The sequence below is a fragment of the Thermotoga neapolitana DSM 4359 genome, assembly GCF_000018945.1.
Lineage (GTDB): Bacteria > Thermotogota > Thermotogae > Thermotogales > Thermotogaceae > Thermotoga > Thermotoga neapolitana.
The window spans coordinates 1,665,582-1,723,252 of sequence record NC_011978.1; the positions used below are offsets into that span (position 1 = coordinate 1,665,582).

Annotated in this window: 62 protein-coding genes and 3 tRNA genes (2 of these 65 cut by a window edge); 12 read left to right on the forward strand and 53 right to left on the reverse strand. The window is 47.2% G+C overall.

What is annotated here, in order from left to right; genetic code table 11:
- On the forward strand, positions 1-245 hold the 3' end of the coding sequence (gene tsaB / locus CTN_RS08490) for a tRNA (adenosine(37)-N6)-threonylcarbamoyltransferase complex dimerization subunit type 1 TsaB (RefSeq protein WP_015920115.1). The gene continues 379 nt to the left of window position 1, outside the view; the window shows 245 of its 624 coding nt (coding positions 380-624); the start codon falls outside the window, past its left edge; its stop codon occupies positions 243-245.
- A 6-nt stretch (positions 246-251) separates the two neighbouring features.
- On the opposite strand, the gene CTN_RS08495 is transcribed toward tsaB, so the two are convergent.
- The gene (locus tag CTN_RS08495; protein ID WP_041437802.1) at positions 252-2,630 is read right to left on the reverse strand and encodes an ATP-dependent Clp protease ATP-binding subunit; all 2,379 of its coding nucleotides are present in this window, start codon (positions 2,628-2,630) and stop codon (positions 252-254) included.
- Positions 2,631-2,892: 262 nt separating this feature from the next.
- On the opposite strand from CTN_RS08495, the gene rsmH reads away from it, so the two are divergent.
- The 3 genes from rsmH to CTN_RS08510 are packed head-to-tail and all read left to right on the forward strand — an operon-like array spanning position 2,893 to position 5,812.
- Positions 2,893-3,795, forward strand: a complete 903-nt coding sequence (gene rsmH, locus CTN_RS08500; protein ID WP_015920117.1) for a 16S rRNA (cytosine(1402)-N(4))-methyltransferase RsmH — start codon at positions 2,893-2,895, stop codon at positions 3,793-3,795.
- Positions 3,761-4,051 (forward strand): hypothetical protein, encoded by a 291-nt coding sequence (locus CTN_RS09945; RefSeq protein ID WP_162527308.1) that lies wholly within the window; start codon positions 3,761-3,763, stop codon positions 4,049-4,051. The genes rsmH and CTN_RS09945 overlap by 35 nt, the downstream gene beginning before the upstream one ends.
- Before the next feature lie 9 nt (positions 4,052-4,060).
- On the forward strand, positions 4,061-5,812 hold the full coding sequence (locus CTN_RS08510) for a penicillin-binding transpeptidase domain-containing protein (protein ID WP_015920119.1): 1,752 nt from the start codon (positions 4,061-4,063) through the stop codon (positions 5,810-5,812).
- On the opposite strand, the gene trxB is transcribed toward CTN_RS08510, so the two are convergent.
- The 7 genes from trxB to rplI are packed head-to-tail and all read right to left on the reverse strand — an operon-like array spanning position 5,803 to position 10,593.
- On the reverse strand, positions 5,803-6,756 hold the full coding sequence (trxB, locus tag CTN_RS08515; protein ID WP_015920120.1) for a thioredoxin-disulfide reductase: 954 nt from the start codon (positions 6,754-6,756) through the stop codon (positions 5,803-5,805). The two genes, CTN_RS08510 and trxB, sit on opposite strands and share 10 nt — an antisense overlap.
- Before the next feature lie 6 nt (positions 6,757-6,762).
- Entirely contained in the window at positions 6,763-7,428 is a 666-nt protein-coding gene (gene pdo, locus CTN_RS08520; RefSeq protein ID WP_015920121.1) for a protein disulfide oxidoreductase, read from the reverse strand.
- 29 nt (positions 7,429-7,457) lie between these two features.
- Complete coding sequence (locus CTN_RS08525) at positions 7,458-7,940, reverse strand: hypothetical protein (RefSeq protein WP_015920122.1); 483 nt, start codon at positions 7,938-7,940, stop codon at positions 7,458-7,460.
- Positions 7,937-8,857: an SPFH domain-containing protein gene (locus CTN_RS08530; RefSeq protein WP_038068014.1), complete on the reverse strand. Its 921-nt coding sequence runs from the start codon at positions 8,855-8,857 to the stop codon at positions 7,937-7,939. Before CTN_RS08530 ends, CTN_RS08525 begins: the two co-directional genes overlap by 4 nt.
- A 13-nt stretch (positions 8,858-8,870) precedes the next feature.
- The gene (locus CTN_RS08535; protein ID WP_038068016.1) at positions 8,871-9,293 is read right to left on the reverse strand and encodes an NfeD family protein; all 423 of its coding nucleotides are present in this window, start codon (positions 9,291-9,293) and stop codon (positions 8,871-8,873) included.
- A gap of 11 nt (positions 9,294-9,304) precedes the next feature.
- Positions 9,305-10,147, reverse strand: coding sequence for a ribonuclease Z (gene rnz, locus CTN_RS08540; protein WP_015920125.1), 843 nt, complete (start codon positions 10,145-10,147; stop codon positions 9,305-9,307).
- Positions 10,144-10,593 carry a 50S ribosomal protein L9 gene (gene rplI / locus CTN_RS08545; RefSeq protein ID WP_015920126.1) on the reverse strand — a complete coding sequence of 150 codons (450 nt, stop codon included), beginning with the start codon at positions 10,591-10,593 and terminating at the stop codon, positions 10,144-10,146. The genes rnz and rplI overlap by 4 nt, the downstream gene beginning before the upstream one ends.
- A gap of 81 nt (positions 10,594-10,674) precedes the next feature.
- On the opposite strand from rplI, the gene CTN_RS08550 reads away from it, so the two are divergent.
- A complete protein-coding gene (locus CTN_RS08550; RefSeq protein WP_038068019.1) occupies positions 10,675-11,739 on the forward strand; it encodes a glucose-1-phosphate thymidylyltransferase in 1,065 nt (354 codons plus the stop codon).
- Positions 11,740-11,759: 20 nt separating this feature from the next.
- Here CTN_RS08550 and secF read toward each other — a convergent pair whose 3' ends face one another.
- From secF to CTN_RS08605, 11 genes are all read right to left on the reverse strand, one after another.
- Positions 11,760-12,638 carry a protein translocase subunit SecF gene (gene secF / locus CTN_RS08555; RefSeq protein ID WP_015920128.1) on the reverse strand — a complete coding sequence of 293 codons (879 nt, stop codon included), beginning with the start codon at positions 12,636-12,638 and terminating at the stop codon, positions 11,760-11,762.
- Positions 12,635-14,032, reverse strand: coding sequence for a protein translocase subunit SecD (gene secD / locus CTN_RS08560; RefSeq protein ID WP_015920129.1), 1,398 nt, complete (start codon positions 14,030-14,032; stop codon positions 12,635-12,637). The genes secF and secD overlap by 4 nt, the downstream gene beginning before the upstream one ends.
- 3 nt (positions 14,033-14,035) lie before the next feature.
- Entirely contained in the window at positions 14,036-14,377 is a 342-nt protein-coding gene (gene yajC / locus CTN_RS08565) for a preprotein translocase subunit YajC (RefSeq protein WP_041437806.1), read from the reverse strand.
- Positions 14,378-14,524: 147 nt separating this feature from the next.
- A complete protein-coding gene (locus CTN_RS08570) occupies positions 14,525-14,872 on the reverse strand; it encodes an ECF transporter S component (protein ID WP_015920131.1) in 348 nt (115 codons plus the stop codon).
- A complete protein-coding gene (gene ribF / locus CTN_RS08575; RefSeq protein WP_015920132.1) occupies positions 14,869-15,759 on the reverse strand; it encodes a riboflavin biosynthesis protein RibF in 891 nt (296 codons plus the stop codon). Before ribF ends, CTN_RS08570 begins: the two co-directional genes overlap by 4 nt.
- 4 nt (positions 15,760-15,763) lie before the next feature.
- On the reverse strand, positions 15,764-16,693 hold the full coding sequence (gene truB, locus CTN_RS08580) for a tRNA pseudouridine(55) synthase TruB (protein ID WP_015920133.1): 930 nt from the start codon (positions 16,691-16,693) through the stop codon (positions 15,764-15,766).
- A complete protein-coding gene (rbfA, locus tag CTN_RS08585) occupies positions 16,690-17,079 on the reverse strand; it encodes a 30S ribosome-binding factor RbfA (RefSeq protein ID WP_041437808.1) in 390 nt (129 codons plus the stop codon). The genes truB and rbfA overlap by 4 nt, the downstream gene beginning before the upstream one ends.
- Positions 17,080-17,091: 12 nt before the next feature.
- Positions 17,092-17,955 (reverse strand): HDOD domain-containing protein, encoded by an 864-nt coding sequence (locus tag CTN_RS08590; RefSeq protein ID WP_231556104.1) that lies wholly within the window; start codon positions 17,953-17,955, stop codon positions 17,092-17,094.
- Complete coding sequence (locus tag CTN_RS08595; protein ID WP_038068027.1) at positions 17,927-19,384, reverse strand: sensor histidine kinase; 1,458 nt, start codon at positions 19,382-19,384, stop codon at positions 17,927-17,929. The genes CTN_RS08590 and CTN_RS08595 overlap by 29 nt, the downstream gene beginning before the upstream one ends.
- A gap of 9 nt (positions 19,385-19,393) precedes the next feature.
- Positions 19,394-20,401 (reverse strand): L-threonylcarbamoyladenylate synthase, encoded by a 1,008-nt coding sequence (locus CTN_RS08600; RefSeq protein ID WP_015920137.1) that lies wholly within the window; start codon positions 20,399-20,401, stop codon positions 19,394-19,396.
- 48 nt (positions 20,402-20,449) lie between these two features.
- A tRNA-Leu gene (locus CTN_RS08605) sits at positions 20,450-20,536 on the reverse strand.
- A 125-nt stretch (positions 20,537-20,661) separates the two neighbouring features.
- Here CTN_RS08605 and hrcA point away from each other — a divergent pair.
- The 3 genes from hrcA to dnaJ are packed head-to-tail and all read left to right on the forward strand — an operon-like array spanning position 20,662 to position 23,311.
- Complete coding sequence (hrcA, locus tag CTN_RS08610) at positions 20,662-21,681, forward strand: heat-inducible transcriptional repressor HrcA (RefSeq protein ID WP_015920138.1); 1,020 nt, start codon at positions 20,662-20,664, stop codon at positions 21,679-21,681.
- Between the two features lie 4 nt (positions 21,682-21,685).
- Entirely contained in the window at positions 21,686-22,192 is a 507-nt protein-coding gene (locus CTN_RS08615) for a nucleotide exchange factor GrpE (protein ID WP_015920139.1), read from the forward strand.
- Between the two features lie 6 nt (positions 22,193-22,198).
- Entirely contained in the window at positions 22,199-23,311 is a 1,113-nt protein-coding gene (dnaJ, locus tag CTN_RS08620; protein ID WP_015920140.1) for a molecular chaperone DnaJ, read from the forward strand.
- Here the strand turns inward: dnaJ and yqeH are convergent.
- The 24 genes from yqeH to CTN_RS09980 all read right to left on the reverse strand — a co-directional run bounded on the left by yqeH (position 23,308) and on the right by CTN_RS09980 (position 44,709).
- On the reverse strand, positions 23,308-24,399 hold the full coding sequence (gene yqeH, locus CTN_RS08625; protein WP_015920141.1) for a ribosome biogenesis GTPase YqeH: 1,092 nt from the start codon (positions 24,397-24,399) through the stop codon (positions 23,308-23,310). The genes dnaJ and yqeH overlap by 4 nt on opposite strands.
- Positions 24,400-24,410: 11 nt before the next feature.
- The gene (gene era / locus CTN_RS08630; protein WP_174872581.1) at positions 24,411-25,307 is read right to left on the reverse strand and encodes a GTPase Era; all 897 of its coding nucleotides are present in this window, start codon (positions 25,305-25,307) and stop codon (positions 24,411-24,413) included.
- The gene (gene cdd, locus CTN_RS08635) at positions 25,303-25,698 is read right to left on the reverse strand and encodes a cytidine deaminase (RefSeq protein WP_038068041.1); all 396 of its coding nucleotides are present in this window, start codon (positions 25,696-25,698) and stop codon (positions 25,303-25,305) included. The genes era and cdd overlap by 5 nt, the downstream gene beginning before the upstream one ends.
- Positions 25,640-27,001 carry a hemolysin family protein gene (locus CTN_RS08640; protein ID WP_038068043.1) on the reverse strand — a complete coding sequence of 454 codons (1,362 nt, stop codon included), beginning with the start codon at positions 26,999-27,001 and terminating at the stop codon, positions 25,640-25,642. Before CTN_RS08640 ends, cdd begins: the two co-directional genes overlap by 59 nt.
- Before the next feature lie 16 nt (positions 27,002-27,017).
- Positions 27,018-27,473 carry a 23S rRNA (pseudouridine(1915)-N(3))-methyltransferase RlmH gene (locus CTN_RS08645; RefSeq protein WP_015920145.1) on the reverse strand — a complete coding sequence of 152 codons (456 nt, stop codon included), beginning with the start codon at positions 27,471-27,473 and terminating at the stop codon, positions 27,018-27,020.
- A complete protein-coding gene (ftcD, locus tag CTN_RS08650; protein ID WP_015920146.1) occupies positions 27,470-28,384 on the reverse strand; it encodes a glutamate formimidoyltransferase in 915 nt (304 codons plus the stop codon). Before ftcD ends, CTN_RS08645 begins: the two co-directional genes overlap by 4 nt.
- A gap of 1 nt (position 28,385) precedes the next feature.
- Complete coding sequence (locus CTN_RS08655; protein ID WP_015920147.1) at positions 28,386-29,147, reverse strand: response regulator; 762 nt, start codon at positions 29,145-29,147, stop codon at positions 28,386-28,388.
- 34 nt (positions 29,148-29,181) lie between these two features.
- On the reverse strand, positions 29,182-30,552 hold the full coding sequence (locus CTN_RS08660; RefSeq protein ID WP_015920148.1) for a PEGA domain-containing protein: 1,371 nt from the start codon (positions 30,550-30,552) through the stop codon (positions 29,182-29,184).
- A 17-nt stretch (positions 30,553-30,569) separates the two neighbouring features.
- The gene (locus CTN_RS10150; protein WP_244857345.1) at positions 30,570-30,956 is read right to left on the reverse strand and encodes a hypothetical protein; all 387 of its coding nucleotides are present in this window, start codon (positions 30,954-30,956) and stop codon (positions 30,570-30,572) included.
- Between the two features lie 82 nt (positions 30,957-31,038).
- Positions 31,039-31,233: a hypothetical protein gene (locus CTN_RS10155; protein ID WP_231556108.1), complete on the reverse strand. Its 195-nt coding sequence runs from the start codon at positions 31,231-31,233 to the stop codon at positions 31,039-31,041.
- Between the two features lie 50 nt (positions 31,234-31,283).
- Complete coding sequence (locus CTN_RS08670) at positions 31,284-32,351, reverse strand: FtsW/RodA/SpoVE family cell cycle protein (RefSeq protein WP_331279459.1); 1,068 nt, start codon at positions 32,349-32,351, stop codon at positions 31,284-31,286.
- Positions 32,352-32,361: 10 nt separating this feature from the next.
- Complete coding sequence (locus tag CTN_RS08675) at positions 32,362-33,570, reverse strand: hypothetical protein (protein WP_015920152.1); 1,209 nt, start codon at positions 33,568-33,570, stop codon at positions 32,362-32,364.
- The gene (locus tag CTN_RS08680) at positions 33,567-35,270 is read right to left on the reverse strand and encodes a GspE/PulE family protein (RefSeq protein ID WP_015920153.1); all 1,704 of its coding nucleotides are present in this window, start codon (positions 35,268-35,270) and stop codon (positions 33,567-33,569) included. Before CTN_RS08680 ends, CTN_RS08675 begins: the two co-directional genes overlap by 4 nt.
- A complete protein-coding gene (gene ftsZ, locus CTN_RS08685) occupies positions 35,270-36,325 on the reverse strand; it encodes a cell division protein FtsZ (protein WP_015920154.1) in 1,056 nt (351 codons plus the stop codon). Before ftsZ ends, CTN_RS08680 begins: the two co-directional genes overlap by 1 nt.
- A gap of 16 nt (positions 36,326-36,341) precedes the next feature.
- Positions 36,342-37,601, reverse strand: a complete 1,260-nt coding sequence (locus CTN_RS08690; RefSeq protein ID WP_015920155.1) for a cell division protein FtsA — start codon at positions 37,599-37,601, stop codon at positions 36,342-36,344.
- Complete coding sequence (locus CTN_RS08695; RefSeq protein ID WP_015920156.1) at positions 37,594-38,145, reverse strand: DUF4894 domain-containing protein; 552 nt, start codon at positions 38,143-38,145, stop codon at positions 37,594-37,596. The genes CTN_RS08690 and CTN_RS08695 overlap by 8 nt, the downstream gene beginning before the upstream one ends.
- A gap of 4 nt (positions 38,146-38,149) precedes the next feature.
- Complete coding sequence (gene gyrB / locus CTN_RS08700; protein ID WP_015920157.1) at positions 38,150-40,060, reverse strand: DNA topoisomerase (ATP-hydrolyzing) subunit B; 1,911 nt, start codon at positions 40,058-40,060, stop codon at positions 38,150-38,152.
- A complete protein-coding gene (locus tag CTN_RS08705; protein WP_015920158.1) occupies positions 40,041-40,346 on the reverse strand; it encodes a DciA family protein in 306 nt (101 codons plus the stop codon). Before CTN_RS08705 ends, gyrB begins: the two co-directional genes overlap by 20 nt.
- A complete protein-coding gene (locus CTN_RS08710; RefSeq protein ID WP_038068047.1) occupies positions 40,343-41,164 on the reverse strand; it encodes a d-amino acid aminotransferase in 822 nt (273 codons plus the stop codon). The genes CTN_RS08705 and CTN_RS08710 overlap by 4 nt, the downstream gene beginning before the upstream one ends.
- Positions 41,124-42,428 carry a tRNA (N(6)-L-threonylcarbamoyladenosine(37)-C(2))-methylthiotransferase MtaB gene (gene mtaB, locus CTN_RS08715; RefSeq protein ID WP_015920160.1) on the reverse strand — a complete coding sequence of 435 codons (1,305 nt, stop codon included), beginning with the start codon at positions 42,426-42,428 and terminating at the stop codon, positions 41,124-41,126. The genes CTN_RS08710 and mtaB overlap by 41 nt, the downstream gene beginning before the upstream one ends.
- Entirely contained in the window at positions 42,425-42,877 is a 453-nt protein-coding gene (locus tag CTN_RS08720; protein WP_015920161.1) for a CBS domain-containing protein, read from the reverse strand. The genes mtaB and CTN_RS08720 overlap by 4 nt, the downstream gene beginning before the upstream one ends.
- Positions 42,878-43,837 carry a 1-phosphofructokinase family hexose kinase gene (locus tag CTN_RS08725; RefSeq protein ID WP_015920162.1) on the reverse strand — a complete coding sequence of 320 codons (960 nt, stop codon included), beginning with the start codon at positions 43,835-43,837 and terminating at the stop codon, positions 42,878-42,880.
- Positions 43,838-43,865: 28 nt separating this feature from the next.
- The gene (locus CTN_RS08730) at positions 43,866-44,549 is read right to left on the reverse strand and encodes an ATP-binding cassette domain-containing protein (protein ID WP_342279239.1); all 684 of its coding nucleotides are present in this window, start codon (positions 44,547-44,549) and stop codon (positions 43,866-43,868) included.
- A complete protein-coding gene (locus CTN_RS09980) occupies positions 44,539-44,709 on the reverse strand; it encodes a hypothetical protein (protein ID WP_015920164.1) in 171 nt (56 codons plus the stop codon). Before CTN_RS09980 ends, CTN_RS08730 begins: the two co-directional genes overlap by 11 nt.
- Positions 44,710-44,833: 124 nt before the next feature.
- Here CTN_RS09980 and CTN_RS08735 point away from each other — a divergent pair, with 124 nt between their 5' ends.
- From CTN_RS08735 to CTN_RS08745, 3 genes are all read left to right on the forward strand, one after another.
- The gene (locus tag CTN_RS08735; RefSeq protein ID WP_015920165.1) at positions 44,834-45,805 is read left to right on the forward strand and encodes a radical SAM/SPASM domain-containing protein; all 972 of its coding nucleotides are present in this window, start codon (positions 44,834-44,836) and stop codon (positions 45,803-45,805) included.
- 80 nt (positions 45,806-45,885) lie between these two features.
- A complete protein-coding gene (locus CTN_RS08740) occupies positions 45,886-47,334 on the forward strand; it encodes a radical SAM protein (RefSeq protein ID WP_015920166.1) in 1,449 nt (482 codons plus the stop codon).
- 15 nt (positions 47,335-47,349) lie between these two features.
- Positions 47,350-47,925, forward strand: coding sequence for a TetR/AcrR family transcriptional regulator (locus CTN_RS08745; protein WP_015920167.1), 576 nt, complete (start codon positions 47,350-47,352; stop codon positions 47,923-47,925).
- Between the two features lie 14 nt (positions 47,926-47,939).
- Here the strand turns inward: CTN_RS08745 and pheT are convergent, their stop codons facing one another.
- The 10 genes from pheT to CTN_RS08790 form a co-directional block, all read right to left on the reverse strand.
- A complete protein-coding gene (pheT, locus tag CTN_RS08750; protein WP_015920168.1) occupies positions 47,940-50,306 on the reverse strand; it encodes a phenylalanine--tRNA ligase subunit beta in 2,367 nt (788 codons plus the stop codon).
- A 14-nt stretch (positions 50,307-50,320) separates the two neighbouring features.
- A complete protein-coding gene (pheS, locus tag CTN_RS08755) occupies positions 50,321-51,298 on the reverse strand; it encodes a phenylalanine--tRNA ligase subunit alpha (RefSeq protein WP_015920169.1) in 978 nt (325 codons plus the stop codon).
- Positions 51,299-51,332: 34 nt separating this feature from the next.
- Positions 51,333-51,421, reverse strand: a tRNA-Ser gene (locus CTN_RS08760).
- Between the two features lie 34 nt (positions 51,422-51,455).
- On the reverse strand, positions 51,456-52,643 hold the full coding sequence (locus CTN_RS08765) for an iron-containing alcohol dehydrogenase (protein WP_038068062.1): 1,188 nt from the start codon (positions 52,641-52,643) through the stop codon (positions 51,456-51,458).
- Positions 52,644-52,682: 39 nt separating this feature from the next.
- The gene (locus tag CTN_RS08770; RefSeq protein ID WP_015920171.1) at positions 52,683-53,882 is read right to left on the reverse strand and encodes a uracil-xanthine permease family protein; all 1,200 of its coding nucleotides are present in this window, start codon (positions 53,880-53,882) and stop codon (positions 52,683-52,685) included.
- 32 nt (positions 53,883-53,914) lie between these two features.
- A complete protein-coding gene (locus CTN_RS08775; protein WP_038068082.1) occupies positions 53,915-54,658 on the reverse strand; it encodes a WecB/TagA/CpsF family glycosyltransferase in 744 nt (247 codons plus the stop codon).
- A gap of 47 nt (positions 54,659-54,705) precedes the next feature.
- Positions 54,706-54,792: transfer RNA gene (locus CTN_RS08780), tRNA-Leu, on the reverse strand.
- Between the two features lie 43 nt (positions 54,793-54,835).
- Positions 54,836-55,258 carry a hypothetical protein gene (locus CTN_RS10160; RefSeq protein ID WP_015920173.1) on the reverse strand — a complete coding sequence of 141 codons (423 nt, stop codon included), beginning with the start codon at positions 55,256-55,258 and terminating at the stop codon, positions 54,836-54,838.
- The gene (locus CTN_RS08785) at positions 55,255-56,865 is read right to left on the reverse strand and encodes an efflux RND transporter permease subunit (protein ID WP_015920174.1); all 1,611 of its coding nucleotides are present in this window, start codon (positions 56,863-56,865) and stop codon (positions 55,255-55,257) included. The genes CTN_RS10160 and CTN_RS08785 overlap by 4 nt, the downstream gene beginning before the upstream one ends.
- Entirely contained in the window at positions 56,862-57,296 is a 435-nt protein-coding gene (locus CTN_RS08790) for a MarR family winged helix-turn-helix transcriptional regulator (RefSeq protein WP_038068066.1), read from the reverse strand. The genes CTN_RS08785 and CTN_RS08790 overlap by 4 nt, the downstream gene beginning before the upstream one ends.
- Positions 57,297-57,404: 108 nt before the next feature.
- Between CTN_RS08790 and CTN_RS08795 the strand changes: the two genes are divergently transcribed.
- Positions 57,405-57,671: the 5' portion of an MATE family efflux transporter gene (locus CTN_RS08795; RefSeq protein ID WP_041437815.1), read on the forward strand. 1,128 nt of this gene lie beyond the right edge of the window; 267 of the gene's 1,395 nt are visible here — the first part of the coding sequence; it begins with the start codon at positions 57,405-57,407; its stop codon lies off the right edge, out of view.

Below are 57,671 nucleotides of genomic sequence, written 5' to 3' on the forward strand. Positions count from 1 at the left end.
AAGACCTCTTGAACACCATCAAAGAACCTGCTGTTCTCTCAGACGAGGAGGTTCAGAAGATCCTGCGTGAGACAAAACCCTCCACCGTTCTGGAAGAAGAAATCTTCATATCACCGAAAGTGCTCGTTGAGGAAACAGAAAAGGCGTTTAAAGAAGGAAAATTTGTGCATTACTACGAAATAGAACCCCTCTACCTCCAAAAGTCCATAGCGGAGTTGAACTGGGAAAGAAAAAGAGGGGGATAGTCCCCCTCAATTTACTTTCTCAACTTCTCTTGCAACCTCGAGTATCAGTTTTTCACCGTCGAAGTCCACCCTTACCGTCTGACCTTCTTTGACCTCGCCTGCTATGATCATCCTGGCCAGAGGTGTCTCTATCTCCCTTTCAATGAGCCTTCTCAGCGGTCTTGCTCCGAACGTTGGATCGTACCCTTTCTCTGCGAGGTACTCTTTTGCTGCATCGGTGATGGTCAGTCTTATGTTTCTGTCCTTCAAACGACCTTCGAGTCTCTTCAACATGATCTCCACTATCTGTTTCATGTGTTCCTTGGTGAGTGGTTTGAACACGACCACGTGGTCTATCCTGTTTATGAACTCCGGTCTGAAGTAGTGTTTCAACTCCTCCCTCACTTTTTCCTCGATCTCCTCAAAGCTTTTACCTTCTCTGACGAAGTTCAGGATGAGATCGCTTGCTATGTTGCTCGTCATTATTATGATCGTGTTTTTGAAATCCACGACGTTTCCTTTGGCATCGGTCAGTCTGCCATCATCCATGATCTGAAGCAGTATGTTGAACACGTCCGGATGAGCCTTTTCTATTTCGTCAAGCAGGATCACACTGTACGGCCTTCTTCTCACAGCCTCTGTGAGCTGACCACCTTCTTCGTATCCTACGTAACCCGGTGGTGCTCCAATCAGTTTGGAAACGGCATGCTTTTCCATGTATTCACTCATGTCGATTCGAATGAGGGCGTTTTCACTTCCAAAGAGCACCTCAGCGAGTGTTTTTGCGAGTTCTGTTTTTCCAACCCCTGTTGGTCCCAAAAAGAGGAACGTTCCAACAGGCCTGTTTGGATCTTTTATCCCCGCGCGTGCTTTCCTTATGGCATCTGCCACAACCCTGACGGCCTCTTCCTGATCCACCAGTCTCTGATGTATGATCTCTTCAAGTTTGAGCAACTTCTCCTTCTCCGACTCCACTATCCTGGACACGGGCACACCAGACCAGGATTCCACAACTTCCGCTATTTTCTCCGCTGTGACGACCGGTCTTCCACTCTTCAAGGACTCGTATTCGCTCTTCAGTCTGAAAAGTTCTTTCTTGAGATCCGCAGCTTCTTTGTACTGGGACCTCACGGTGAGCTCGTCGATTCTGTTCTCGAGCTCTTTTATCTTTCTTTCGAGTTCCTGAAGCCTTGCCTCATCCTTTTCCTGTTTTGAGAAGCCCAGTTTCACCCTCGCAGCCGCTTCATCCAGCAGGTCGATCGCCTTGTCCGGGAGGAATCTGTCTGTTATGTATCTTGCAGAAAGCTTTGCAGCGGCCTCTATTGCTTCGTCTTCTATTTTGACCTTGTGATGTTCTTCATAAACCCTCTTGAGACCTTTCAGGATCTCTATTGTTTCTTCCACACTGGGTTCTTTCACCAGAACCGGCTGAAATCTTCTTGCGAGCGCTTTGTCCTTTTCTATGTGTTTTCTGTATTCATCCAGCGTGGTCGCTCCTATGACCCTGATCTCACCTCGGGCAAGGGCAGGTTTCAACATGTTGGCAGCATCCATTGCCCCTTCAGCTGCTCCCGCTCCAACTATGGTATGGATTTCGTCGATGAACAGAATGGTTTTTTCTTTCTGTTTCATCACTTCGTCGAGGAAGGATTTCAGCCTTTCTTCGAACTCACCTCTGTACTTGGTACCAGCTATCATCCTGCCAAGGTCGACCATCAACACACGCACATCTTTCAAAGGATCGGGCACTTTTCCTTCCACGATCCTCTGCGCAAGTCCCTCCACGATGGCTGTCTTTCCAACTCCAGGATCTCCGATGAGTATCGGGTTGTTTTTCGTTCGCCTCATCAAAATCTCGATCACGCGCTCGATCTCTTTTTCCCTTCCTATAATGGGACCAATCTTTCCTTCCCTGGCAAGCTTCGTCAGATCTGTGGCAAACGCCGTGATCGGTGATTGCTTATCCATAAACTCATCTTCGTGCTCTTTCACTTTCTGAAGCACCCTTTCGTAGTCCACTCCGTACTTTTTGAGAACGCGCGCTGCATGCGTTGAACCGTCCCTCAGGAGTCCCAGAAGGAAGTGAAGAGGCCCCACGTCTTTCTGCTTGAAGAGCCTGGCTTCCTTTCTTGCCAGTTCCAGGATGTACGAAAGTTCCCTGGAAACGTACACCTGATCGGAGAATCCATAGAATATTCCGTACTGGGAATCGATGTAGCTCTCCAGTTCGTCGGCGATCTCTTCCGTGTTCACATTGAGTTCTTCCAGTATCTTTGTGACCTCGTTTTCGTCGTACAGGAGCTGAAGGAGAATGTGCTCAGGTCTGAGTAAATTCTGGTTCCTGTCCTTAAGATCCTCTACACTCTTTTCAAAGATATCCTTCATCTTGTCGTTCAGGTTTCTCATACGTCTCACCTCCGGTGAAATATATTAGCACTTAATTATTAAGAATGATAAACAAAAAAGTAACAATAAGCAACGACGCCGTCTTCTTCCTCCAACACAACAGGTATACACCTGTGTATCAAACTATTCATACCGATAATTCCCACCAGAAGACCGTTTTGGATACTTCGAATTATGTTCGTCATTTTTTGACTTTTATGTAAAAACACGTTATAATTTCCTGCAAGCGAAGTCCAATCCCACCATCCAGAGGTGTAAGAAGATGAGAAAATACACCCACTACCATATTCCAGTAATGGTTCGAGAAGTGATCGAATATCTGAAACCTGAGGATGAAAAGATCATTCTGGATTGTACGGTGGGAGAAGGAGGACACGCACGGGCGATTCTGGAACACTGTCCTGGTTGCAAACTTATCGGGATAGACGTTGATTCAGAGGTTCTTCAAATCGCTGAGAAGAAGCTAAAGGATTTTTCCGATCGAGTGAGTCTTTTCAAAGCCTCTTACAGAGATGCAGATTTCTTACTCAAAACTCTTGAAATTGAAAAAGTGGACGGAATACTGCTGGATCTTGGTGTTTCAACCTATCAATTGAAGGGAGAGAACAGAGGTTTCACCTTCGAAAGAGAAGAGCCACTCGACATGCGTATGGATCTGGAAAGCGAGATAACAGCCCAGAAGGTACTGAATGAACTGAGCGAAGAGGAACTGGCCCGTATCATCTTCGAGTATGGAGAAGAGAAAAGATACGCAAGGAGAATAGCAAGAAAGATCGTAGAAAACAGGCCCCTCAATACCACTCTCGATCTTGTAAAAGCTGTAAGCGAAGCTCTTCCCTCCCATGAGATAAGGCGTCGAAAGAGACATTTCGCCACCAGAACGTTCCAGGCAATAAGGATATACGTCAACAGAGAACTTGAGAATTTGAGGGAATTCCTCCTGAACAAGGCAGAGAAGCTTTTGAGGGTCGGTGGCAGGATAGTGGTGATCTCTTTTCATTCTCTGGAAGACAGGATAGTAAAGGAGGCTTTCAGAAATTCCAGAAAACTCCGTATTCTGACGGAAAAACCAGTGCGTCCTTCTGAAGAAGAAGTGAGAGAGAATCCTCGTTCCAGAAGTGCTCGTTTGCGTGCAGCGGAGCTTGTGGAGGAAGGAGGAGATTGAACTGCCAGCGAAGGTAAACCAGAAGTCAAGGGTTCTTGTATTCTCTCATCAACTCGTCTTTACGATCATCATGGTCGTCATGTTGATATTCATGGGAATAACAGCGTTGAGAATGGGGGTTCTGACGTTTCAACTGACACAGGCCAACAGACAGCTGGAGATCAAGATAGAAGAGATGAAAACAACGTATCAAACTCTGAGAGAAGAATTCAACCACATTTCCTCCTATTTCGATGTTGTGCATCCTGCGGAGTGAAAGAATTAGATGGAGAAAAGGCTGACTCTGCTTCTGGCAGTGTTTGCGTTGTTTCTGGCGGTCTCGTTCATAAACCTTTTCTTCTTTCCCCCTGCAGGACAGAAGTCCCACTGGTATGTTTCAATCCCTCCAAAGCGCGGTAGTATTCTGGACGCGAAAGGAAGAAAGATCGCTTACGATTCCCCGGTGTACGTTGCATATCTGGATGTTGAATTCTTCAAAAGACAACATGGTAGCAAAAGTGCTCTTGAAAGGACTCTGAAGGCCTGTGGTATCGAAAAAGATCCGGAAGAAGTCCTGAAGTACAGATTCTACAGACTAACAGAGGCAGAGGATAAGGAAAGCGTCCTGAAAAGGCTTGATCCCGACATCCTACCTTTTGTCAGCCTGGAAGTGGAGTACAGAAGAAAAAAGTTTCAAGACTACAGCACAGGTGTGTTGATAGGTGCGGTTTTGAACGGTCAAGGAAAAGGTGGCGTTGAAGGTTTCTTCGACGACGCTTTAAAAGGAAAGAGAAAGGGCACCTTGGAGTTTCTCTACAAAGGTGCAAGGCTCTCTCCAGTGCTCACCGATTACGTCCTTCCAGAGGATGGCCAGGATGTCCATCTATCCATAGACCTGGATCTTCAAAGGCATGTCTACAGAATAATTTCCGATGCGGTGAAAGAATTCTCCGCGGAGGCAGGACACGCCATTGTCATGGAATCTAAGACAGGAAAGATTCTATCGATGGTGACCACAAGAGACTGGAACGACCTAATCGGCGGTTACATCGAACCCGGCTCCACCATAAAACCTGTGGTTTATGCCATCGCTCTTGAGACAAAGTCTGCTTCGCCGTCCTTCTCCGTAGAATGTGAGGGGATGATAAAACCGGTTGAGAACCTGAACATCATCATAAGAGACATAGAAGAACATGGAAAAGTGGACTTTCTCACGGGAATCGTAAAGTCCTGTAACGTTATGAGTGTGAGGGTGGGAGATCTGATCGTAAGGCACATAGGAGTTGAAGGATTCTACGAGTGGCTGAAAAAAGCAGGTTTTGGTGAAAAAACAGGAATGGAAATGGAAGGGGAAATCGATGGGGTACTGAGAAATCCAAAAGAGTGGTCACTCATAGATCCAGCGGAGATCTCCATAGGCCAGGGAATCGGGGTCACACCCGTTCAACTTGTGGCTTTTCTCAACGTGTTTGCCAACGGTGGATACTGGATAAAACCATCCATTTTGAAAGAAAGCCCCGTTCAGAAGAGGAAAGTCTTTTCTGAAACAACAGCAGAGACGATCAAGAAAGCCATGATAGAAGTCGTTGAAGAAGGCACGGGAAAACTCGCACAGGTCAGAGGATTGGAAATCGCTGGCAAAACCGGAACGGCCCAGAAAGCCGTTGGAGGAAAATACCAGAATCTCTACCACTCACTCTTTGTAGGTTTCTTCCCTGCAGATGATCCCAAATACACAATAATGGTGCATCTGGACAGTCCCTCCGAAGCGTTCTATGGGGGTGATGTTGCCGCTCCTGTGTTTAGAAAGATAGTGGAACTTCTAACGGAAAAAGAGAAGAAAAAAATAACCCTCATAAGAGGTCTAATGCCCGATCTAGTGGGCCTGCCGGTGAGAGATGCCCTCCTTGTGCTGGAAGAGCTCGGTATCGAGGATGTAGAACTGAAAGATAAAGGGTGGATGGTGTCCGATCAGACACCCCCACCCGATCATCCACTGGAAGGAAAGGTTGTTTTGATCCTGGGTAATCAGAAGTAATGCTTTGCGGCATGTTCCACCGCTATGGCCCCGTCTGCAACGGCTGTTACGATCTGTCTGAGGTTTTTCTTCCTCACGTCCCCAACAGCGTACAGACCTTTGATACTTGTTTCCATGTTTTCGTCCGTTATGACGTAACCGTAAGGATCCAGTTCCACGAGTCCTTCGAGCAGTTTGGAGTTGGGATCCAGTCCTATGAATATGAACACCCCATCTGCTTTCAGCACCTTCGTTTCGCCGGTCTTCACGTTCTCTATGACGACCTCTTCAACCCTGTCCTTTCCCCGTATCTCCTTCACCGTGGAATTGTAAATCACCTCTATCTTCGGATTGCTCAACACCCTTTCCTGGAGAACCTTCGCCGCAGTGAGGGTCTCCAGAAGCTGGACCATGGTGATCTTGTTTACAATATTGGAGAGAAAGATCGATTCATCGCACGCGCTGTCTCCTCCTCCAACAACCACAATGTCCTTTCCTGCAAACAGATACCCATCACACGTTGCACAGTAAGAGACTCCCCTTCCGAAAAACTCCTTTTCTCCGGGAACGTTCAGCCTCTTTGGATTGGCACCCGTTGCAACGATCACCACAGGTGCCTCTATCCTCTTACCGTCATCCAGTTCGACCACTTTTTTATCCTCTTTGACTTCCAGTTTTACAACTTCTGCGTTGTAAATTTCTGCCCCAAAGCTTTCCGCGTGTTCCTTGAACTTCGATGCGAGTTCCTCACCGGATATCTTTGGAAAGCCCGGGTAGTTTTCAACCAGGTGGGTGAGATTCACGTACCCACCCTCAATTGCTTTTTCAACAACAAGAACAGACAGTCCCGCCCTTCTTGCATATATGGCAGAAGCAAGACCTGCTGGTCCGGCACCGACAACCACTATGTCGTATTTATCCTTGATCTCTTTTTTCTTCACAGAACCCGTGTCAAAGAAGACCACATTTCATCACCCCTTTGCAAGCCTCAAAACCTCATTTATGAACTCCTTCTCAGGATAGGCTCCTACGAAGAACTTTGAAGGATCTCTGTTCACCACGATGTGCGGGACAGAGGAAACACCGAATTTCTCACTCAATTCCCAGTATTCGTTCGCCTCGATCATCTCTCCAATGATCTTGTCGCTTGCCATAGCCATGTTGTGGGCCATCAGAACCGCCCTTGGACAGTAAGGACACGTCGGGGTGACGAACACGCTTATCCTTATCGGCTCTTCAAGATTCTGGAGTTTCTGGATGCTTTCCTCAGAAAGCTGTGGTTTTCCCTTTGAAACGGTGATGATATCCTGTATGAGCGTGCCAAATTCATGGCCCGAAGGAACACCGTAGAACCTTATGCCGTAGTCTTTTTCCTCTTCGGAGAGCAGAATTGTGGCAGGGACCAGTTCCACCTGGTACTTCTCGACAACTTCTTTTTCGGTGTCAAAATCGTGAACTTCGAGTTCAATCCTTGGATCGATGGAAACCAGCTCGTTGAGCACCTGTTCCGTGATTTCACAGTACTGACAGCGTGCTTTGTCATCGGTTTTGAAGAACAGCACCTTCACCTTTTTCTCCAGTTCTTTGTTGAAAAGATCCTTGAGATACGCCACGTCCTTTTCAGACAGAATACCCATTTTTTCACCTCCATTATTATTCTACCAAATTAGTCGAATTTATTTATTCCGTTCAGTAAACCGATTGTTACACCAAGGAGCAATATCGCTGGAACTATCAGAGGACTCTTCAGATCAACGTTCGAGAAGACGGCGTACAAACCAAAGAATTTCAGGGCAGGTTTCACGAAAGATCTGAACAGTCTCTTTCTGATCTGGTACAGGCTGAATTCCCTGTCGTTGTATTCGAAGGACAGAAACATGATGCGATACTGCTTGTCTATACCCATCAAAAAATGAGCGGATTCTCCAAGAAAAAAGAGTACAGCAAGAACGGCAACCAGAAATCGAAAAACCATGGAGTTGAAGACCCAGGAAAACAGGAAGATGAGTCCCAGAACAGTGAACTCGTTGAAAATCCTGAAAGCACTTAAGTCCAGTTTTTCCCTCTCTTTGAGGTAAAAGTAAGAGAAGAGAATGGAAGTGGCAAGTCCCACTCCACAGAACAGAAGTCCTTCAAAAAACCACGTCATTTCTCATCCCTCTTGTCCTCGCCCTTTTCTTTGAACATCTCCGAGATGACCCCCAGACTTGCAAGTATGGAACTTGCTTCGAACGGAAGGAATATTTTTGTCGCCTGGCCGTTCGCCATCTCTTTGAGGGTCTCCAGATACCTGACGGTGAGAAGATCCTTTGTTGGTCTGCCTTCGTGTATGGCACCAAAGACGAGTTTTATTGCCTCGGCCTGCCCACGCGCCTCGAGTATGAGTTTTTGCATGTTCGCTTCAGCAACTCGTTTTATCGCTTCGGCTTCTCCTTCTGCCCTCAGTATTGCTGCGTTCTTTTCACCTTCTGCCCTCAGGATCTGAGCCTGTTTGTAACCTTCAGCCTCTAGTATAGCCGCCCTTTTTGTTCTTTCAGCTTTCATCTGCTTACTCATGGCGTCTGTGATATCCTGAGGAGGATCTATCTTTTTGATCTCAACACGGGTGATCCTTACACCCCACTTGTCGGTAGCCTCATCGAGGACCGTTCTGAGCTTCATGTTTATCCTCTCTCTGGAAGTGAGTGTCTGATCCAGTTCCAGCTCTCCTATAACGTTTCTTAGATTGGTCTGAGCGAGTTTTATGGTGGCCATTTCAAAGTTACTCACGTTGTACACCACCTTGTAGGCATCCGTGATCTCGTAGTAGATGACAGCGTCGACGGTTACAACCACGTTGTCCCTCGTTATCACTTCCTGTGGTGGAACATCGATCACTTTCTCCCTCATATCGACTTTTATCATGCGTTCGAAGAACGGAATGATGAAGTGTATACCCGCTCCAACTTCCCTTTTGAACTTTCCAAGCCTTTCCACCAGACCACGTTCGTAAGGTCTCACTATTCTCAGAGAACTGGCGGCAACGATCACCAGAAACAGAACGATAACAACAAGGGCTATCAACATACCCCTCACCTCCTCAAACTTTTTTCACAACAACGTGGGCTCCTTCCACCTTCAGTATTTTCACGTGTTCGCCCTTTTCGATGACTTCCTCATCGTCTTCTGCAAATGCCCTCCACACGTCTCCGTTGATCTTCACAAGACCGGTTCCCTCTTTGTTGTTTATCGTTTCGATAACGAGCGCCACCTTACCAACGATCTCTTCAACGTGGATCTTCCTGGGAGATTCCCAGCTCTGAACCAGTCTCCTGGTAAAAAGAACCAGAACTATTGAAACAACGGCAAAGACGATTATCTGAATGTAAACACCCAGGTACAGGGATACCAGTGAAGCTGCGAGTGCTCCCACCCCGAACCAGAAAATGAAAAAGGTGGGTGTGAGGATCTCCGCTACCATGAGTATGACACCAAGAACAAGCCAGAATACCCACGCCTCCATATTATCCCCCCTCACATTTCGAACACTCTCCTCGGATCCATATAGGTGATTTCCACGTCAGGCAACATCTCCCTGTACTTTTTTATGACACTCCTGATACTTCTTATGTAGCGTGTTGAAATGTGGTAAAGGATCACCCTTTTCACACCCGCTTTCTTCACCGTTTCCATGACCTCGTCGATCGAAGCGTGGTTCTTGTACCTCCGGTCACGGGGATCGAGAAAGGTGCACTCGTGGATCAGAAGCTCTGTTCCCTCTACCTCTTCTGGATCGAGCGCCAGAGAATCACCGCTGATGGTGAGGATTTTCTTGTGATACTCCCTGGTTACAAAGTCCCGCCCCTTCTCCTTCACCAGTCTGGCGATCACTTTGCTGTCCAGTCCCTGAAATTCCTCCTTCAGTTTCCTTCTAACCTCGAAGATGTGATACCCGAAACTCACCTCGGTCGCCACATGTTTTGTTCTGAAAGGCTGAACGTACCGTTTGAAACCACCTGCATCCCGGAGAAACACCCTATCTCCTTCCTCCAGGGGATGAACGTTGAAGGAGAATCGAAGTTCGGGGTTTGCCTTTTTTATGAAACTGGTGTACTCCTCAACTGCTCTGTTTCCTTTGGGGTAAAAAACATCGAGCGGTTTTTCCCTGTCACCCATCCCGTTGTTTCTTATGTTCACAACACCCCACAATCCTGCTATGTGATCCACGTGACCGTGTGTGAGAAAGACGTACTTGAAGGCGTAAACCTTACTTCCAAGAGTGGTGGAAACTCCCTCTCCCGCATCGAAGAGAATCCGCTCCGGAGAGTAATAGATCCAGGTGGAAAAAAGAGCCTTTGAAAACCCTATTATGTTCATTCCTCTCTCTCCACCCTGATCTCTATTGTGTCCCTGACACCACCAGGCAGAATTACTTCCACCGAGTACTTTCCGATTTCTTTTATGGGTTTGTCCAGTTTGAACCATTTTTTGTCGAGGCTCAGACCGGTGAGTTTTGAAATCTCTTCCGCAAGAGTCGCTGCCGTAACGGCCCCGAAGATTTTCCCGGCTTCACCTGCCTTTGCTTTGATGACATGAGTCCTCTTTTTGAGCTCTTTCAGTATTCTTTCGCTTTCTTCCTTCTCACGCTCTTTCTTTCTTCTTTCCATCTCCTTTTCATGTTCTATTGCCTTTTCAAGACCTTTGGTGTACTCTCTGGCAAGGCCACGGGGAATGAGGTAGTTCCTCGCGTACCCATCGGAAACCTCCTTGATCTCACCCTTTTTCCCGATCTTTGGAACATCTTTCAGGAGTATCACTTTCAAGTTCGTTCACCTCCCAATAGTTTTTCCTTACTTATTCTATCATGGTCGATTGATATAATTTTTGAGAAAGGAGGTGTAATGGTGAAAAAAGCGATTGTGCTCTGTGCGGGAAAAGGTACCAGACTCAGGCCCCTGACGTTCACCACCGCAAAACATCTCATACCCATCGCAAACAGGCCCATCCTTTTCTACAGTCTGGAAAACATTGCACGGGCTGGAATCGAAGAAGTAGGAATCGTCGTGAGTCCTTACAACGCGGAGGAATTCAGAAAGGTTGTGGGGGACAACCCCTTCGGTCTGAAAATCACCTACATCGTTCAGGAAGAACCAAAAGGACTTGCCCACGCCGTCTGGGTCTCCAGGGACTTCCTCGGTGATGAAGACTTCATGATGTACCTTGGAGACAACCTTATCCTCGAAGATCTCAGAAAGTTCGTTGAAGATTTCGAGAGGTCAGACTATGCTGCCTCCATCCTGCTCTCACCGGTTAAAGACCCAACCCGTTTCGGTGTAGCCGTGATGGAAGGAGACAGGGTCGTAAAGGTCGTTGAAAAACCAAAGGTTCCTCCAAGTAACCTCGCCATCGTGGGGCTGTACCTTTTCAGAAACAGGATCTTCGAGGGTATAGAGAACATAAAACCCTCCTGGAGGGGTGAACTTGAGATAACCGACGCCATAGAGTATCTCATAGAAAAAGGTGAGAAGGTAAAAGGATACATCATCTACGGCTGGTGGAAGGATACGGGAAAACCCGATGATCTGCTGGAGGCCAACAGAAAAATCCTCATGGGAACAAACGAGGAGATCCTCGGTGAGGTGGACGACAAAACCACCATTCAGGGAGCAGTGATGATCGGAAAAAATTCCAGGGTTGTTAACTCACTGATCAGAGGCCCCGTGGTCATAGGTGAAAACTGCCTCATAAAGGATACTTACGTGGGACCTTACACATCCATCGGAAACAACGTGATCCTGGAAAGCTGTGAGATCGAAAACAGCATAGTGATGGACAGTTGCTCTATAGTGGGCATAGAAAAAAGGATAGACTCCTCCATTCTGGGAAAGGGAGTTTCGGTCAGAAGTTCTGCAAGAAGACCTGCAACTTTGAGTCTCATTCTGGGAGACATGAGCAGGGTGGAATTTTAAAAGAGGGGCTTTCGCCCCTCTCACTTTGACCATTTCACAACGATGGGGGAGACCACGTACAGAGAAGAGTAGGTTCCTATCACCGTCCCTATCGTCATTCCAAAGGCGAAAGGTTTTACGGCGTTTCCCGCAAACAGCAGCAAGACGAAGACGACGAAGAACGTGGTAAGAGAGGTGTTGATCGTTCTGGCAAGTACCTGGTTTATGCTCATGTTCACGATGTTAGCCATATTCCTTCCACGGTATCTCCTCATGTTCTCTCTGATCCTGTCCGAAAGAACGATGGTGTCGTTCAACGAATAGCCAAGCAGCGTCAGAAAGGCTGCAACGGCAGCCACGTTGATCTCGTACCCGAAGAGCGAGAAAAAGCCCATTGTGATGAGAACATCGTGAACGAGAGCAACGATCGCTGCCACACCGAACACGAATCTGAACCGTATGGTGATGTAGATGAGGAGAACCACCAGCGCCACCAAAATGGCTGTCCATGTACCCCTCCTGATCTCCTCTGCTGCTGTCCCACTGATTTCGTTGAAAGAAACAACCTTCCCCGGAAGAAGACTTTCGAGTTCTTTTTGAATTCTCTCCTTTTCATCTGGTTCGTAGGTTTTGGGAACGACTATCGAATACTTCAGAACGCTTGCAGGATCTCCCGCGGAGCGCACCTGAACGATCCTGGCCGTTGCGAATTCATCGGAGATCCGAGAGATCGCGTTTCTTATATCGGACTCTGTGATCTCCACGTTTTCAAAGCGCACGATGATTTCGGAGCCACCTGTGAACTCCACTCCGAAGTTGAAGCCTTTTGTGAATATCGAGACGAGAGAAACCACTATCAGTATCAGTGAAACCGTTATGAAGAACTTCGATTTTCCCATGAAATCGATCTCTCTTCTCATTGTTTGCTCCCTCCCTGAGCTTCTTCAACCCGGGGCGGTTTTATGAGAGGAGCGAGGCTGTCGAGGAGAAGTCTGCTGAACACGAGGTTCACAAAGATACTGCCGAGAACACCGATTATCAACGTGATGGCAAACCCCTTGATGGTTCCCGTTCCGAAATAGTAGAGTATGAGTCCGGTGAGGATGGTTGTGATGTTCGCATCCAGAATCGTCGAAAGCGATCTGTCGAAACCTGCCGCTATGGATGTCTTAACGGGTTTTCCTGATCTCATTTCTTCCTTTATTCTTTCGTATATGATCACATTCCCGTCCACCGTCGTTCCGATGGTGAGGATGATACCCGCTATACCGGGAAGGGTGAGTATGAACTTACCGGCTGCCATCACACCAAGAAGAAGTATCGTGTTGTAGATGAGGGCAAGGTCTGCAACAAGCCCCATCGTTCTGTAATAAACCAGCATGTACACAAGGACAAGGATAAGTCCCATTATTCCTGCTTTCAGAGAAGCATCGATCACGTCACGACCAAGAAGCGGCGCCACCCATCCAGAGGAGGTCTTCACAAGTCTTGCAGGTAAAGCACCACTTCTCAAAATGGCGGCAAGCTGTTTTGCCTCTTCGAGGGAGAAGTTTCCTGTTATCTCGGCCTTTCCATCCGGTATGATGGCAACAACCTGCCCTGCAAACTGCACAACGTCATCCAGAACGATCGCAAGCCTTTTCTTTGGATCGTAAGTACCTTCGGGAACGTAAAGGGCCTGTGTGATCTTTTTGAATTTGTCCACGTATTCTTTGGCAAGTTCAAACGAAACTTTGTAACCGTATCTTCCCGCTCTCGTTTCTACCTCTGGCCTGGCGTAGACGATCCGTGGTGCTTCAAGAACCAGGTCTTTCCTTCCCATTATCTCCTTCTTCACAAGGTACCATTTTCCGTCTCTTCCTTTGAGCCAGGTCGCCTTTTCTCTTTTAGCTTCAAGAGAGAGCTCTGGTACCTTGTAAGGATCTTCACCGTCGTATTCGTCCAGCACCTGGGCAAAATAGAGCACACCCGTTGAACCTATGAGTTTTTCTGCCTGAACGGTATCGGTTGCACCGGGTATTTCCACGACTATGTAGGATCTGTTCTCGCGGAACACTTTCTTCACGGACGCTTCAGTGTAGCCGGCCGCATCGAGCCTGTTTCTCAGAACCGTCCACACGTCGTCGACCACATCGGAAGGGGTCTCCGTTCCCTCTTCCACTTCAACGAGATACTCTATCCTCGCACCACCTTTTATATCCAGTCCAAGGCGAATGTTGGATGTCCATCCTCCCTTACTGGGCCAGAAGAGGGCCAGTAGAGCACCGACCAGTACGATCAGCACTACCACAAGCCTTACCCTGTCTCCCCTCATCGGTTATCCCTCCTGATTCTTCTCCTTTATGACGGTGGATATGGCCCTTTTTGTGATTTCAAGTTCTGTGGCGTTGGCAGTTTTGATCTTTACGGTGTCTTTCTTGATATCGATGACCTTTCCAACGATACCACCTATCGTGACAACTGTGTCTCCCCGTTTCAGCTGACTCAGCATCTGCTGAAACTGCTTTTCTCTTCTTCTCTGTGGAAGGATGATCAGAAAGTAGAAGATCGCTATGAAGAAGATCAGCATGAAGAGGAGACTTCCCCAGCCACTGCTTGCCGGGGCTGTGGCACTGCCGTTTGAAGCACCTGGAGCTGCTGCGTAGATGATCTCAGGCATTCTCCTTTCCTCCCTTCTCAAGTATCAATTGAAGTCTTCTATAGACGAGTGGAACAAGAACAAATTGAAGCACAATACCGGGAATCCCCGTGGTGAAGCTCAGAAGAATCGAGGTGAGCGGCTGAAGTTTTATTCCAATGAGTGCTCCTAAAGCGTAATAAGATACCGAGTAAACCAGTCTGCCAAGAAGAACCGCAACGGCGAGTCTGAGGAAATATTTTTCTTCTCCATCACCCCCAGAATGAAACCGTACACGAAGACTTCAGGAATCATGAACAGAAACATCGGAAAGGGTGGCATACCCATGGTCAGAAAAGACAGAACCGGAAGAAGCCCTCCAACAATCCCTCCCACAAAAGCACCGGAAACCGCTCCGGCGAGCATGGCGACCAGATGAAGCGGCAGAAACATCCTGCCAAGGTTCACCAGATGCAGAAGGTAGGCGAGGGCAACTCCAACGGCCAGCCACATGGCTGTGTAGGTCAACTTTTTCATTCACCATCACCCCTTCTGGATAACTTCGAATTGATTATATCATCCATCAATCGTTTTGCAGTCTCGACGTCCTGAGTGATCGTATTTTTCAACTCCTCAATTGAGTTGAACTTCTTTTCTGGTCTTATGAACTTCAGAACCTCCACCTTCAGGTGGGCACCGTACAGATCTCCCTCGAAATCCAGTATGTAGACCTCGTACTTCACGTGCGTGGAATCGCTCACGGTGGGTCTGAACCCCACGTTCATGACACCGAATTTCTCTTCCTGATTCGGCAAATTCACTTTCACAAGATATACTCCGTTTTTCAAATTCACGAGTTTTTCTCTTCCCCTGTCGATGTTGGCCGTTGGAAACCCAAGTTTTCTTCCGAACTGCCTGTCTCTGTAGACAATCCCTGATATCTCATAGTACCTGCCAAGATAGGGTGGTATCTCTTCCACCCTTCCCTCCTGGACGAGTTTTCTGATCAGAGAACTGCTCACTTTCTTTCCGTTAACGATTGTGTCGGGCACTTCGTACACTTCCAGTCCGTTTTTTCTCAAAAAAGAAGTATCCCCTTCGGCGTTCTTTCCGAACCTGAAGTCCCTTCCAACGACCACTCCGAAGACACCTGGCAAATACTTTTCGACAAATTCTTTCGGCGACAGGTCTTTGATCTGAAAAAAATCCAGTACGACCACTTCCGAAAATCTTGAAAGAATCGCCACTCTCTCTTCTACAGACAACAAAAGTCCTGGAAAATCGGGTGAGAGATATTCAGGGGGATGAGAAATGGTGAACACAAGAGCGGGCATCTTCTTTGAAGAGGCCACTTCCCTGAGTTTCTCAAGAACCCTGCGATGCCCGATGTGTACTCCGTCGAAAACACCGATGCTGACAACCATTCTTTCACCTCATGTTGAAAACCTTCTTCAATTTCAAAACACGTTCGTTCCTGCCCTGTCTTTTCAATGTACGAAGAAAAGAAGCGTTTCTTTCTGCCTCCGCAAGTGCAAGAAGGTTTCCTTCTTCATCGAAAACTCTCACCGTGTCTTCCTTCCTGAACTCATCCCATTCTTTCAGCATCTCCAGAAACACCTGAGATCCGTTGAGGATCCTTTCGGAAAAATCCTGAAATATCACCACGCGCGGGAGCCACTCCAGGCACCTCTCCATCGGTATCACTCTGTTTTCTATTTCCTCCGGCGATGCTTCGAAGACGTTGAGACTTTCTTCGAGGGTGTGCGGCCCCACGCTCTCTCTCACAAGCTCTACAGCGGTCGCTCCACAACCCAGCCTGTATCCGATGTCCATGCAGAGAGACCTCACATAGGTTCCGGGTGAGACTTCCACCCTGAAAGAGACGGTCTTTCCCTCTATCACTACATCCCAGATTTTGAAGATCTTCACCCTCTTTGGAGGAAGTCTTATGATTTTACCCTCTCTTGCCAGTTTGTAGAGCCGCTCACCCCTGTATTTCTTTGCAGAGTAAGCCGGCGGCACCTGATCGTACTCTCCAACGAAAGAAAAGATGGCCTCTTTTATCTCCTCTTCCGTGACGTTGCATTCTCTTTCCTCAACGACTTCTCCAGTTATGTCGAAGGTCTCTGTAATCAATCCGAGTTTCATCTTCACCCAGTAGACCTTGTTCAGGTTCTTGTAGAACTCAAGAAGACGCGTTCCCTGGTTCACCCCTAGAATGAGCACACCGCAGGCAAAAGGATCCAGGGTTCCACCGTGTCCCACTTTACGTGTTTTCAGTTTCTTCCGTACCTCATCCACCACATCGTGTGAGGTTGGACCTTTTGGTTTGTACGCTACAAGGATTCCGTGTTTCATTCTTTGTCTTCACCTTCCTCTTCTTCGCGTTTAAACGGATCGAATCCCAGTTGATTCAGCAGCTGATGTACCCTGACGCTCGCTTCTATTCCCTTGTCTTCGTAGAAGCGAATCTCTGGAGCAACGTAGAGTTTCAGATTCTTTGCCACATAGGTTCTGAAGAATCCCTTTGCCCTGTTCAGTATCTCCACTGCTTCCCTTCGCTCCTCAGGGCTTCCCAGAAAACTCACATAGACGTCAGCGTATCTCTTGTCTTTTGAAAGTTCGACGCGAGAGAAGGTCACAAATTCTTTCTTCAAACGCGGGTCCCTCAACTGTTGAAGTGCCTCGGTCAGAAGTTTTTGTATCTCCGATTCCAGCATCGCCTTTCTATAGAGAGGATGCATTCTTTTCACCTCCTAATCCAGGCTCAGAAACTCCTTTGCCTTCTCGTATTTTTCTCTGGTTCTCTCAAAAACTCTTAAAACAACACGTGGCTTCAGCCTGAGAGTGTTCAGAGCAAAAGGAGAAAGAACAGGATCACCCCACGAGAGGGACGCACCTTTCATCATGAGATTCGCCAGGACATCTCCAACATGGACCATCGACACCTGATTGATGAACAGTTCGTTCGGATTTGCTTCAACTCGATGATGATAGTCCGCGGTGAAAACGAGAAGATCCGGAAAATTCCAGTTTTTCAGAAGTTTTGCTCCAACTTCGGTGTGAGGGGGCACCTCCAGTTCCTCTTCGACTTCGATCAGGTTCTTCTTCAACTTCTGAGCGATTTTTACCTCCATTTCCAGAACGTCGGAGAGAAGAAAGTCGTAAACCACTTTTCCTATGTCGTGAAGCAGGCCCGCTATGAAGATCTCTTCCTTCAGCGGATAACCAACTGTTTCTGCAATGGTCTCCGAGGCAACAGCCGTTGCTATGAAATGCGCCCAGAGTTTTTCTCTGTCGATGCTGGAAGATCCGTTCTTGAAGATCATATCGTAGGTGAAAACGCTCAAAGCGAGGTTCCTGACGGTCTTGAATCCCAGTATCATGACTGCTTCACTCAGGGTTGTTATTTTCCGGGGAATCCCGTAATAAGCAGAATTTGCAAGCTTCAAGACCCTGGCACTGAGACTCGCATCCATCATGAGGGTGCTGGCAACTTCCGAGGAAGAAGCATCTGGTTTTGAACACACTGCCACTATCCTTTGAACAACAATGTTTGGAGATGGAAGTTTGTCGATACCCTCGAGTATCTTATCGATTATCTTCAGTGCCATGATCATACGGGATCCACACGAAAAACCTGGATCCCTTCCCCTCCTCACTCTCAACCCATATTCTTCCGCCGTGGAGTTCCACGATCTCTTTTGTGATGGCAAGTCCCAGACCCGTTCCAGAAACTTCGTAAGTCAAGGAAGAGTCAACTCTGTAGAACTGTTCGAAGATCTTTTCTCTGGCGTGTTCCGGTATCCCTATACCGTTGTCTTCCACAACGATGAGGATTCCATTTTCATCTTTGTCCAGAACCACCTTCACGTATTTTTCTGGTTCATCCTTCTTCGAGTACTTCACGCCGTTGCTCAGAAGGTTCAAAAGAACCTGTTTCATCCTCGTTGGATCGACTTCCGCCTCGAAACAGGGAACCTTCTTTTCCAGAAAGACTTTTACACCCTGAGAAGCTGCGAACTCCTTGATGGCACCGACGGCACTTTCCAACAACTCACAAATGTTGGTTTTTTCCTTTTTTATCTGCAGTGCTTTTCTTTCGAGTCTGGAGAAATCTAGCAGTTCGTTGAGGAGATTTTCAAGGTGATTGCTCTGATCGAGTACAACTTCCAAGAATTCCTTCAGGGTATCCGTGTCGAGTTCCTCCAGACTGTTATACATGGTCTCCGTGTAGGCTTTTATGGCAGTTAAAGGAGTTCTGAGCTCATGGGATATGTTCGCAACGAACTCTGTCTTCATCCTGTCTATGCGTTTTAGCCTTTCCAGTTCCTTCGATGCCGTGATGTTTTCCACGATCGTCAGAGCCTGTGTTTCACCGTTGTAGAGCAAAGGAATGGAAGTGATGGAAAAGAACTTATCCTCAGATTCGATCTCTCCAGTTCTCTGAACCCCAAGCGAGATCGCCTCTTCTGAAATTTCCATCGCCTTCTTCATAACTTCTTCCGGGAAATTTTCCCTTGCGAATCTCTCGTTCTGAAAACGTATTTCTCCGTTTGAATAAACGAAGATACCTTCCGGAAGGTTGTTGAGTATGGTGTTCACGTAATCATAAGTTTCTTCAAGTTCTCTGTAGAGCCTGACGTTTTCCAGTACGATGGAAGAAAGAAACGAAAAAATTCTGAAGATCTCCGTCTCTTCCATCGAAGGCTGGTGATCCATGAAAACAATCAGACTCCCGAAGGACCTTCCGAGTTTGACCAGGGGTATGATTCCGACGTATCCTCCTGCTTCTTCCACAAAAGCCGGGGATGCCTGTTTCGTAGCCCATTCTATGAACTCCTCGAATCTTGAAACATCGAGTTCTCTTCCCAGCACAACCCGCTTGTTTTCGTCGACCAGAACCAGATCGTTCACATCGACGACCTTCTTCACAAGGTTCAACAAACTGAGAAGGACATCCCTCTCTTCCTTTACGTTGGAAAACTCCATTATCAAAATAGAAAGAAGCAAGAGCAACTTATCGGTTCGTTCCTGGGTTTTATCCATCTAGATCGTTCACCTCACGATCCTGGAGGCAGCCTTCCTCAATCGGTTCATCACCGCAAAGAGTATGCCCCTTTCCTCCAGCCCCTCAACAATTATATACTCTTTTTCTCTCTTTTCCGCTTCTCTGAGTGCTGCAAACAGATTTTGTGCTATGCTGTAGGGATTTTTCAAAGAACCTATGACGATTCTGTCTCTGTACAACTCCTTCCTTTCTTCGACACATATCACAACGTGATCGGGAAACTCTCTCAAAACGTCCTTCATCTTCTCGAGGTTTTCCACGAGTATCAACGGCTTTGAGGGAGCGTAGTGACGGTATTTCATGCCCGGTGCCAGCGGTTTTCCTCTGAACTCACTCTTTTTGACGAAATCAGGTACAACAAGATCGGGAAAGAACTCTTTCAATTTTTCAACCTCTACAGGGCCTGGCCTCAAAAGGACAGGCTTTTCCCTTGACAGGTCTATTATGGTGGATTCCAGACCAAACGGTGTGTTCCCTGCGTCCAGTATCAGGCTCACCCGTCCCATGAAGTCCTCCACAACGTGTTCCACGCTCGTCGCGCTGGGTCTTCCAGACAGGTTCGCACTCGGGGCAGCTATGGGATCCCCCAGCATTTCTATCAGTTTCAGGGCCACCGGGTGAGCCGGCATTCTCACAGCCACCGTGGGAAGTCCCGCAGTGACCACATCGGAAATTCGCTGGGATTTCTTTGGGAGTATGACCGTTAAAGGACCAGGCCAGAATCTCTCCAGAAAGTCCCTGAAAGACTCATATCCATCTGCCACCTCTTCGAGTTGAGAAAACGAACATATGTGGACTATCAGGGGGTTGTCTGCGGGTCTTCCTTTGATTTCGAATATCTTTCTGCACGCTTCCTCGTTGTAAGCATCCGCACCTATTCCGTAGACCGTCTCTGTCGGAAAGACAACAACCTCTCCTTTTTTCAGAAGATCGGCAGCTTCTCTCAGGGATCTTTCATCGGGAAAAAGAGGATCCACTTTTACGACCCTGGTCATCGATCAGCCTCCTTCATTAAAAACAAATGGGGCTCCCAGAGCCCCTCCTGGTGCCGAGGGCGGGACTTGAACCCGCACGGGGTCATCCCCCAGCTGATTTTGAGTCAGCCGCGTCTGCCATTCCGCCACCTCGGCCCCTGTATAATATGGTAGCAATTTTCCATTCGTAAATCAAGTCCTTCGTTTCCCTCTTCTGACCTTGAATTCTTTCAAGATGTATGCTAAACTATTATTAGCACTCAAAAGAAAGGAGTGCTAAAATGAGAAGGCTCTCAAATAAGGGTGAACACCAGAGAAACCTGAACGACCGCCAGAGAAAGGTACTTTACTGCATTGTGAAAGAGTACATAGAAAACAAAAAACCCGTCAGCTCACAGAGGGTTCTCGAAGTGAGCAACATAAATTTTAGCAGTGCCACCATAAGAAACGATATGAAGAAACTGGAATATCTTGGTTACATATACCAGCCCCATACCTCGGCTGGCCGGGTCCCAACGGACAAGGGACTCAGATTCTACTACGAAGAAATGGTAAAGCTCTCCAAAGAAACCGAAGAACTGAACCTGGAGGTGGACACCTTCAGGTCCATTCCGCTCGCAGATCCAGAAAAGGTCCTGCTTCTGGCTGGAAATCTTCTTGCCCGGCTGGCTGAAGGGTACGTCCTCATAGAAAGACCAAATCCCAGAGATTTGAAAATACTCAGGGTGATGCTCATACCGGTATCCGAGGATTACCTGATTTTCTCGATACTGACAGAATTCGGCATTTCGAAGATCACTCCCATCAGAATCCATGAGGATTTGAATTGGGAGGAAATAGAAAGACAGCTGAACTTCCTTTTGAGGGGAAGAACAGTTGAAGACGTGCTAACAGGAAAGGTAGAAACTCTCAGAGGAAGCGGTATTCTCAAACTCATAGAATCCGTGATGAACGAAAAACTGGAAAGGTACATAGACGTTGGTTTTGAAAATCTCCTGAAAGATGACACGCTCTCTCTGGAAGATATAAAGCACCTTCTGGAAGAGATAAAGGACCATCGTTTCCTGGAGAGTCTCATAGGAAACGACAAAGACGTCACGGTGAAGATCGGAAAAGAGATCGGGAGTAAAAAACTGGAAAGATTCGCCGTTTTTTCCGGTAGATACTACAAAGGATCATCGCCGATTGGAAGTGTTCATCTTTTCACCTCAAAAATCACCAGGTACGACAGAAACCACAGGGTTTTCAACTACGTACTCAACAGACTTTCAGAGTACTTCACATCGGCCGCCAGGAGGTGATAGAATGTCTGAAAAAGAAAAGAAGGATCTCTCTCAGGAATGTGAGGAATTGAAGGAAAAATACAGGGAACTCGAAGAATACGCCAAAAGACTCAAGGCCGAATACGAAAATTACCGTGAGGAGGTCGCCAGGGAAAAAAGAGAACTCATAAAGAACGCAAACGAATACCTCATCTCAAGACTGATTCCCATACTCGACGATTTCGAAAGGGCCTTGAACCAGAAGGATCATGAGGAATCCTTTTACGAGGGTGTGAAGTTGATATACAAAAAGCTTCTAAACACACTGGAAAAGGAAGGTCTCTCTAAGATCCAGGTGGGAGAGACTTTTGATCCGTTCGAATATGAGGCAGTTGAGAGAGTCGAAACGGACGACGTGGAGGAATACACTGTACTCGAAGTGCTGGAAAGTGGCTACAAATTCCACGGGAAAGTACTGAAGCCAGCGAAGGTGAAGGTGGCCGTGAGACCAAGAAAGAAAGATGAGGAATCTCCCGATAAAAAGGAGTGATTCTCCATGAAAAGAGAAAAAAAGGATTACTACGAAATCCTCGGTGTTCCGAGAAATGCCACGCAGGAAGAGATAAGAAAAGCGTACAAAAGGCTGGTAAAGGAATGGCATCCAGATAGACATCCAGAAAACAGAAAAGAAGCCGAGCAGCGCTTCAAAGAGATTCAGGAAGCCTATGAGGTCCTCAGCGATCCTCAGAAGAGGGCCATGTACGATCGTTTTGGATACGTTGGGGAACAACCCGTCTATCAAGAAGCAGAAACCGGTGGCAGTTTTTTCGAAGACGTTTTCAGAGAGTTCGAAAACATCTTCAACAGGGATATATTCGACGTGTTCTTCGGTGAAGAGTCTGGACGAAGGGAGAGAAGGGAATACGCTCGAAGGGGAGAGGACATACGCTACACCATAGAAGTGAACCTTTCTGACCTGATCAACGGTACGGAGATTCCCATCGAATACGAAAGGTACGAAACGTGTCCAAGATGCGGAGGAACCGGTGTGGAACCAGATTCGGGATACATCAGTTGTCCACGCTGTGGTGGAACGGGAAGGATCAGAGAGGAAAAAAGGTCGTTCTTTGGATACTTCGTCAGTGAAAGAACCTGTGACGAATGCGGCGGAACAGGAAGAGTTCCTCAAGAGTTGTGTCACGAGTGCGGAGGAAGTGGAAGAGTTCTCAGAAGAGTGCGAAGAACGATAAAAATACCTCCAAACATCGAAGACGGAGGGCATTTGAGAATACCCGGCGGCGGTAACGCGGGTTATTACGGTGGACCCTACGGTGATCTGATAATCACCGTTCGAGTGAGATCGGATAGCAGGTTCAAGAGATCTGGAAAAGATCTGATATACGATATCACGATAGATTACCTCCAGGCGATACTGGGAACAACCGTCGAGATCCCTCTTCCAGAAGGTGGCACAACCATGCTGAAGATACCACCTGGCACACAGCCCGAGACGGTCTTCCGTCTGAAAGGGAAAGGACTGCCGGGTGAGTACGGTAGAAGGGGCGATCTCCTCGTCAACGTACACGTTGAAATTCCAAAGAACCTTTCGAGAGAAGAAAGAAAAGTACTGGAGGATCTGGCAAAGAAAAGAGGCATTCCCGTTGCCTAACGGTTGGGGTTCACCAGGGCTTCTCTCACAACGAGTTTCACATTTTCCGGGACGGTAACTTCGACCGTCAATGGTCCTCTTCTGACGCTCATCCATCCCAGTCCTGCCACCGCCAGTTCTTCTCCTTCGTTCAGAACGAACTTTTCCTTTTTCCACGTGAAATCTTCGTACCTCGCTTTCGAGCAGGGAGGTTTTAGAAGATCTCCCAGTCTGTTTTTCATCAACTCGTCTGCTCTTTCTCTCCTTGTCTCATGAAAGGTAACCTCTCTGGAGGAAAAGAGCAAGAATATGGGGCTTCTCTCCGTTTCGTAATCTACGTCGAAACGACACAATCCTCCCATGAAGATCGTTCTGTTCCTCTCTGGTTTGAAGGTTTTTCTGGAGAGCTCTTCTTTCGGAAGGATCGTCTTCTGACATTCCGGATCCAGAAGATCAAGGATTCTGTCTTTCGTCATAATACCGGGAGTGTCGTAAAGGTAGAGATTTTCACCTTTTACCTTCCTCCTCAGTATTCCAAGGGTCGTTCCTGGAAACGAACTGATGGTATTTTCGTGAGTGCATATCCTGTTTAAAAGGGAGGATTTTCCAACGTTTGTCACCCCTATCACCAGTGCTTTATCGGTCAATCGTGCAAGCAGTTTTACCAGGGACTTCAGACCGTAATTCTTCTCGGCACTCACTATTCTTATTCTTTCGGGGTCTTTCGCCTTTATTCTCTTTTTCACCCATTCTTTCACTTCCTTGACGGTAACTGCCCTGGGAAGAAGGTCGAGCTTGTTGATCACATACACAACGTCCTTTCCTTCCAGCAGGTTTGCTATGTCTTCTCTGTACGTGCCCTCAAAATCGAAGATGTCGATCACCCACAGAACCACCTCGAAACCACCAAGATAAGATTTCAACTGATTCCTGAAATCCCAATCGTACTCTATAGGTTCCAGTTTTCCATAGTGCTTTATTCGAAAACATCTCTGGCACAGAATTTCTTTCCCTTCCTCCAGCCTTTTTTCAAAGGCTTCTCTTGGAATGTATCCCGGTTTCTTTGGATCTTCGAACTGTATGTTGGCACCGCATCCTGGACACTTCACCGAACATCACCTCATTCTATATCGTGTTTCAGGCCGATCTCCTGAAGGATTATGAAGTCTTTTTCCCTCCACTTTTCTTTCACCTTGACATTGAGATCGAGAAACACTTTCCTTCCAACAAGGAATTCTATCTCTTCACGTGCAAGGGTTCCTATTTTCTTTATCATGCTTCCGTTTTTCCCTATCAATATCCCCTTCTGTGAATCACGTTCTACGTATATGTTGGCCCGTATGTAAAGGACGCCGTTCGGTCGGTCTTTTATCTCCTCGATGACAACGGCGGTGGAATGCGGTACCTCTTGACGAGTCAGGTGGAAGATCTTCTCCCTTATGATTTCAGCCGCCATGAAAGAGAGTGGGCGATCCGTGATCATGTCCTCAGGATAGTACTGCGGACCTTCTGGAAGTTCTTCCTTTATCCTGTCAAGCAACTCGAAAACACCGATTCCTTTCAGGGCAGATATGTAATGAACAGAAACAGCGTTTTCAACCATACTTTTCGCGAGTTCTCCTACCGACTTTGCTTTTTCTTCTCCTGCTACATCTATCTTGTTCACGGCGATGATGGTTTTTGTTCTGGATTCGTTCACGATCTTTGCGACCTGTTCATCTGTTTTGGTGAAACCATCGGCGGCATCCAGCATGAAGAGGACAATATCAACTCCCTTCAGAGCCTGAACGGCAGCCCTCACCATGTATTCTCCCAGACGATGAAGTGGTTTGTGTATGCCCGGGGTGTCCACGAATACGATCTGTGCGTCTTTGTCGGTGTAGATACAGTTTATCCTGTTTCTGGTGGTCTGGGGTTTATCGGAGACGATCACAACCTTTCTACCCAGAACAGTGTTTATGAAAGTGGACTTTCCAACGTTCGGCTTCCCAGCCAGCGCAACAAAACCCGACTTAATGTTCATCACCTCCCAGTCTGAAACCTCTTGGTAGAAGATCTTTCAACCTCGCCACCTCGTAATCTCCGTCTCTGTTTGCCATGATCACATCCATGTCCTCAGAGAATTCGTAGAGCACCTGCCTGCAGGCACCACAGGGAACAGTTTTTTCAGGGGAATCCGAAGCTATTGCGATCGCAACAAATTCTCTTTCTCCTTCAGAAACCGCTTTGAACACGGCCACCCTTTCTGCACACACGGTGAGGCCGTAGGAAGCGTTCTCCACGTTCACTCCCGTGAACACCTTTCCGCTCTTTGTGAGAAGAGCAGCCCCTACTCTGAATCCAGAGTATCTAGCGTAAGCCTTTTCCCGAACCTCCAGAGCCATTTCCACCAGTTTCTCCGGTTTCATCTCTTCCCCCCTCCAGGACTTTTATCATGATCTTCTCTATCCTGTTTTTACCGACTGCCAGCACTTTGAAGTACAGGTTACCGATGACAGCCTCCTCACCAACGTTCGGTATCCTCTTGAAGTGTTCCAGAAGGTATCCTGCTATCGTTTCGTACTCTGTCTGCGGAAACTGGATTCTCAACTCTATCTCCAGATCGTTTATGGGAGTACTACCATCGACAATGTAAGTCTTCTCCCCGATTTTCTTTATACCGGACACTTCGTCGTAGTCGTATTCGTCCATGATATCACCGAAGAGTTCCTCTATTATGTCTTCGAGGGTCACAATCCCGGCCGTTCCACCGTACTCGTCCACAACTATAGCTATATGGATCTTTTTCGACTTGAGGATTTTCAGGAGTTCATCTATGTTCATGGTCTCCGGCACGTAGAGGGCGTCTCTCATTATGTCCTTCACCTTCATGTTCTTTACCTCTTCACAATCCTTCTCCGCCAGAATTGAAAGGACGTCTTTGGCGTAACAGACCCCCACGATGTTGTCTATGGTCTCCCTGTAGACAGGAATCCTGGAATAGCCTTCATCTTCTATCAGTTCAATGAGATCCCTCACCGTCTGGTTCTCCTCTATCGCTACGATGTCAACGCGGGGCGTCATTATCTCCTTGACGGCTATCTGTTTCATTTCGAAGGCACGTTTCACTATTCTTTCCTCTTCCTGCTCTATGACTCCCATTTCGCCTCCAACCTGAACGATGGAGACGATGTCTTCCTCGGTGATGAACAGATCTTCGGATATTTTCTTTCCATGCCTCAAAGCGATGATACCGTCGGAGATCTTCACCAGAAGTCTTCCGACAGGATCGAAAACCCTGGTGAGAAACCTGACCACACCTATCGATCTCTGGAAGATACGGTCTGGCTCGGCCCTTGCCATAACTTTTGGGGTGATTTCTCCGAATATGAGAAGAACGGCGGTAATGAAGAGGGTGGAAACCACTGCCACAAGTTCTTCGCTCACTCCTCTGAGAAGATTCAGGAAGATCAGAGTGGAGATGGATGAGGCAAATAAATTGACGAGGTTGTTGCTTATCAGGATCGTCGTGAGGTACTTGTTGAAGAGATGGATGTAACTTTCCCTTTCTGATTCTTCCTCTTTCTTTTCCAGAAATTCCTTGATCTTCACCTTGCTCATCAGGGTCAGGGCGGTTTCTGAAGAGGAAAAGAAGTTAGAAAGATAGATCAAGACAACAAGCAGCAAACCTTCAAGACCGAGTGTCAACATGCTACTGACAGGATCTTCCACTTCCGTTCCACCTCCATCAGTAATGGTAATTTTCTCCACGTATTATTTTAAACGCCCTGAACACCTGCTCCAAAACTATGAGAACGCTCATCCCGTGGGTGAAGGTCATCCTGGACAGAGAAAAAACACGGTGGGCCTCGGAGAGTATCTCCTCACTCAGTCCATAAGGCCCACCGATCAGGAACGTGATATCTTTTCCCTTCATCTCCACCTCTTTGAGGAACCCGGCAAATTCCTCTGAAGAGAGGTTCTCACCCCTTCTGTCCATAACCACCATCAAACTGCCGGGTAAGACCCTCTTTTTCAGTTCCTCTGTCTCTCTTTTTACAATTTCTTCGACGCTTCCTCCATGGGTGCGTTTCAACTCGATGATCTCGGTTTTGCAAAACCTCCTGAGAAATTTTTTGTAATGGTCCACCCCCATCTTTATGAAATTATCCAGCTTTCCACCCACAACGATTCTTATCCTCATTTCCCGGCTTCCTTGACCAGTATGTCGAGCAAATTCGATTCTATGACCTTTTTACTGTTGAGGTTCGTTCTCAGATAATACGAAACCGTCTGTATCAGGGAATCCAGTGGAAAGAGCCCCACTATTTCAGAGCTCAAAACGGGAACACCGTAGCGTTCGGCCTCCATCTTTATCATCTCAAAGACGCGATACAGGGGTGTTTTTTTGTGATTGGTGATGTTGATCGATACCTGTACGATTCCCTTTTCCTTCAACTCGATGCCTATTGCCTTGACGTACCTGAGACCACCACTCGAAAACCTGATTGCTTTTGCTATCTTCTCTGCTATCCTCACATCCCCTGTTCCAAGGTTCACGTTGAAGGCTATGAGAAATTCTCTGGCACCGACTGCCGTCACTCCGGCGGAAGGATGAACACGATCGGGCCCAAAGTCAGGCTTCCACATGGGATCCTTTATCTTTTCGAAGAACCCTTCGAACTCACCTCGCCTGATGTTTGCGAGATTTTCCCTTTCAGGGTGTGTGGCGGATTTCTCGTAGAGATAAACCGGCACACCTAGTTCTTCGCCAATCCTTTTTCCCAGGATTTTCGAATACTGGACACACTCGTCCATCGTCACGTTGTAGAGAGGAACAAGAGGAATGACGTCTGCTGCTCCCATTCTCGGATGCTGCCCTGTGTGGTTTCTAAGATCGATCAATTCCACCGCTTTCTTGGTCATGTCAAAGAGGGCATTTATGAGGTTTTCAGGTTCTCCCACAAGGGTCACAACCGATCTGTTGTGATCTGCGTCCATGGACCAGTCGAGAACCCAGACCCTGTCGTATTTTTTGGCCTCGGCTACGATCTTTTCAACCACTTCTTTCCTTCTTCCTTCGCTGAAGTTTGGAACGGATTCCACCAGCTTCAACTCACTTCCCCCCTAGCTCTGCCAGTCTGTTCTTCAGCGAGAGGATGAACTCTTCGTAGGTCTTTCCATCATCTGGATAACACACGTAGACGTATTCGAAACTCTGTGAAAGTTTTTCCTTCATCCTTCCTGTAACAGCAGTGATCCCATGCTTTCCCGTAAGTGTTAGAACGAAGACGTATTCGCTGGCAGAAATCGGCAGAATGTAATCCGTCTCTCTGAAGAACTTTTTGATTGCCTCGTAATTCCTCATCACACCGTTGAATCTAACGTACATGACACAGAAATGTCCTCCGGCTCTGCTGCAGCGCTTTATCTCTTTTCTCACGATCTCTTCGAACTTCAAAGTTATCTCCATATCTTCGATGTTCTTTCTGACAGAAACAGACACCCTTGATGTTTCAGGAGAAGACAGTATCTTCTTCACCCTGCCAAGAAGGTAATCCTGCTTGAAGGGTTTCAGGATGTAGTCGATCGCTCCCGCTTTCACCGAATTGATAACAAGGTCTTTGTCGACATAGGCACTCAGAACGGCCACTTTTGTATCGGGAAAACTCTCACGTATCTCTCTTATCAGGTTGAGACTCTCTTCACCCTCGAAGATGTCCACAAAGACAAGATCCACATGTTCTCTACGAAGGGTTGAGATGGCTTCCTGTCTGTCTCTTGCCCACAGAACCCTGTATCCTTCCTTTTCGAGGGCGTTTTTCACAGCCAGAAATGTGATCTTTGATTCGTCAATTACCATGATCGTTGCTTCCATTCCTCTACCCTCCTCAAGATCATTTTATCATCGTTCACTCGATTCTGCTCAGGATGAACTTGAAATATTCTTCCTTTTCGTCGAAGGTCACCGTTTTGACGATCGTTCTGTATCCAGGTTTGACGATCGTGATCTCGTACGTTCCAGTTTGAACGTAGATGGTAATGGGTGTTTCGCCGTGGTAGTATCCGTTGAGATACACCGTGGCCCCGGATGGCTGGGTCTCTATCCTGACCTCAGAGAAGACCACCTTTTCCTCAAGACGTCTGAACACTTCCTTTTCTTCACCGGCTTTCAGATTCACCGTGAAACTGTCCGTTTCGTATCCTTCCTTTTCGAGCCTTATACTGTAGGTTCCAGGATCAAGAACGATGGTCAACCCACTCTCAGAGGTTGTTCCAGCGTACCTTCCATCCATGTAGACGTCCACACCGACAGGATCCGTTCTCAACCTCAAAGTTGCCCGAAGCGGTTTCAGATCGATGTGAATGGATCGGGACTCTCCCTCACCGAGGGTGATGTACCGGGTCTCTTCACGGTAACCTTCTTTTCTGAAAGTCACACTGTAGTTTCCAGGCGAAAGATTCAATGTCAGAGGAGTTTTCCCTCTGTAGTCTCCGTTTATGTACACATCTGCCCCACTCGGTGAAGAGCTGAGCGAAAGCTTTGCAAAAGGAAGTCTGGCTATCACACGTACGGTCTGATTTTCCCCCACGTACACTTCCTTATAGAAAGTGTAGTTCTCAAAGTACACCGTCACGTAATGTGTTCCTTCGTCCACTGTCATCGTGATGGGTGTTTTTCCCCTGTAAGATCCGTCCACGTAAACTGTCATCCCGGGAGGATCTGAGTCCACGATCAGAGTACCAAAGGCAGGTGCCCTTCCCACGTAGAAATACGTGATGTCCGAGACCCACTCTCCTGTGAGATAGGGTTTCAGCCTCTTTTGAACGTACTCTTCGACGTTGTCAGACAGGGTGGGAAACATCTGCGTTGTGCCGAGTTCTTTCAACTCTTTGAAGATGGGAATTGGAGTGGTACTGGCGATCACCTGAATGTACTCTTTGCCGTATGGTGGAGAGACCCTGAGAGAGTAAGTTGATCTGGATGGGATCTTCTTGATCTCGTTTGCACGAACGAAGTTATCGCTCTCGTACTTGTTCGGAAAAATGAGCGTTACCTTCCCCTGGGCGTTTATATCGTAGACCAGTATGTAGGCATCCCTTGAAGACTTCACGAAGATCTCAATCCTCTCTCCCACGTTGTAGACAGATCCCTCCGGTTTGTCGAGCCACACGTCCACCGTGAAGTACGGCTTTTCGGGAAAGATGATGATGCTTTTCACGTTGAACGAGAAGGAAAGAATCGAAACAAGAACAAGCAAAATAAACAGATACCTTCTCATCGCTCACACCTCCCTGGTTATTCTGGCCACACAACTTCCGCACCGAGGATTTTCCTCTCTGATTCAGGAGTTACCGTTTTGCTCGATAGAACTTCCTGAACGAAGACTGCAAAGCCGTGTGTGCTGTCTCTATCAACCTGTCCGAGATGATACACATCGTTGGCTTGATCATAACTCGGCTCCGTTATAGATAGAACACGAAAGTATTCACCGTCTTTTACGAATTTCACCAGAAACACCCTGTTTCCAACAAGTTCAAGACGTGAAAGAGGTCTTACGCGAGCCTGCCATTCGTCTTCATCGTACTGGTACCACACGTCCACATCGTAAATCGGTGTGTAATTCTGCCAGATACTGGTCAGCCTTTCTGTATCTACAATCTCTCCAGCTGTACCCACAATCACTCCAGCCGCGGCGACGAAATCACCATTTTTCTCGTAAAAAATCTGTCTTTGGGAGTAAGGAGAGTTAGGATCTGTGCCACTTTCATACATAGAGCAACAGCACGGGATGTTCCTGAATCAAGTAGTCACTGTAAGATGGCTGGTACCAATTCTTGACATCGTTCAAATACGCATTTCCCACTACCTCCACTATGAACTCGTGTTTTTCTTCAAGAATTGGCAGGCAGGATGTCAGAAGCAAAAAAGCCACCACCGAAAGAAGAAAAAAACGCTTCATGGTGTTCACCCCCTTCGGTTTTAAGACTTGCGGAAGAAAAAAGAGGTTCTCTACATCTTCCTTTCAACCCTTGCAATCGCTATTCCTTTCAAGATGAGGCCGGCGATAAGAGAAAACACGAGGGTGGACGTTCCACCGTAGCTGATGAAGGGAAGAGGAACACCCGTGACGGGAAGAAGACCCAGGTTCATCGAAACGTTCTCGAAGACATGAAACCAGAGAAGACCACACGAAGAAACCATGAGGATCTCCCAGTATTCGTCCTTCACGTTCAGGATCCACCTTGAAACTTCGAAAAAGAAAAGACCAAAGAGCGAAAGAAGAGACACGATACCAAGAAAACCAAATTCCTCTCCAATGACGGACACGATGAAATCCGTGTACGAGACGGGAACGTACCCCATCAGATTCGCTTTTCCTTTCATGTAACCTGTACCGAAAAATCCCCCGGCACCGATCGCATGTATGGACTGAAGCACGTTGTAGGAATAGCTCTTTCCGTACTCCTCGGGGTTGAGGAAGGAAAGAATTCTTGCCCTCTGGTAATCCTTCAGACCAAAAAAGAAGAACACGGGAAGCAGGATCAGAGCAACCACCAGGAGAACAAGAAGGGGCTTCTTATCGACCTTGGAAGACAGAACGGCAAAGAGCCAGATCAATCCCATGGAGAAAGCGGTCCCGAGGTCCGGTTCCAGAAAAACGAGTATTCCGGGAACGAGAGTGAGAAAAAGGCTCTTCCAGAACCACCTTCTTTCCAGAAGATACGGAAGCAAAACGATGAGGGAAAGTTTTGCCAGGTCTGAAGGTTGAAAACTGATTCCCGCTATTTTGAACCATCTTCTGGAACCACCGATCGGCGTTCCCTTTAAAAGGAGTGCTATCAGCAAAACAACAGAGATCACGTACAGGACCACGGAAAATCTTCTTATGGTGCTGTCCTTTACGAAAAGAATCGAGATCATCAGTGAAAAACCAAGAACATCCCAGATCACCTGTTTCGAAAACAGCGTTTCGTTCTCTCCGTAGGTGGCACTCCTCAAAGTGAACAATCCAAATACCATCAACGCGCCAACAACGACCACGATGAGCCAGTCTATCCTCTTGTTCTCATGCGGAATAACTCTCACCTCACTCAGAGGCGATTATCTCCATTTCTTTTACGAGTCTGTCATCCTCGCTTTCCACCACCACAACCATTCTGTAGGTTCCAGGTTCGTCGAATTTTATAAGATCGTACGTCGTTGTTTTGAAGATCTCTCTGGAGGAAAATTCATCCAGAACGATTCTGAATTCATCCGACCTGGAGTAAGAAAAAACGGGTTCCTTTCTGGTGATGACGATCAGAACGCTTTTTAGGACAAAGTACTTTCTCTTTTTCTCTTCGTTCAAAAGTTTCACAGAAAAGTCGTACCTTTCACCAACGCTCACGAATTTTGCCCCTTCAACCACCAAGGTTGTTCCTCTCAGATTTTTCTGGTATTCTTCGGTCACGATTAAGGGCAAAACGCGTTTCAGGGTGCCTTCTTCGGTCTCAAGTTCTAAAACGATGAGGTAATCCCCCGGCCTTTCAGGAGCGGAAAGGCTTTCTCTGTGAACTTCTACCGTTCCCATGGGAGCCGCTCTGAAGGCACTTCCCAACGTTGTCTTCTTCTCGACAATCGTTCTTTCATCTTCTTCCAGAATCTTCAAAGTCACACTCTTCACTGTTATATCCCTTTGTCTGGAACTGATGTTTTCAAGATAGGTCGAAAAATCGATTTCCTCGTATGGAAAGTAAAAGTCCTTCAGGTTATCGACCTCGACCCTCCACTCTTCGATGACCGTCACGATCTTTCCTATTGTCACTCTTTGGCCGTTCACTCTCATGGAAACTGTCACCAGGTAATCCCCACCGTCCAGATCAATCAGCTCCACTTCTCTTTCCAGATCAAAGACCAGAACACTTTCAAAGGCATCGAGTTCTTTCTCAACCCGCTGTGGATAGTGAAATTCGTATACTACGTTTTCTTTCTTCTTTACAGAGAATAGAAAATCTTCGAGGACAAGTTTTCCCTTTCTCCTTTCTCTGTTGTAGATCTTCACCCTGATACCAAGAGGTTCGTCTGGAAGGTACGACTCCTTCGAGTCAATCACTATCTGGAACTGTCCAACAACACCTTCCGGTCTGTTGGGAAAGAAGGCTTTCGTGAAGAAGAAGAGGAAAACCACAATGGCGAGGTTCAAAACAACAATAAAGTTCGCCCTTCGGCGAATTCTGTTTCTCCTCTCTCTTTCTTTCCGCTCTTTTTCCTCGTCCGATTTTTTCCAGTCTTCCGGGCTTCTGGAAAAGTACTTCATGGCAGGGTGGTCACCCTGAAGACTTCCTCAAGGCTCGTCAGGCCCTGCGCTACCTTCTCAAGGGCATCCACAAACATGGGACGCATGCCCTTTTCCATGGCGCGTCTTGCGATTTCCATCTCACTGGCCCTCGAGGATATCAGCGCCCTCATCTCTTCATCGACTATCAAAACCTCTCCGATGGCCATTCTTCCCCTGTACCTCATTCCCCTGCAGACAGGACATCCCTCTTCAGAAGGGTAATAGATCTGGTCAGGCACTCTTCCAAAAAAGCGCTCGAAATAGGATTTTGCGTTCTCATCTTTCACTTCTCCTGGAATTTTGCACTCGTCACACAATTTCCTCACGAGCCTCTGTCCTATAACTCCTATCAAGGAGGTGCCCAGAAGGTGTGGATCTATACCCATCTCCATGAGCCTTGACACGGCTCCCGCCGCTGTGTTGGTGTGGAGCGTGCTCAAAACTAGGTGTCCTGTGAGAGAGGCCTCGACGGCAAGCTGGGCTGTCTCCCTGTCTCTGATCTCACCAACCATGATGATATCTGGATCCTGTCTCAGAAACGCCCTCAGGTATCGCGCAAAGGTGAGCCCTACCTCCGGGAAAACCTGACATTGAGTGACACCATCGATGGTGTACTCCACGGGATCTTCAGCGGTGACGATGTTCACACTTTCACTCTTCAGGTGATTTATCATGGCGACGAGTGTTGTGGATTTTCCACTGCCTGTCGGGCCGGTAACTAGGATGATTCCATAGGGTTTTTCAAGAATCGACAGAATCCTTTTGTAGTTGTACTCGCTGTATCCGAGTTCCTCTAAACGTTTGTTTGCGGCAGAAACTTTCAGGATCCTCATCACAACCTTCTCGCCGAACGTAGAGGGCATGGTCGATACACGAAAGTCGTACTGCTCTCCACCCTTTATCGTGTAGAATTTACCATCCTGGGGCAGTCTTCTCTCCGAAACATCGAGACCACTCATGATCTTGATACGTGCCACAACGGAGTTATGCTGTCCTTTCTGATACTCCAGAACCCTTCTCAAAACACCATCTATCCTGAACCTCACCCTCACGGTTCTTTTCATCGGTTCTATGTGGATGTCGCTCGCTCCCATTTCTATGGCGCGGTTTATGATGTTGTTTACGAGCCGAACGATCGGTGCCTCTTCCACTGCCGCCTCTTCAGACTCTTCTGCCTCTTCTACCTGTTCTTCCGTTTCTTCTATGGCAACATAAGGTTCTTCGAAGAGCTCAAGGGGTACACCCAGCACGTAAGTCTGGTACAGCATGGAAAAATCTCTGCTTGCAACCAGGTAGATCTCTGGATCCTTTCCGGTGAGAAAACGTATTTCCTGCCTTATTCTGGGAATGTTCGTTCCGTTATCTGTGACGACAACGAGAGTACCGTCTTCTTTCTTATCGATGGGAATCACGTGGAGAGATTCTATGATGTTCTTCGGAAGAGAACCAACCACGTTGAGCGGAATGTTCTTGGGAAGGTCCTTCAAAATCGGTGCGTTGTACTGCTCACTGAGGGCGTCCAGGAGCTGATCCTCTGTGATGTAACCCAGTTCCACAAGAACTTCTCCCAGGGGCTTTTTCAGTTGCTTTTGTATCTCAAGAGCCCTTTCCAGTTCTTCTCTGGTTATGAATCCCCTCTCGACCAGTATCTCCCCCAGTTTTCTGTACCTTCTGAGCATTAAAGGAGTCCCTCCAGACCGTATCTGTATATGGCGGGAATGTCACCTTCCGGGAAGAGTATTTTGTCTTCGTCCGGGAATCTTGTTGCAATGAAAATCACGCGGATCTCATCTTCGGGTATCTCATCGTCGAAGATGAGTCCGAATTTCACATCCGCATCCTCGCTGCTGTTTTGCCTTATGATCATGGCGGCTTCGTGTACCTCTTCCATTCTGATGTTGCTGGGGGCCGTTATGTTGAAGACGATGGAACTGGCGTTCTCAACGGGATGCTCTATCAATTTGCTCTCCATGGCCTTCTTCGCCGCTTCTCTGGCCCTCTGTTCACCTTTTCCGACTCCTATTCCGAGGATCGCCGCTCCTGCGTCTTTCATCACAGACTCTATGTCCGCAAAGTCGAGGTTTATGTATCCTCTCTTCGTTATGAGCTCTGAGATACCCTTCACTCCCTGGTGAAGAGTTTCGTCTGCCTTCAGGAAGGCATCCTTTATCTTCACGTCCCTCGGGAGTTCTTCCATGAGTTTGTTGTTGGAGATCTTTATCAGAGTATCGACATGTTCTCTGAGTTTCTTCAGGCCCTTTATCGCTTTGTTGAGTCTTTCAGGACCTTCGAAGTAAAAAGGAGTGGTAACGATTGCCACCGTCAGAATCCCCATCTCCTTGGCTATCCTGGCTATGACAGGTGAGGCTCCCGTTCCCGTTCCACCACCGAGCCCTGCCGTTATGAAGACCATGTGGGTATCTTCGAGGACCTCACGAATCTTCTCCTCGCTTTCCATGGCTGCTTCCTCGCCTATTTCCGGTCTTCCACCGGCACCAAGACCACGCGTGATGTTTTCTCCTATCTGTATCTTGACATCGGCGTTGGAGGCCTCCAGTACCTGTAGATCCGTATTCACGGCAACGAACTCAACGCCGTGTATTCCTATCTCTATCATTCTGTTTATGGCGTTGTTCCCCGCACCTCCGACTCCTATGACCTTTATCTTGAGGTTGTTCGCCTGGGGTATGTTTCTGCTTTCCTTCTTTTTCTCAACGTCAAGATCAAAGCCCATACTCTTAACCTCCCGATCACTCCATCAATTCCCTGAACAATCTGAAAATCCTTTTAAAAGGATTCTCCCGTTTCACCGGTGCTTCCTCGTATGGATTCTCCATCGATGAAAAGACGTTCCCAAAGGCAGCAGCAAACGAAGGATCGTAGGCAGCCTCGTCCGAGTTGACGATCAACGGTTTGTCCGAATTTGCATAGCATCCTGTTCGCACGGGAACCCTGAACACCTCCGTCGCCAGATCGTTTATCCTGGGAATTTTGGCACCCCCACCCGATAGGACGACTCCACCGGGTATTCCTATCTCTCCCTCTTCCATTATCTTTGCCTCTACTTCCCTGAAGACTTTCTTCGACTTACTCATTATCTCTCTGAGGCGGGCGTGTATGATGACGGCGAGTTTCTTCACATTTGTGGTCTTCACCGTGTTCCCATCCAGTCCCCTGTACTGTATCTCCTCTTCTTTGATGTCGCTGTAAACCGCGTTGCCGTAGGTGATGATCAACCTTTCCGCTTCTTCGAAGGAAGTATCCAGAACAGCGGAAACATCCTTGATCACGTGTTTCATACCGACGGGAACGTAGGCGATCTTTATGGGAACACCGTTCTTGTAGGCTATAAGACCCGTGAAGTTGTATCCCAGATTCAAAACCACCACACCGCGGTCCTTTTCCGACGAAGTAAGAACCCCCTCTGCCGTGGATACAAGAGAAGATCTCAGCTGAAAGGGACTCTTCACTATATCCTGCAGGAAATTGTAAAACATCTCGTAAATTCTCACAGGGATTACTATGGAGGTATACTCAACCGTGATCTTCGATGCTTTCATGTCGAGGGGATTGAAAACGATCCTCTCACCATCAAGAAGGTACCTCTTGGAGAAGAGATGAAGGGGTTTTTTTCCATCTTCCTCCAGTTTTCCCAGGGCCTCTGACTGCATCTCTCCGAGGATGTCCAGGTTTATCACTCGCCTGTCTTCTCCGAAATCTTTCTCCGACACAACGTCTCTTCTTTCGAAATTCACATTACTGAAAGATATGATGAAATCGCTTCTTAAAGATCTTTGAATCTGCTCCTCCAGTTCTTTCAAAAGTGTGTTCACAGATTCCTTGAAGGCTATGGCATCCTTTATCTCTCCCTCATCCAGCCCTCTAGACTTCACACTCGAATAAGCGAGCGCTTCCCACTCCTGATCGTGTTTTCTCAGAACCAGGCCCTTTATGTATCTGGAACCTATATCTATGGAGGTGAAGAAGGACGCCTTTGGCAAATCAATCACCCCTTATTTTTATCAGAATACCACTCTCGGTCAGAAAATACTCACTCCTTGGTTCGAGAAAGTCTATCTGCGACTTCAACATCTCAAAATTATTCACAAAATCCCGCCAGTCTCTGAAAGAAAGTGTAACACCTTTGATGAGAATCACCTTTTTTGACTCAAAGAAAACGGTCGAGACAAAACCACTGTTCAGAACGGGTTCCAGAAGACTCAGGATCTTTTTTCCTTCCTCTGAAAGTTGCAACCCCTCCAGTTTCACTTCCAGAAACAAAGGGTAAAGCCTGAAAAGCTCTTCGCTCAAAACAGAAGAAACCAGATTGCCATCGTCAGAACACAGGTAGTAATTCCCCTCGCTGAAGACTATTCCAGCAACTTTTCTCGAATCTATTATAATACTTTTTCTGGAAATGTTAAAATTTTCTATCAAATTGTGTGCGATCTTTTCTGGAACGGCCACTGCTTCTCCAGGATTTGAAAAAGTCTTCATAAAAAATAGAGCATACATCGCAACAAGTATCATCAAAACGATTCTCAAAGACCTCATGGCCTCAGATGTCGAGTTCTTTTACCTTCAGTGCGTGCCTTTCTATGAATTCTCTTCTGCTTGATGGATCGTTTCCCATGAGGATTTCAAAGAGCCTGTCGGCCTCTTCAGCATCCTCTATGGTCACTCTTATTATCTTTCTGGTCTCAGGGTTCATGGTCGTCTCCCACAACTGCTCCGGATTCATCTCTCCAAGTCCCTTGTACCTTTGTATCTCCATCTTTTTTCCCTCAAACATCTTCCTGTACTCCATCAGCTCCGCATCACTGTACACGTAGAAATCCTCTTTTCCGACCCTTATCCTGTACAGCGGAGGAAGCGCTATGTAGATCCTTCCATCCTCTATCAATGGTTTCATGTACCTGTAAAAGAGTGTCAGAAGGAGTGTTCTGATGTGAGCCCCATCGATATCGGCATCCGTCATGATGATTATCTTCCCATATCGCAGTTTGTTTATGTCGAAATCGTCTCCTATTCCGGTCCCAACCGCAACGATTATGTCACTGATCTGCTCGTTCTTCAGCAGACGATCCAGGGAGGATTTTTCAACGTTCAGGATCTTTCCCCTGATCGGAAGAACTGCCTGGAACACCCTGTCACGTGCCTGTTTGGCGGATCCTCCAGCAGAATCACCCTCTACGATGAAGAGTTCGGTGTTTTCACGGTCGGTAGAACTGCAATCTGCCAGCTTTCCGGGGAGGGTGGTGCTCTGAAGTACGTTCTTTCTTCTCACCATCTCCCTTGCCCTTCTTGCTGCTTCTCTTGCCTGTTTTGTGCTCATTATCTTTGACAGTATTGTCCTGACAAGATCGGGACTGGCGTCGAAAATTTTCTTCAACTCCTCCCTCATCGCTCTGTTCACCGCTTCTTTCACTTCTTCGTTGCCGAGTTTTGACTTGGTCTGTCCCTCAAACTCCGGATTCTTCACATACACACTTATAACAGCGGTGAGTCCCTCCCGTACGTCATCTCCCTGGAAGGAGTCTCCGTTCTTCAAAAAGTTGTGTTTTCTTCCATATTCGTTCATCAGCCTCGTGAGGGTTGTTTTGAAGGCTGTAACGTGTGTACCTCCATCGACAGTCTTTATGGTGTTCGCAAAGGAAAGAATCTCTTCCGAATAAGAATCGGTGTACTGAAAGGCGATTTCCACGATTACCTCGTCTTCTTTGTCTTTGACCTTGACTTTCTCCGTTCTCTTCAGATATATCACGTCATGAAGCACTTTTTTTCCACGATTCAAGTACTTCACGAATTCTTTCAAACCACCATCGAATTTGAACGTCTTCTTCTCGTTGTTTATTCTGTCTTCGAATTCTATTTTCAATCCCGGCACGAGGAAGGCGATTTCTCTCAACCTGTGTTCGAGTATGTCAGGATCGAATTCGGTCTCAGAGAATATGAGAGGATCCGGTTTGAACCGGACGACCGTACCGTGTTTGTCAGTTTCGCCGATCACCTCAACAAGTGTAACTGGCTTTCCCCTTTCGTACCTCTGCCTGTAGATCTTACCGTCTCGATAAACTCTCACCTCGAGCCATTCAGAAAGTGCGTTCACCACAGAAACTCCCACACCATGAAGTCCACCGCTTATTTTGTAGGAATCCTTGGAGAACTTTCCTCCCGCGTGAAGAACGGTGAAAACCACTTCAAGGGCACTTCTTCCTTCTTCCGGATGAACGTCAACAGGAATACCCCTTCCGTTATCTTCAACCTCAACACTGCCATCTTCATGCAGTGTTACTTTGATCCAGTCGCAGTAGCCCGCAAGCGACTCATCGACACTGTTGTCGACCACCTCGTACACGAGGTGATGCAACCCACGCTTTCCTGTAGAACCGATGTACATTCCAGGGCGCATTCGAACGGGTTCCAGCCCTTTCAAAACCTTTATGCTCTCAGCCGAGTACTTTTCCATTGATCTTTCCCCTCCTGAACACCATGTCTCTGAATATCTTCCTTCCTGCTTTCTCGTTGAGTATTTGAAGAATTCTGTCCTTCTGAAGAGAAAGTTCGGTCAGCCACAACGAATCATCACAAACGACATGAACGATACCATTTTCAACCTTCTCCACTGCCGTATGTCTGGCAATGACAGGCCCTACAAGGCCTATCCAATCCATCAATAGCATCCTAGTTTTCAACTCAGAAAACAGAGGGTTTTCACCCGCAAGTTCCTCGAACAATTTCCCAATAGGCTTCACGTTCCCACCCAGTTTTCCTCCAGATTCAAAACGAAGGGTTCGAAGTTTTCCATCAACGTCGACGTTATTGGTCCTGGTTCTTCCTCGAAGAACAGGTGATCGTTGAGCCTCCTCACAGGAACGATTCCTGCACTCGTGTGGGTCAAAAACATCTCGTCTGCCTCAAACAGTTCCCAGACCCACACAAATCTTTCTTCCAGTGGAATTTCCAATCTGTTCGCAAGTTTTATCACGTTTTCACGGGTTATTCCATCAAGGATGCCAGATTCGATAGAGGGGGTGATCAGCCTTCCTTCTTTCACCAGAAAAACGTTGCTGAAACTTCCTTCACAGACCTGACCGTTCACACCCGTCAGAATCACATCGTAACATTCCCCAATCTCCCTCCGAGCAAGCAGAATGTCCGTTCTTCCGGTTATCTTTAAACTCGGCGGTGTAGAAAGATCGGGAATCCTTCTGATCTTCGATATCTTCACATTCACTCCCTCTTCGACGCTTGAAATGTTCAGTGGCGAAAAAACAAAGAACAGCTCAGCAGTTTTCACAGAGAGAAGCACTTTTATTCTGCTTTCACGATCGATCTGCCGGGTACCCTTTTTCAGTATGTCGACGAACTCTTCAAATGTCATGGAAAAGGGGATATCAAAAAAAGAAACAGACCTCATCAGTCTATTGTAGTGTTTGTAAGCGGCAAAGGGAACTCTGTTGTACGTTCGCAGAGTTTCATAAACGAGTCCCTGAGAAACCTCCTCAAACATCTCGTAGTTCAGAAAGAACTCATCCGCGTGAATGAACCGCCCTTTCTGCCAGATCAACACGACAGGAAATCACTCCTTCTTCCGAAAGAGACTTCACCCTCACATTGTGGAACACCCCTATACCATCACCCACGAATTCGTGTTTAACGTAGTATTCGTCGTATCCTGAAAGCACACCCTTTGCGATGTACCATTCCGCGAGAACTCTCCTCTTCTTGTTCACCATCCGCCTTTTGTATCTGTGAGACACTTCTTTTGCCTTTTCCTTTAAAATGTTCAAGCGTTCTTTCTTCTTGTGTTCCGGAACAGCATCGGAAAAGGTACTCGCAGGAGTCCCTGGCCTGGGAGAGTACCTGAATATGTGAACCCTGCTGAATTCGACCTCTTCCAGGAGTTTCACTGTCTTCAGGAAATCCTCGTCCGTCTCCCCTGGAAAACCAACGATGATATCCGTCGTTATGGAAAAGTCTGGATTGATACTTCTCAGTTTTTCCACCACTTTCAGAAAGTCGGAGGAACTGTACCGCCTTCCCATTCTCTTCAGAACTCTGTCTGAACCACTCTGAACAGATATGTGGAGATGCGGACACAGTCTGGGGTTGTCCCGGAAAACTTCCACGAGTTCGTCCGTTATGTCCTCTACGTTCAGAGAACTGAGACGCACCCTGTAATCGCCAGGAACATGTTCTACGATCTTCAAAAGATCGACCAGGGTGGTCCCGATATCCTTTCCGTACTTTCCAAGGTTGACTCCCGTGATGACGATTTCCTTGTATCCCTTTATCACCATTTTCTCGAATTCTTCTTTGAACAACTCCAGTGGTTTGCTTCTCACCTTCGTTCCACGTGCAAACCTTATAGCACAATAAGTGCAGCCGTTGTCACATCCGTCCTCCACCTTTATGTAGGCTCTTGTTCTATCCTCAAAACTTCCCTTCACCTTTTCGTAAACGGGGCTATCAGGAGCCGACACTACCAGTTTCTGTTCTCCGTTCAGAGAGAGAAGATGATCGACTATGTTCTTCTTCTCCGAGATTCCAAGGACCATGTTCACGGGAAGCTTCTTTGCCTCTTCAGGAAAGAGCTGTGCAAAACATCCTGTGAGGATGATTTTTGCATCCCTGTTCTTCCTTCGTATGCTTTTAACCAACCTTTTTACCTTTTTCTCCACTTCTTGGGTGACCACACAGGAGTTTATTATGTAATAAGAAGCCTCGCCGGCTGGCAGAACGGTATAGCCGGCCTTTTCGAGCTGTTCGGCCATGTATTCACTTTCGTACTGGTTCACCTTACATCCAAAGGTCTCGATTCTCACCGTTCTCATATCTCCAGTTTCCCCTCCGAAACCACTCTCAGAACATCTATCCTTCTGACGATTCCAACAAGTTGCATACTATCATCGACCACAGGTAGTGATTTGAAACCATGCCTTATGAGATAATCCGCCGCCACTATGAGAGGATCGTCCTCCTTCACCACAACAGGTGGTTTGCTCATGTAATTCGATATGGGTTTGTCCTTTATTTTGACTATATTTCTGATCAACTGGTTGGTGTCCGGGATGAAAGAAGCGGATCTGAGAAGAGAAAAATAACTGGGAACCAGGGCCTTTATCAGGTCACTTTCACTGACAAACCCCACAACTCGCATGTCGTGGTCGACAACAGGTATTCCAGAGAGATTCTGCCTTGACAGAAGTTTTATGACCGTTTCCACAGTTTCATCTTCGAATACGGCTGATATATCATAAATGACGGCATCCTTCACTCTCATTTACTTCACCCTCTCCACGGTGAAGTGATCGTATTCCTTCTTTATCGCCTCGAGATCTGGCATGTATTTTTCTTTTCTTCTTGTTGCAGCGAGTGCAGAAGCAAAACCAAATTTTGCCATCTCCAGGAAATTCGCTCCGTGGGTGACAAAATAGTAAACCATTCCCGCCACGTAAGCATCTCCCGCACCGAGCAGATGGGACGCATCTATCTCCTCTTTCGATTTTATGATCCACACACCGTCCTTTGTGGCAACTATGTCGTTCTTCACCTCGTAGGAGACAACTGCGACCTGAGATTTCTCTGCTATCTTCTCTGCAAGCCGAACGTAATCTTCAAAGGTTTTGAGCTCCATACCGAAAGGTGCCAGATGGTTTCCTCTCAAGTCCGGTTTCACCACGTTTGGATATTCCGGACCTGCCAGTGTTCTTTCGAGCAATCTGGGGGTCTGTTCTACAAAGACGAAGATTCCCTTCTCACGCGCAAGTCTCACCAGTTCGTAACAGACGTCTTCACTTACTCCAAGCGGTATGCTTCCAGAGATGACCACACAATCGACTTTTGAAAGGGTCATCCTGTACCTTCTCAGAAAATGATTCAGATCGTCTTCACCGATTTCTGGACCGGGAAAATTTATGGCCGTTATGGTTTGATTCTTTTCATCTATGATCTCTATGTTCTCTCTCGTTTCCCCATCCACATAAACAAAATTCGTTGTGATCAGATTCGAAATCTTTCGCAGTTCCTCTACAAGAATTCGTCCTATGTGACCTCCCACGAATCCGGTGGCTACTGAAGGAACCCCGAGCTTTGAGAGAGCTATAGAGACGTTTATCCCTTTTCCGCCAGGCGTCATCTGAGACCTGCTCAGATCCCTCAACCTGTATAATTTGTTCACCTGGAAATCGTCTATGAAGATCTCCCGGTCCAGCGCGGGATTCAACGTGACGGTCAGTACCATAGGATCACCTCGTTCGTGAAACGGTTCTTCACATCTTCAAAACAAAATCTCTGGGAGTTCCCGCATAATTGATTCTACCATCATTCAGTATTACCAACAAATCCGCAATGTAGAGAAACCTCTGGAGGATGCGGGTGGAGATTATGAAGGTCCTATCTTTTTTCATCTCGAAGAACGTACCGATGATTCTTTCAAGATTTTCATCGTCGAGGTGATCCAGCAGACAATCCATCAGTATAATCTCAGGTTGCTTCTGCTCCAGTATGAAAAAGAGGAGGGAAATCTTTTCGGCAGGCGAAAAAACAGAAAGGGGGGTTTTGCGTCCCAGCGTCAACATTTTCAGTATTCCCAGATCATCCAATCTTTCGGAGATTTTTTCAAGATCCACCTTCTTCTTCAGACTCAATCCCAAAAACTCTTCGAAACTGTAACGGTTCATAGCATCGATGAAACTTGTATCGAGGTAAAGAGCCTTCTTTCTTACATAGGTGTCATCGAGCTCTCTCACATCCTGTCCGAAGAGATAAACTGTTCCGCCTTCCGTCACATCTTCCAGTATTTCATCATTCAACTTGACAACCGCTCGAAGAAGGGTGGATTTACCTGAACCCCGGGGCCCGTATAAAACATTTATTCCCTTAACAAAGGAAATGGTGATATCTTCTAAAATTTGCTCTCCGCTTACAGAAACAGAGAAATGATCAAACGTTATCGGAGATCTTTCGTCTTTCATCGTTCTCTCTTTCTTTCTTTTCATCAAAACCCAGCCTTCTCTTTATTTCCCTGAGGGCATTCTCATCTCCACCGGCCATCATTCTGAGGAGTTCTATCTGTGAGAGTACTCTGGGATTCTTGGACACTTTTTTTCCCAAGTGGCATCACCTCACGATAGATTTTATTCCCAAACCTTTAATTGGACTTGTAAGGATCATTACAATTAGAGTCCTCCCCTTTTGAATCAATCTCAGGAGTTAAAATCTATCTGGAGGTGATTGAATGCGAAAACCACCACTCATAGTAGAGTACGAGTTGACAACAAGATGCAACTTCAGATGCAAGCACTGTTACTGCGAAGCGGGAGAGCCTCATCCGAATGAGTTGAGTTTCGAGGAGATAAAAGAACTGATGATCGACTTGAGGGAACTTGGCGTGTGGGCCCTGGATCTTGTGGGAGGTGAGCCTCTTCTCCATCCACACCTTCTCGACATACTCGCTTTCGGCAGAGAGATAGGTCAGAGACTCATGATAAACACGAACGGATCCCTTGCTACCAGAGAAATGGTTCGGAAAATAAAAAGAGCCAATCCAGATGTGCTGATTGGTGTATCGCTGGAGGGACCAGATCCTGAGACGAACGATTATGTGAGAGGAAATGGCAACTTCGAAAGAGCGATCGAGGGCATCAAAAATTTCATAAGCGAGGGTTTTCAGGTCACGATACTCAACGTGATAAACAGAATGAACTGGAGAAAGTTCGAAGATATGGTAAAACTATCCCTGAAACTGGGAGTCAGAGCTCTGTACGTGGACAGGTTCATCCCAGTTGGAAGAGGAAAGATCCACGCAAAAGAACTGGACATGAATCCTGACGAATGGAAAGAGGCCATAAGATACGTTCTCGAAGTTGTAAATACTTACAGAGACCGGCTGACGTTCTACGTGGAAGAATCCATATCCGGTGCCCCTTGCTCCGCCGGTATCACCCACGCCTCGATACTCGTTGAAGGAACCGTTGTACCATGTGGGCATTTCAGATACAACAAAGAGTACTACATGGGAAACGTACGAGAAAAGAAGTTTTCCGAGATATGGAACGAATACAAACCCTTGCCCTCTCCCGAATCATGTTCAACGTGTCCAGTTTTGAAAGAATGCGGAGGAGGATGTAAGGCGTATTATCTGTTGAAAGGTTACGAGAAAGATGAAGCCATCTGTGCGATAAATCTCTCAAGGTACAACATAAAGTAACAAATATGCAACGTATATTTCACCTTATGGGCATAGAATCTTTTACCGACCGGTAAGTAAAAAAAGACGGAGGTGGTTCAATGCCAGTAGGCGGAATTAAAGGAATGATCTATCGACAGGCAGGAAAACTCGTCGGATCTTTTGTGAGAAACGCCGATGTGGAAACCCTGGGAAAGATATTCGGTACCCTCAGCATGTTCACGAAAGAGCCTTCGAAGAGTGGCCTTCGAAAACTTGCAGATCTCGCCAAAGAAAGACATCCCATGGTGATGTCATGGGTCAATGTTTTTAAAAAGGCAAGTCCAAAATGTGTGGAAGGGGTCATAAACAACCTCATCATCAACGAATTCGCACTCGGAGAACCCATAAGGCAGGAGAAGATGCACGAGTACAAAACCGTTCTTCCGAAACTTCTCGTTCTGAGTCCCACCTACGCGTGTAACTTGAACTGTGTTGGGTGCTATGCAGGACTTTACGGCAGAAAGTACGAACTTTCCCACGACGAAGTCAGGGACATTTTGAAACAGGCCAACGACCTTGGAATATACTTCTTCATCATCACCGGAGGAGAACCCTTCTTCTGGCCGCACCTGATGGACATCTTTGAAGAGTTCAAGGATAGTTATTTCCTTGTCTACACGAATGGAACGTTGATAAAGGAAGAAACTGCAAAGAGACTGGCTGAACTTGGAAACGTGACGCTCTCCATTTCAGTGGAAGGTTTCGAAACGGACACCGACTGGAGAAGAGGAAGGGGCATCTTCAAGAGGATTCTCGAAGCGTGGGAAAGATTGAGAAGGCATGGTGTGATCTTTGGAGCCTCAGTGACGGCAACCAGAATGAACCATGATACCCTTATGAAAGATGAGTTCTGGGACTTCCTGGAAGAGCAAGGTGTCTCCTACGTCTGGGTGTACCAGTTCATGCCCGTTGGAATGAATCCATCCATGGACCTTGTCCCCACTCCCAAACAGAGGTATGAGAGATTCCACAAACTCGAACAGATCAGACTCAGCGGAAGATTCGCCTTCGTTGCGGACTTTTGGAACCACGGATTCCTCACCAACGGTTGTCTCGCAGCGGGTGCCAAATACCTCCACATAAACGCAAAAGGATACGTGGAACCCTGTGTCTTTCAGCAGTTTGCCGTTGACAGCATCCGCGAGAAGAAACTCATCGATATTCTGAGATCACCGTTCTTCGAAGCTTACAAACGAATGATTCCTTACAGCGACAACCTCTTCAGGCCGTGCCCAATAATAGACAACCCGAAGGTGTTCAGAGCCATGGTGAAAGCGTTCAACGCAAAGCCTCAGCACGAAGGTTCTGAGAGGATCATCACCGAACTTGCACCTGAGATCGACAAACTCGCTGCCGAATGGAAGAAGTACGCAGACAAGCTCTGGTACGAAGAAGGATACTCAGAGATCTACCCGGCAAACAGAGGCGTTTATAACTACGAAGTGAGAATGAGAAGGTACGCGGACAAGGAAAAGCTCCTCGCGGTGGACAAACGCTACAGGGATTGATGTGGAGGGGTCAAATTGGGCTCTGAAACAAGAAGAAAGATAGTGGAGGCAGCGAAGAGGGCCTTTTCGAAATATGGATACGACGGTGTCAGCATGGAAGATATCGCACGGGAAGCAGGTGTGAAAAAGGCTCTCATATACTACTACTTCCCGAGCAAGGACAAGCTCTTCGAAGAAGTCTGGAGAGAAGCACTCGAGGAACTGGAAAACCATCTCTTCACAGTCACAAAGGAGACGAACTCTTACTTTGCCAAGATCAAAAAGTTCTTGAAGTCGTACGTTGATTTCGTGCTGAACAAGTCAGTGCTGAACGAAATAATAGAGAAGGAGAAAACAACGATCCGTTTCGAGGAGAAAGAAAAGTGGTCGGTTCTGAGAGAAAGATACGAAAACTTCATAAAACGTGTTGAGAAACTGATAGAGGAAGGAAAAGAGCAAAATTACGTACCAAAGGATCTGAACTCACGAGCCGCTGCGGAACTCATTGTCAATTCGATGGGAGACGTTCCGAAAGACCAGAAGCTGCTTCAGAGTATACAGGAAATGATTCTCAAGGGACTCCTGAACACAAAAACGGAAGAGGGGCGATAGCCCCTCTTTTTTTTTTAGAATCTTCTTTTCACACCGAATTTCTCTTCTACACGCTGAACCATTCTTTCGAAGATCTGATTCACCTCTTCATCCGTCAGTGTTCTTTCTGGATGTCTGAATATCACATAGAAGGTAACACTCACCATACCCTCTGGAACACCCTTTCCCTCGTAAACATCGAACACTCCCACCTCTTCCACGAGAGATTCACCCATTTTTCTGAATAGGTCCAGTATTTCGAGGGATTTGAATCCTCTTGGAAGCAGGAAGGAAACGTCCCTTCGAACAGCCGGAAACTTCGGTGTGGGTTTGTAAACCGGCCTCTCTGAAACAAGTTCGGCGAGCGATTCCAGATCGATTTCGAAAAAGTATGTCTCCTCTTTGACATCGTACTCGTCGAGAAGTTTTGGATCGACCATTCCTAGAAATCCAAGTTCTTTTCCCTCAGAAAAGATACGAGCGGTTCTCGTCGGGAAAAATCCTGTCAGTTCTGCTTCTCTGTACTCGGCACGTACTCCGTATCTTTGAAACAGCTCGTCAAGAACCCCTTTCATAGTGTAGAAAGATACCTTCCTTTTGTCGGTGTAGTCGTCTGGATTTTCCAGTCCACAGGCCACAGCAGACAACGTTTCAACTTCTCTGTACTCACCGTTCTCTCTATAGTAGATCTTACCGATCTCAAAGAGTTTGAGATTTCTGTTCTGTCTCTTGAAGTTCTCAGACAGCACCTGAATCATACTGTGAAACAGCGTGTAGCGCATCACATCCATATCCGAAGAGATGGGATTCGTGAGGAAGATTGGCTCTTTTCTTACAACAGGCCACTTTTTCACTTTTTCAGAGTTCACAAAGGAAAAGCTCACGATTTCATCGAATCCCATTCCTTTCATGAAGTGAGAAATCTCTTTCCTTAAGATCTGTTTTCTGTTCCATCCGATGTTCACAGCGGGCAGGCTTATGATCCTGGGTTCTATCTTTTCATAACCGTTTATCCTTCCTATCTCTTCGATCAGGTCTATCTCCCTTTCCACGTCGGGTCTGAAGGTGGGAACCACGACCTCGTATCCATTCTCCACACTCTTCACCTGAAACTCCAGACGTTCGAGTATTCTATCGGGCTCTTCGACCTCTATCCCCAGGATCTTCTTGACTCTTTCCTTTCTGAGAAACACCCTCTTTGGTTCTATCTTCTTTGGATACACATCCCAGAATTTTCTGAGAACAACTCCCCCGGCGAGTTTTTGAATCATCTCTGCAAGTTTCAAAGATACCAGGTCTGCATCGTTGGGGTCGACACCACGCTCGAATCTGTAAGAAGATTCGGAACTGATACCGAGTGATTTGGACGTTTTTCTTATCCTGACAGGATCGAAATAAGCCACTTCGAGCACCAGATCCCTTGTATTCTCACTCACACCGGATTCCATTCCACCCATGATACCACCGAGCGCCAGGATGTTCTCACCATCGGTTATCAGAACTTCTCCGCCTTTCATCTCGTATTCCTTCTCGTCGAGCAGAAGAACCCTTTCTCCTCCACTTGCTGTTTTTACAACTATTCTGGCGTTACCAAGACGCGCCAGATCGAACGCGTGAACAGGATGTCCAAGTTCAAGCATCACGTAGTTGGTCGCATCGACCACGTTGTTCAGGGATCTCATTCCTGAGGCAACGAGCCTTGCTTTCAACCAGAGAGGGGAATCTTTCACTGTAACTCCTTTCATTATGCGGGCGGTGTACCTTGGACAGCCTTCAACATCCTCCACGATCACATCGAAAGGAACATCTTCATCCACGAACGAAACCCTGGGAGAAGGTTTCTTCAGAGGCCTTCTGCTCAGGGCAGAAAGTTCCCTGGCCACCCCCAGAATGGAAAGGCAATCCGGCCTGTTCGGTGTAATTTCAAGATCGAGCACCCTCTCGTCCAGACCGAACTCTTCTATCACGTTCACACCTGGAGTCACCGGTTCTGGAAAACGGTACACACGGTCGGACTTTTCCTCCAGCCCGAGTTCTTCAAGAGAACACAGCATACCCTCGGATACGATCCCACTGAACTCGCGCGGTGCGATCTTCACTCCATTGTTCAGTGTGGCACCCTCAAGAGCCAGGATCACGTAGTCTTCTTCCTTCACCGTTCTGTCGGCTGTAACAACGGTGTAGAGTTTCTCTCCGGCATCCACTCTACACACCAGGAGTTTGTCAGATTTGGGATGCTGGAAAGTTTCAACTACCCTGGCTGTAACGATTTTGCCGGATACGTTGAAGGGTTTCAGGATGTCTTCCACGCTCGTTCCTGAGAAAGTGAGTCTTTCTGCTATTTCTTCTATGTCCCAGTCCAGATCTATGAATTCTCTGAGCCATGACTCCGGTACCCGCACTCGTCACACCCCCGTCAGTAACTGCTGAGGAACCTCACATCGTTTCTCACGAATTCTCTGATGTCCGTGATACCGTACTTCAACATGGAAATCCTTTCAACACCCATTCCAAATGCATACCCCGTCCATTCCTCCGGATCGTATCCCACGTTCAGAAACACGTTTGGATCCACCATTCCCGCACCGAGTATCTCGAGCCATCCATAGCCAGAGAGGTACACATCCACCTCAAAACTCGGCTCTGTGAAAGGAAAGTAACTTGGTCGAAGACGAATCCTGGCGTTTTTCCCGAACATCCTCCTGGCAAACTCCTCAAGGGTGAACTTCAGATGTGCCACGCTGAGATCTCTATCAACATGCAGGCCTTCAACCTGATGGAACATGGGAAGGTGTGTTGCGTCATAATCTCGCCTGTAGACTTTCCCCGGTGATATGATGGCAATTGGAGGTTTTCTCTCCAGCATGGTCCTTATCTGAACGGGAGAGGTGTGGGTGCGCAGAAGAAGTTCATCTGTGATGTAGAACGAATCGTGTTCGTCACGAGCCGGATGCCATTCTGGAGTGTTCAAAGCATCGAAATTGTGCCAGGTTGTTTCTATCTCGGGTCCTTCCACCACATCGAACCCCATGGAAACGAAGATCCTCTCGATCTCTTCCATCACTTTGAGTACAGGGTGAGAATGTCCCACTTTCCTTCTGGCTCCCGGCAGTGTAACGTCCACTCGCATCTTCTCCATTCTCTCTCTTTCAAGAAGTTCCTCTATTTGTTTCTTCTTTTCGGAGAAAAGCCTTTCCACTTTCTCTCTGAGTTCGTTAACTCTCTTTCCATAGGCGGGCCTTTCCTCAGGAGGGAGATTCTTGAGATTTTTCATCAAACTGGTGATCTTTCCCTTTTTTCCAAGAAATTCCACTCTGAACTGTTCCAGTTCTTGAGCGTTTGACACCTTTTCCAACTTCTCAATCGCTTCCTTTTCGACGGTTTCGACATCCATTTCTCATACCCCCTGGCTTTCATTATACAAAAAATGGCGGAGGCGGTGGGACTCGAACCCACAAGGGCCTTGCGGCCCACCGGTTTTCGAGACCGGCTCCTTAGCCAGTTCGGACACGCCTCCGCGTCGTACTTATTATATCATCAAGTATTTTATTTCATTTTGCGGCTATTTTCAATATCTCTTGAACGTCTTCTCTTTCCAGAACCTTCACCCTACCCAGTGTGGCTCCCTTTGGTTTCAGATTTTTCTCCACAAGGAGCATCACGTTGTCCACTATCTTCTCGATGTCTTTCTCCGGAATACCGGCATCTTTGAGAGTTACAGGAGCTCCCACCTTCCTGAGCCAGTTCTTGAACGAATCTATACCCCTCAGGATGAGATCCTCACCCTCTCCTTCGAGGTTGAATATTTTCCTCGCGAATCTTTCAAACTGGGCAGGATTTTCTCTGTACACGTACCTCATCCACGCGGGAAAAACGATTGCCAGACCTGCACCGTGAGCGATGTCGTAGAGGGCACTCAGAGAATGCTCTATTCTATGACAGGCCCATTCTCCACCTCTTCTTCCAACAGCCATCGTTCCGTTCAGGGCTATGGTCGCACTCCAGGCAAGATTGGCCCTTGCTTCGTAATCATCCGGTTTTTCAAGGAGCCTTTCTGTCATCTTCATGATGGTTCTGATGGTGCCCTCTGCTATTTCGTTCGAGATCTCCGGGCTGCTTCCATCGAAGTAATACTCGAGGATGTGAGCAATGGCATCCACCGCTCCGTACACCGTTTGCTCTTTTGGAAGTGTGGCCTGAACGGAAGGATCGATGATTGAAACTCTGGGATAGAGGGCTTTTGAACTCACACCATATTTTTCTTTCGTTTTTTCATTCGTTATGACGGCGTTTCCGTTCATCTCTGTTCCTGTGGCAGAGATCGTCAGCACATCGAAGACAGGAAGAGCCTCTTTTATCACGTATTTCCCAACGAAGGCATCCCAGATATCACCCTCGTACAGAATACCAGCTGCCACCGTTTTTGCCGAATCTATCACACTTCCGCCACCAACACCGAGCACAGCCTCTACCTTCTCTTTTCTTCCAACCTCTATCGCCTCATGAACTTTGGAAAGAACAGGATTCGGCTTGACACCGGAGACCTCCACCCACTCTATTCCATGCTTTTTCAGAGATTCGACCACCTGATCGTAAACTCCATTCCTTTTTATGGATCCTCCACCGTAGAGAAAGAGCACTTTCTTTATTCCAGCATTCTTTATCTCCTCACCTATCTTTGGTATCGTTCCCCTTCCGAAGATGATCTTTGTTGGGTTGTGAAAGACGAAATTCTCCATCAATTATCACCTCCTTATTTTTATTGTATCACGTCTCTTTCAGTCTCTTTTTGGAAGAATCAGATTCAGAACGATTCCAACGAGTGCGGCAAGTCCGATTCCTTTGAGTTCGACCCTTCCCACCTTCAAAACCGCTCCTCCTATACCGGTCGTGAGCATCAGAGCAGCTATCATGAGGTTTCTGGGTTTGGAGAAATCTACTCGTTCGTTCACCATCGTTCTCACACCAACCGAGGTGATCATTCCAAAGAGAACAAGACTCACACCACCCATCACAGCCTGAGGAATCGTCTGAAGGATTGCACCGAACTTTGAAACGAACGCGGCGAATATGGCAACAAGAGCTGCTCCCCTCAGAACGGACGGATCGTAGACCCTTGTGAGAGCCAGAACCCCTGTGTTTTCGCTGTAGGTGGTGTTCGCGGGACCACCGAGCAAACCGGCAACTGCAGTGGCCAGACCATCTCCAAGAAGAGTCCTGTGAAGACCCGGTTTGTCAAAGAAATTCTTCCCCACGACTGCTCCGTTCGTGGTGATGTCTCCAAGGTGCTCCATGAAGGTGGCAAGAGTCACAGGAACGATCATGAAAATCGCACCGTAATCGAACTTGGGAAGCATGATCTTTGGCACGCTGAAGAAAGGCGTGTTCAAAATGGCGGTGGTGTCTATCTTTCCCATGAGAAGTCCTGCGATGTAACCAACGAAGACTCCCGTGATCACAGGTATCATGCTGAAGAAACCTCTGATCACCGTTGAGACGAAGACAACGGTTGCTATCACGATTAGAGCGAGAGGCCAATCGCTGGAGGCCATTTGGATGGCAACGGGACTGAGTGTGAGTCCTATCACCATGATCATGCTACCGGTGACGACTGGCGGGAGGAGTTTCTTTATCTTCTCGGGTCCCACGATCTTCACGATCACTGCGTAGAGCACATAGAAGAGCCCCGCAACGAATATTCCACCGGTTGCGTAGGAGAGGTCCCCGTAAAGTTCCTTCACCGCAAGGACAGGAGCAATGAAGGCAAAACTCGATCCAAGAAAAACGGGGACAATTCCACCGGTTACAAAGTGGAATATGAGGGTACCGATTCCCGCGGTGAGGAGTGCCACAAGAGGATCCAGACCGGTGATCAGTGGCACCAGCACGGTGGCTCCAAACATGGCAACGAAGTGCTGAAGTGCCAGAAGAAACCACCGCCAACCGCTGACCCTGGTAACCGCTCCTTCAAACTCCATGAAGACACCTCCCGTTTAAAAATAAAGGCTCTTCAAAAGAGCCTTCGATTTCTGTTTTTCAATTTTTCTCTTAAAACAAGAAAGACGAATTTCAGAACCTGAAGGGGAACTTTTCTTTTGCTGACAGGAGACTGAAAGAACCGATAAAGCCACTCAAGGTTTATCTTCTGAATCCATTCTGGAGCCCTTTTCTTTTTTCCAGAAATGACATCAATGGATCCCCCAACACCCATGGCGAGTCTCACGTTCAGTTGAGGGAAATTCCTGTGTATCCACTTCTCCTGCCGAGGAACTCCCATTCCCACGAACAGAAGGTCGATGGATCTTTCGTTTATATCCCTCACCACCCTCTCTGACTCTTCCTCCCGAAAAAAGCCGTGGTGGTATCCCACAACGTTCACGCCGGATCTTTTCAGTGAATCGGCGGCCTTTTTGACGATCTCTTCTTTTGAGCCGAGAAGGTAAACCCTCCAGCCAGTTTCCCTCGATCTGTCGCAGAGATACTTCATTATCTCGATGCCAGGAAGCCTTTCCGTGTGATCACCTGTGAGGGACCTCATCGCCCAGACCACACCGGATCCATCGGGCACGATCAGATCAGCGGAGTTGATGACATCACGGTACTCTTTGTCTTCCACAGCCTTCAGAAGGATGGAAGCGTTCATGGTGACCACGAAGGTTTTCTTCTTCTCTTTCAACCTTTTTTCGATTTCGTTCAGAAATTCCTCCCTCTTCCCAGAGAGGACCCTCGTTCCAAAGAGTTCGACTTCTTTCACCCTGCTTTCCTCCAAAAAAAAGCGGAGGAAAAACCTCCGCTTTCCTCTGGTGCCGAGGGCGGGACTTGAACCCGCACGGGGAAACCCCCACATGATCCTGAGTCATGCGCGTCTGCCAGTTCCGCCACCTCGGCACACCACTCCGTTTGAATAGTTTAGCATCTTGAGGCTTTCACGTCAAGAGGTCCCCGTTTTCTTTCCCTGGAGAATCAGCGGCTGAACGATCAGAGTGAAGGTGGCTCCCACACCGATACCGAGCATCATGAGAATCGAGATGTTCTTGAAGAGTGCAAGTTCAGAAAAGAGCAAAACGGCGAATCCGGCGATCAAACCAAGCGCGTTTGTGAGAACAGATGGCCCTACGTTTTCGATGACCAGGTAAGGATCTTTCAATCTCTGTTCCTCGGAGGCGATGTGTATCGAATAATCTATCACAAGCCCCATGAGGATACCGGAGGTGATCGAGGTGGAAACATCGAGGTTGATACCGAAAAACACCATGAAAATGAAATTGAACACCGTTGTGAAGACAATTGGAGCCATCACACTGAGTGCAGAGAGAAGTTTTCGAAAGATGGCAAACACCATGCCAAAGATCATGATGGAGGCAAGAGCATGCTCTGCACCTGCGATCTGAGGATACTGTCGTTTATGTCGTTCCATATCAGCACAGAGCCTGCAACGTAGTGATTCCAGCCTGTTCCTTCAACGATCTCGTTGATCTGCTTCACAACCTCTTTTGCGTGCTCGTATCCCTCCGGAGTGAGATTGACGATGAGTCTTATCCTGTTTCTGTCTCCAACGAAGGTTTTCAAAAAGGGATTGGCCCTGGAAAGAGCGTACATTATCGGAACGGGTATATCGACCGGGAAGACAACGCTGGACACATAACCGCTCTGCTCTATCTTTTCAACCAGCTCCCTTATTGTTTTGGAATCCGTTCCAACGAAGGAAGAGTCCTTTTCCAGCACCAGATAGAGCGGTTCCCTCATATTGAATTTGTCCACGATGAGATCGTAAGCCTTCACCAGTTCGGAGTTTTTGCTGAAGTAGGATACCATGTCCGAGCCCACCGGAACCTTTGGGAGCAAAAACGGTGACAGACCGGCCACGATCAAAAAGACGATGAGTGCTACCGTTGCCGCCTTTCTTCCCACGTACTTCATCCCAAAGTTTCTGGGAAGCCTCTTTGGAGAGTAATCTCTGAAGAGTTCCACGCCCGAGGTGAAGATCACAAGTACCACAACAGCAAGACCGGAGGAAACCAGGATTCCAAGTTCTCTGAAAGCCCTTATGTCTATGAATATGAAGGACATGAAGCCCGCCGCGGTGGTGAGCATCGAAAAGAGGATAGGCTTGAAGATATGCCTGATCGCCTCTTTTCTGTCTTCGAACCTGAAAAGAGCGTTGTAAAAGTGTAGCCCGTAGGCAGAACCGATGATCAAAAGAAAGGAGATGGTCATCACGGTCATGGTGTTCAGGGTCTTTCCCACTGCAAAGAACACGGCAAAGACGAAGAAGGTGGACAGAACAGGAACGATCAGAGAAAACAGCGCTGCTCTGAACGACCTGAGCTGATAGTAGAAAAGAAGAAAGATGACAAGGAACATGAATACAGGATAGACGAGGGTCTGCTTCACAAGTTCCTTGAAAAGTGCACTGTCCAGAACCGGCTCTCCAAAGAGGTAGTTTTTCTCAAAATACCTGGACACAACCGATTTTATCTCTGGAATTTTCTCCCTCGCGTTCACATCTTTTTTGAATATCACGTTCAAAAGAGCGTACTTTCCATCTTTCGTTATGAAACTCTCCGAACTGGGATCCTTTAAGATATCTTCTGAAACGGCTCCGTTTTCGAAATAACTTTCTACTCTGAAACCAGAAAACCTCGGAAGGTTCACAGGACTCATCACACTGGAGATGTAACTTTTCCTTGCCAGCTCTTCGTGAAGATCGTAAAGCGCCCGTGCATCTTTGAAGAAGCTCTCAGAACTTTCGACCACGATCACGATGGAGGAACTTCCACCGAAATCCCGGTTCAACCTGAAAAGGTTCTTCACGTTCTCGTTGGTGGTCTTTTCTGGGTCTCCGTTGTAGCCGGGAAGGAAAACCTCAGGGCCGGTCTCTATCTTTCCCAGAGAGAAAACCACAACGAAAGAAGCGATGACGAGCACCACGTACACGATCGTGAACACGTACTTCTTCATTCGCCTGATCCCTCCTTCGACAAGGCTTCAACCATCCTCCTGAACCCTTCGCTCACAACCTGAAGATCTTCTTCCGAGAACTTCTCAAGGACCGATCTCACAAGACCGTCAAAATTCTGAAGGATCTTTCCGTACGTTCTTTCTCCCTTCTCAGTCAGTATCACCCTGAAGGTTCTTCTGTCGTCTGGGTCCATCTCCCTCATCACAAGTCCCTTTTCTTCCAGAAAATCCACCACGTTCGTAACGTTGCTCTTCGTGGTAGAAAGAAACTCCGCTATCTCCTTCATCTTCTTCGGACCAAAGAGCGCTATGTACAAAAAAGCGTAGAGTTCAGTTGTTTTCATGTTCGATATCTCTTCATCCGGTGGGAGAAACCTCGAAAACTTCATCACCAGGGAAAAGAGTGTTCGCAGAATTTCCTGTGAGTTCACGTTTTCACCTCCATTATCTGGACTGTCCATTCAGGAAATAGTTCAATTATTTTACTAAATGGTTCACTTTCCGAACCAAATGATGTAGAATCGTAGTCGGTGGTGAAAATGAGATACTCGCTTTTGAAGAATTATCTTTCAAAAGAAGAGGCACCAAAAATCAGAAAGGAACTGATAAAACTCGCCCTGCCAGCAATGGGCGAGAACGTTCTTCAAATGCTCTTCGGCATGGCGGACACAGCCTTTCTAGGCCACTATTCCTGGAAAGCAATGAGCGGTGTGGGACTTTCCAATCAAATCTTCTGGGTGGTTCAGGTAGTTCTCATAGCTGCAAGCATGGGGGTCACCGTCACAGTGGCGAACGCTCTCGGTGCT

Coding starts and splice junctions, on each gene's coding strand:
- CTN_RS08495 (WP_041437802.1), bottom strand. CDS start 2,630: ATGAGAAACCTGAACGACAAGATGAAGGATATCTTTGAAAAGAGTGTA.
- rsmH (WP_015920117.1), top strand. CDS start 2,893: ATGAGAAAATACACCCACTACCATATTCCAGTAATGGTTCGAGAAGTG.
- CTN_RS08510 (WP_015920119.1), top strand. CDS start 4,061: ATGGAGAAAAGGCTGACTCTGCTTCTGGCAGTGTTTGCGTTGTTTCTG.
- pdo (WP_015920121.1), bottom strand. CDS start 7,428: ATGGGTATTCTGTCTGAAAAGGACGTGGCGTATCTCAAGGATCTTTTC.
- CTN_RS08525 (WP_015920122.1), bottom strand. CDS start 7,940: ATGACGTGGTTTTTTGAAGGACTTCTGTTCTGTGGAGTGGGACTTGCC.
- CTN_RS08530 (WP_038068014.1), bottom strand. CDS start 8,857: ATGTTGATAGCCCTTGTTGTTATCGTTCTGTTTCTGGTGATCGTTGCC.
- CTN_RS08535 (WP_038068016.1), bottom strand. CDS start 9,293: ATGGAGGCGTGGGTATTCTGGCTTGTTCTTGGTGTCATACTCATGGTA.
- rnz (WP_015920125.1), bottom strand. CDS start 10,147: ATGAACATAATAGGGTTTTCAAAGGCTCTTTTTTCCACCTGGATCTAT.
- secF (WP_015920128.1), bottom strand. CDS start 12,638: ATGAGAAGAGAGATCGATTTCATGGGAAAATCGAAGTTCTTCATAACG.
- secD (WP_015920129.1), bottom strand. CDS start 14,032: ATGAGGGGAGACAGGGTAAGGCTTGTGGTAGTGCTGATCGTACTGGTC.
- yajC (WP_041437806.1), bottom strand. CDS start 14,377: ATGCCTGAGATCATCTACGCAGCAGCTCCAGGTGCTTCAAACGGCAGT.
- CTN_RS08570 (WP_015920131.1), bottom strand. CDS start 14,872: ATGAAAAAGTTGACCTACACAGCCATGTGGCTGGCCGTTGGAGTTGCC.
- ribF (WP_015920132.1), bottom strand. CDS start 15,759: ATGGTTGTCAGCATCGGTGTTTTCGACGGAGTACACATCGGGCATCGC.
- truB (WP_015920133.1), bottom strand. CDS start 16,693: ATGAAACACGGAATCCTTGTAGCGTACAAACCAAAAGGTCCAACCTCA.
- rbfA (WP_041437808.1), bottom strand. CDS start 17,079: ATGCATCCTCTCTATAGAAAGGCGATGCTGGAATCGGAGATACAAAAA.
- CTN_RS08590 (WP_231556104.1), bottom strand. CDS start 17,955: ATGATCATGGCACTGAAGATAATCGATAAGATACTCGAGGGTATCGAC.
- CTN_RS08595 (WP_038068027.1), bottom strand. CDS start 19,384: ATGGATAAAACCCAGGAACGAACCGATAAGTTGCTCTTGCTTCTTTCT.
- CTN_RS08600 (WP_015920137.1), bottom strand. CDS start 20,401: ATGACCAGGGTCGTAAAAGTGGATCCTCTTTTTCCCGATGAAAGATCC.
- hrcA (WP_015920138.1), top strand. CDS start 20,662: ATGAGAAGGCTCTCAAATAAGGGTGAACACCAGAGAAACCTGAACGAC.
- CTN_RS08615 (WP_015920139.1), top strand. CDS start 21,686: ATGTCTGAAAAAGAAAAGAAGGATCTCTCTCAGGAATGTGAGGAATTG.
- dnaJ (WP_015920140.1), top strand. CDS start 22,199: ATGAAAAGAGAAAAAAAGGATTACTACGAAATCCTCGGTGTTCCGAGA.
- cdd (WP_038068041.1), bottom strand. CDS start 25,698: ATGAAACCGGAGAAACTGGTGGAAATGGCTCTGGAGGTTCGGGAAAAG.
- CTN_RS08645 (WP_015920145.1), bottom strand. CDS start 27,473: ATGAGGATAAGAATCGTTGTGGGTGGAAAGCTGGATAATTTCATAAAG.
- CTN_RS08655 (WP_015920147.1), bottom strand. CDS start 29,147: ATGGAAGCAACGATCATGGTAATTGACGAATCAAAGATCACATTTCTG.
- CTN_RS08660 (WP_015920148.1), bottom strand. CDS start 30,552: ATGAGAAGGTATCTGTTTATTTTGCTTGTTCTTGTTTCGATTCTTTCC.
- CTN_RS10155 (WP_231556108.1), bottom strand. CDS start 31,233: ATGAAGCGTTTTTTTCTTCTTTCGGTGGTGGCTTTTTTGCTTCTGACA.
- CTN_RS08675 (WP_015920152.1), bottom strand. CDS start 33,570: ATGAAGTACTTTTCCAGAAGCCCGGAAGACTGGAAAAAATCGGACGAG.
- CTN_RS08680 (WP_015920153.1), bottom strand. CDS start 35,270: ATGCTCAGAAGGTACAGAAAACTGGGGGAGATACTGGTCGAGAGGGGA.
- ftsZ (WP_015920154.1), bottom strand. CDS start 36,325: ATGGGCTTTGATCTTGACGTTGAGAAAAAGAAGGAAAGCAGAAACATA.
- CTN_RS08695 (WP_015920156.1), bottom strand. CDS start 38,145: ATGAGGTCTTTGAGAATCGTTTTGATGATACTTGTTGCGATGTATGCT.
- gyrB (WP_015920157.1), bottom strand. CDS start 40,060: ATGGAAAAGTACTCGGCTGAGAGCATAAAGGTTTTGAAAGGGCTGGAA.
- mtaB (WP_015920160.1), bottom strand. CDS start 42,428: ATGAGAACGGTGAGAATCGAGACCTTTGGATGTAAGGTGAACCAGTAC.
- CTN_RS08720 (WP_015920161.1), bottom strand. CDS start 42,877: ATGAGAGTGAAGGATGCCGTCATTTATGATATATCAGCCGTATTCGAA.
- CTN_RS08725 (WP_015920162.1), bottom strand. CDS start 43,837: ATGGTACTGACCGTCACGTTGAATCCCGCGCTGGACCGGGAGATCTTC.
- CTN_RS08735 (WP_015920165.1), top strand. CDS start 44,834: ATGCGAAAACCACCACTCATAGTAGAGTACGAGTTGACAACAAGATGC.
- CTN_RS08740 (WP_015920166.1), top strand. CDS start 45,886: ATGCCAGTAGGCGGAATTAAAGGAATGATCTATCGACAGGCAGGAAAA.
- pheS (WP_015920169.1), bottom strand. CDS start 51,298: ATGGATGTCGAAACCGTCGAAAAGGAAGCGATTGAGAAGTTGGAAAAG.
- CTN_RS08765 (WP_038068062.1), bottom strand. CDS start 52,643: ATGGAGAATTTCGTCTTTCACAACCCAACAAAGATCATCTTCGGAAGG.
- CTN_RS08770 (WP_015920171.1), bottom strand. CDS start 53,882: ATGGAGTTTGAAGGAGCGGTTACCAGGGTCAGCGGTTGGCGGTGGTTT.
- CTN_RS10160 (WP_015920173.1), bottom strand. CDS start 55,258: ATGATCTTTGGCATGGTGTTTGCCATCTTTCGAAAACTTCTCTCTGCA.
- CTN_RS08785 (WP_015920174.1), bottom strand. CDS start 56,865: ATGAAGAAGTACGTGTTCACGATCGTGTACGTGGTGCTCGTCATCGCT.